The sequence below is a fragment of the Salirhabdus euzebyi genome, from assembly GCF_014207435.1.
Classification (GTDB): Bacteria; Bacillota; Bacilli; order Bacillales; family Alkalibacillaceae; genus Salirhabdus; species Salirhabdus euzebyi.
In genome coordinates this window covers 1-57,671 of the sequence record NZ_JACHGH010000012.1, presented here as the reverse complement: position 1 = coordinate 57,671, position 57,671 = coordinate 1, and the positions used below count along the sequence as shown (strand labels likewise).

The following is a 57,671-nucleotide window of genomic DNA, read 5'->3' as shown; positions in this document are numbered from 1 at the left end:
CTAAGAAAACAAAGTCAACATTCGCAGCCATTATTTGCTCTTCTTTTTTATCACCAGGAGCTTTTCTTGATAATAGACTACTTCTGTCCAAAACCTGATGAATCACAGCTTGGCTGTCTCCATCCATTTTTTGATATAAAACCCAGTCCCCAACACAAGGTAAATCTCTGGCACTTTCAGCTAAGAATCGTATCTTTCCTAAAATGGTTGCCTGGAATTCACCTTCTGGAGAAAGTATTTTATATCTTTCATTTGCTGATGTTGCCACACGTCCAATTTTTAAAGACTCTTGTTTATACTGTTCTTCTACAATAGTTTGTAAACCTAATTGCTTTAAAGAATAAGAATTCAATTTGTTTCCTCCTTAAAATGTAGGAGGACGATTATTGATTAAATTTGTCCCCCTTAATACCCTCAACACAAACTTGGCCTAGTAACAAATTCACAATACTCATATACATCACGCTCCTTCTTCTTAGTAAATTTATTATATCCAAATTTTCGGAAGTGTGAAATGTTTTCTTTCAAAAGTTTTTCCCCTGTCAAAACACTCTTATCCTTGTTATTACATTAGCTGTCTATTTCCATTGATCTTAATACATTAGAAAAACTTGGCTTGTCGCCAAGCCCTTATGGCGAAAGCCTAGTTTTTCTTATACTCTAATCCTTTTAACAAAGTTAAATTTTTTTAAAGTACAAAAAAACCAGGAATATCCTTCCTGGTTTACTTTTCAGCTGATATATAATAAATATCCCCACTTAAATGACCTAATTGAGCATGAAACCCTTCGTCTTGAATGTATTTCATCATCCTTTCCGAATGTATACGTTGATCCATTGGTGGACCATCATCTGATTCTGATTCTTCCCATTCTAGAATAAGTAATTGTCCTTCATTGGAAAGTACTCGTTTAATTTCTCTTAATGTACGTTCTATTCCATCTACTTCTGGTAGAACAAATGCTGCGACTGCTCGTTGAAATTGCCCATCAGGAAAAGTAAGTGACTCGACTCTACTTTTCATACGATCAATATTTTTTATGTTTTGTTCTTTGGCACGATCATCCAGCATACCTAACATTTCATCTTGGATATCTACAGCAACTACTCTTTCCATCGTTGATTCTGCTATTGGTAAAGTAAAAAAACCATTTCCCGCACCAAGATCAATGATTTTTTCATTTCCTGACAACGCCAATAATTCCACAACCATCTCAGGTTGCACTTTTTTCCTTCTAGCCGGATTTATTAGTTCTTCTGCAGCCTTTATATCGAAATGTTGATTTGACAAGTCTTCCACCTCCGTATAAATGAGGAAAATTCATAAAAGAGAGAACACACTTTAGTTTTTCCTAACCTATATATCTTTACTCATTGTCAATTAGTTGCTTAAGTTTTGTAAGGTTTTGTTTTTCTTTTTTTTCAAAGTAATCCCCTAATGGGTTTCCGTATAATTCTATTCTTTCCGGTACTGATTGAATGGTAAATTCCATAGGATTCAGGTTTTCTTTTACTTCTGACCAAAAAAGAGGAGTAGAAACCGACCCACTTTCTGTGGCACGAGGAGAAAATGGGGCTACAATTGTTTTTCCTTCGGCATGTTGAATATAGTCTACATATAATTTATTACCCCTATTTTTCTTTAAACGCTCAATTGTAAAAAGTGTTGGTTCATGATTCACTAAAAGGAAAGCAACTGCCTCTGTGAATTTTCTTGTTTCATCATAAGATAAACTATTTTCAGGTAAGGGTATATGAACTTGTAGCCCCTTATTTCCTGAAGTCTTAACGTAACTAGTTAATTCTAGGTGATCACAAATATTTTTTAACAACTTAGCCGCTTCAATAGCTAAAGGAAATTCCTGCCTAGACGGTGGGTCTAAATCAAAAACTATTTCGTCTGGATAAGTTTTATTTTCCCTTTGGAAAGGCATATGGTATTCAATAGCCGCTTGATTCCCTAGCCAAATAAGAGCTTCCATCGTATTACACAATATAAATTCTTCTCCATTTTCCACCGCTTTACCAACATAATCAGGTGCATAATCTGGTCGATGTTTTTGGTAAAAAGATTGATCTGTTACCCCATGCGGATAACGAATGAGCGTCAATCTTTTATCAAGTATATGGGGAAGCATATAAGGACTAACTTTACGCAAAAAAATTAGCAAATCTTGTTTAGAAAAATCTGGCTGTGGCCATAACGGTTTATCTGGATTGGTAATATCCACGCTTTGTGGTAGCATGGCAATGTCCTTTATTAATTTCTTATACGTTATTTCTTCAGGTGGTAAGTCAAATCGAAAGCAATCAAACATCGGTTCTCTAAGTTGTCCGTCTTCAGCTTGTAGACAGTTTATTTGAACACTAATTTGTGGCGAGACAATGTATTTCCCATCTTTCGTTTTTTCCCCTTTTTCATAGATTAAGCTTCTTAACGTTTCAAATTCACTCTCTTCAAATCCGTGCTTAAATAGACCTATGTTCACTAACTGATCCCTATCATAGACAGCCGCTTCAAAATAAGCATTATTCGGATCGAATCCAGTAATTAACCCGTTCACTTTACGCCAATTTTTTAATTTCAGCCAATAATCCACTCGTTTTCCTTGTTCATATAATGTTTTTTTTCTTTTTGCAATTAACCCTTCCCCGTATTCCAACTGAAGCTGATCCCATACAGGGGCAAATTTGTCATAATATTTTATTCCCCCTATCCTACTTGAAAGGGAGACATCAACTGGCCAACCAAGCTTGGAAAATAATTGAGCTAAATCATCTTTCCTCTTTTCATAGGGTTGGTTTTCTAACCCATTGTTTTTCCATCTTATAAGGTCAAATGCTAAAAAAGTAGCAGGCCTTTTACTCGCATGTTCTTTAATCTTTGTTAAATTTTTTAAACGCCCTCTTTGTTGAAGGAGAGAAAAATTTGCCTGCAAAGGGGAATTTAATATAACTAACTCTCCGTCTAGATGAATAGGTAATTCAGGCCTTAACAAATTTCTATATTCCTCACAAAACCCAATAATTTCAGGGAAATTTTCGCTTAAGTCTTTCCCGTTTCTCGAAATTAGTTGAACTTTACTTTCCGTTATAGATAAAAGACTTCTAAAACCATCATATTTCACTTCAAACACCCATGAATTTTGTTCAGGTATTTTCTCAGATAACATTGGTAACATAGGTTTCCACATCCATCTTCCTCCTCCCCTTTTTATTAAAACCGCATTAAGATTACCTTTATTGTTTGAAAAAAGACGTAGAACTATGAATGATTCATAATTCTTTTAGCTACGGCAAAAACTAAAATAAAAGGAGTGAAATCAATATGCACACAATGTGGAAAGGTACAATTAGCTTCGGGCTTGTAAATATTCCTGTGAAATTGCATACGGCAACTGAAAATAAAGACATTAAACTACGTCAACTGCACAAAGAATGTCAATCACCCATTCAGTATGAAAAGACTTGTCCTGTTTGTGAAAAAGAAGTAAAAAATGAAGATATAGTGAAAGCATACGAGTATGCAAAAAATAAATTTGTCGTGCTAGATGAAGAAGAATTAGAAAAACTACAAAAAGAACAGGCGGATAAATCTGTTGAAATTGTTGATTTTGTTAAGCTAGAGGAAATCGATCCTATCTATTTTGAGAAAAGTTATTACTTATCACCGAATGAAGGTGGAGGAAAAGCCTACGCTTTATTAAGAAGAGCCTTACAGGATACTGGAAAGATTGGTATTGCCAAAATGATGATCCGTTCTAAGGAACAATTAGCCATTGTTCGCGTTTATGAGAACACATTAATCATGGAAACTATTCATTTCCCTGATGAGGTAAGAAGTGTACAAAATGTTCCTAACGTTCCGGCTGAAGATAACATTGTCGAGAAAGAGTTAGATACTGCAAAAATGTTAATTGAACAACTAACAACTGAATTTGATCCTGAAAAATATACCGATGAATATCGTACTGCACTACTTGATTTAATAGAAGAGAAGAAACAAAACGATCAAGTTACAACGGCGACGGAAAAACCAAAACCGGATAACGTTACGGATTTGATGGAGGCACTCCAAGCCTCACTAGATCGATCCAAAAAAGTTACAAAGCCAAAAAAAGCACCTATCAAGAAAACACGTACAAAAACAAAAAAAGCTGCTTCACAATAAGGGTTAAAACACACAGTTCCTTTCTAATTTCTTTTAGAATTGCAACTGTGTTTTCTTTTTTAAAAAAATCAGTCTCCAGACGGAGGGGAAGTTAGACTATTGCAGATAGACATCAAGGGATCCCTGGATTATAGTTAGAAAGAATGTAATAAAATGATGAAAATGAGGAGTGCTTTACGATGCTTAAAATAACTAAAAATGAAATTCAACTAAAATCAAATAACAAATTACAATATGGACTTACCTTGTCACGTTAACGTAAATGGGGACTGTCCCCACTCGCGGTGATGGGGTAAAACGCCATCATGGGGAGAAATATATTTGAAGAAGAATACATTAGCAGCACATAATATTCGTTTATTATTTTGGGCCAATTTATTTGGAAATGTAAAATTTCTACAGCCAGTTCTTGCACTATTTTATTTTGCTCGTGGACTGGATGAATCACTAATATTACTGGTAATGTTAGTTTGGAGTACTGGTGTATTAATAGGGGAAGTACCTACAGGAATGTTTGCTGACCGATATGGTGCAAAACGGTCATTTTTGATTGGGTCTTTTTTAAGTTTTGGTAGTCACTTTATCCTTCTTTGGGCATTTGAGCCTTGGGTATTTTTCATCAGCAGTTTTTTAAGTGGTTTTGCTGCCACCTTTTTTAGTGGCGCTGATGAAGCATTAATTTATGAGTCCCTTAAAGAATCAAAAGAAGAAAGTAAAATGGATCAAGCAATGGGGATTATTCAATCTGCAGGCTTCATTGTAATGATATTTGTAGTTATTTTAGGGGCTATCCTAGCAAAAGATTTGACCAATACGCAATTTACTTTATTAATCATGCTCGGATCTGGATTTCAAGCTGTTCAAATGATTCTCGTATCCTTTATACGAAATCCAGCCTCACATGGAAACTACCGTGAAAATCCATTTAAGCAAATTGGAGAAGGCTTACTCGCAATTAAAAAAGCACCACAAGTACTATGGATGTTTTTAAATATCTCATTGGTTTTTATTCCAGCTGTAGCCGTTTTTGAACAGTTTGATCAAAAACTACTCGTTGATGCAAGTCTACCGGTTTATTTGATCGGAGTAGTATATGCAGTGGGAGCTTCTATTAGCTATTTTGCATCACGAAATATTGTTTTTTTAACATCAAAGCTTTCTCGTAAAAAGCTTTTAGTCCTATCTGGCTTTATATCTGCAGCATGCCTGTTTGTTGCTGGACTATTTGGAAGTAGCTTAATTATTGTTCTGTTTGTATTATTCGTATTACGATTCGTTAACGCTATTCGTTATCCTATATATTCGCAGCTTTCGAATGAATATATCCCGTCGAATGTAAGAGCTACAACGATATCCTTATTATCAATTGTGGATTCTGTTTGCGACATACTGATCTTTTCTACATTATCTGGAATTGCAGTATTAGGATTAACACCAATGTTTATGTTATGTGGTCTCATTGCTCTATTTGGCACGTTATTACCTGTCAGACCTGCTCCTAAATTATCAAACGAACAATTAAAAATCTCTTGATGAAAAACGCACCTACTTTCTGATATGCTCCCCTTTAGGTAGACAGATTAAAAAATAAAAATCTGGCTGTTTATGGGGGAGCATTTGTTATGTCCAAAAGATCTTACTCTGTAGAAGAGAAATACGAGATATTAAAGGCATTAGATGAGCATTATTCATCATATGAACTTGAATCAAAATATAACGTGAACCATTCTACGATTTTAGCCTGGAAACACAAGTACGATAAGTATGGTTTGGAAGGTCTAAAAGAGTCTTCAACTTGGAAAAAGTATTCTAAGGAATTGAAGCTAGCTGCTATTAGGGACTGTCTGTCTGGGAATTATTCTATACGTGAGGTTGCTAGATTGTATGAAATATCGGATGCTTCTGTCCTCAGAGGTTGGATAAAGAAGTATAATAGTCATAGAGATTTAAAGGATACGTCAAAAGAAAGGACGAGCTCTATGACTAAAGGAAGAAAAACGACTTGGGAAGAACGAATACAAATTGTACTTGATTGCTTGGGGAACGGAAAAGATTATCAAGAAGCAGCTAATACTTATCATGTTTCTTACCAACAAGTCTATCAATGGGTTAAGAAGTATGAAGTTGGCGGAAATGAATCGCTGAAAGATAAACGTGGTCATAAGAAAGAAGAAGCTAAACTAACGCCAGAAGAGAAAATCAATCTTCAAATGAAAAGGTTAGAAAGAGAAAATGAACGGTTACGTGCGGAGAATTTATTCTTAAAAAAGTTAGAGGAGATCGAAAGGAGGCGAAAATAAGCCAAATCCGATTTGAAGATAAGTATATCGCTATTCAGGAGCTTCATGAAAAAGAGAATTTAAGCATTAGTTTACTTTGTGAAATTGCCGGTATTGCACGATCTGCATATTATAAGTGGATAAATCGTACTCCTACATCCAGGGAAATACTGAATAAAGAAATCATCAACGAGATGAAAACTCTCTATGAAAAAGTTGATGGCATTTTTGGTTATCGTCAAATGACCCTTCACATGAATAGAAAGTTCGAGGAGAAGCTTAATCATAAAAGAATTTATCGTTTGATGAAAGTGGCAGGATTACGCTCTGTCATTCGTGTCAAGAAGAAACAATATAAACACTCTACACCTCAACATGTGGCAGACAATATATTAAATCGTGAATTTACAGCCGAAAAACCAAATAAAAAATGGGTAACGGACGTTACAGAATTTAAGTATGGCCAATCAAAAAAGGCCTATTTAAGTGCGATTCGTGATCTTTATGACGGATCCATTATAAGTTATGTTCTAGGACACTCTAATAATAATCAACTAGTATTCAAGACAATTGATCAAGCTACTGTACTATTGAATGGAGACCACCCTCTTATCCATAGTGACCGTGGATTCCAATACACCTCTAAAGGGTTCAAATGCAGGATAGATGCGGCAGAGATGACACAAAGCATGTCACGAGTTGGTCGGTGTATTGATAATGGACCAATGGAGTCTTTTTTTGGGACATTGAAATGTGAGAAGTATTATTTACATAAATATAAGACATTTGAGGAACTTACTACTGCGATAGATGAGTACATCCATTTTTATAATCATGAAAGATACCAAAAACGATTAAACGGCCTTAGCCCTATGGAATATAGAGCTAAAGCCGCTTAAATCATTTTTATTATTTCCACTGTCTACTTGACAGGGGGCAGTTCATTCAGTAGGTGCGTTAATTTATTTTGGTTTCCCCTTCTATTTCTTTAGTCCTTTTCTGTTGTTTTCTTATAAGAGGATCATGAAACACAACAAAGTAAACAAGCGTTGGAATAACAAACATAGCAACAACAATGTCCGTTATTACATGATACATATGCAAGATGACCATTAATACTAATAAGCAAAGTAACGACAGGTCTATAAAAAACAGCTTCCTCATTACATCACCCCTAATCTGGTGCTAATAATTTATGCATGTAGAGCTAGGCAGGTGATATAATAATTACGCTTAGGTTTAAGAATAATCTAATGAAGGGAATTAATTAACAAGCAAATTCAGGTGTTGTACAATAGGATGGATACTACATGAACCCATTAAAGGAGACTGGACTATGAAAAAGTGGATAATCGCTAGCTCTTTGTTATTATTGATAGGTTGTTCGGAGGAAAAAACCCAAGAGGTTGCGAGTATTCCTGTCGTCGAAGATAAACCCCACCAAGAAGAAATTGTCCTTCCTGAAACGATAAATTTACCTGTAGGTGATGCAGAAACAGTATCATTTCATTTAGATAACATTCCGATGCTTGCCTATTATTTAGCTAATACTAAAAATGTAGAAGAGAAAATAAAAGAATTTCAAGGAATAAAGCTTACAGATTCAGAAGAAACTGATCATTATTTAATGGAATATGCGTGTCAATCTACAAAAAAGAATTGCTCTTATTTATTCATACAAAAATCTAAAAATGAAGAACAAGTTATTCCTATCGTTGATTTTGCTAACTACGAGGATTTTCAATTAGCTCCTGATCAAAAGCATGCTTTAATTAAGTTCAATCGCTACAAAAATACGGAAGCAGACGGAATAACGAATCATATCTTAGCGATAGATCTAGAAAAAATGGTGGTTGTTCCTTTAAAAAATGACGAGTTAACTTATGATGTGCTCCGTTTCAACTATCCAATTTATAGTATGACATGGCTTGAAAATGACAAAATGACTATTGAAGTGCCAAGTGAAGATATGATTACAAATGAAAACGTAGACCCTATTGAATCAGCACCTGTTCAGGAGAGAATAACTATTGAATTTGAATTATAACAGCTGCCTATAAACTCAACTGAAAGGGAGAATCAGCAATGAACAATCAAACTATTGAAACGATACTTAATCATAAATCTATACGTAAATATACAAACGAGCCGATTACGAAAGAACAAATTCATACAATCGTTCAGGCTGCTCAACAAGCATCCACTTCTAGCTACTACCAAGCTTATAACATAATCGGAATTACGGACCCTACTATCAAAAAGGAGTTATCTCTTATATCTGGTCAGTCATACGTTGAAAACAATGGACATTTATTCATTTTCTGTGCCAATTTAAACCGTTTTTTACTGAAAACCGATGAGTCATTTAAGGAAAAAATCACAGAAAACTTAATGAATACAGAGCATTTTCTTGTGGCAACAATTGATGCCTCTCTAGCTGCTCAAAATGCTGCTATTGCAGCAGAATCTATGGGACTTGGTATTTGTTATATTGGAAGTCTGAGGAACAATATTGCAAAAGTGGATCAATTGTTAAATCTTCCCCCTTTTGTCATTCCCCTTTTTGGTATGACTATTGGCTATCCGGATCAAGAACCGGAAAGAAAGCCACGGTTACCGATAGAAGCTGTGTACTCGGAAAATAGTTATCCTCAAAATAACGAGGAAACAGAAAAATATATTGATGAATTTAATGAAATATTAGGAGCTTACTATGAAAATCGCACGGAAAATAACCGTTCAGATACATGGACTGATCAACTACACCGAAAACTGTCTAAACCTGTACGGGAAGACGTAACTACTTACGTTAAAAGTAAAGGATTTAATAAAAAGTGAGGATAAACAATGTACGCAGCTATTACTAATCAAATAAGAAAAGCAACGAACATAGTAGTTCTTACTGGGGCTGGAGTAAGTACAGATAGTGGTATACCAGATTTTCGTTCCACTAATGGTATTTGGGAAGAAGACCGCTCTAGAGAATATTTTATGTCCAACGAATATTTCCAGAAAAATCCCCGTGATTTTTGGACAAAATACAAATCCATCTTTCATTTAAAATTGGCTGGAAACTTTCGACCTAATCTAACACATCATTTTATAAAACAATTAGAAGAAATAGGTAAAGAAGTAACTGTCATAACACAAAATGTTGATGGTCTACATAAAAAGGCAGGAAACCAAAAGGTCATTGAGTACCATGGCACACTTACAACAGCAAGCTGTCCAACCTGCTATAAATCATATCCCTTATCGTATATTCTTGAACATGCTATTCCTTATTGTACGGACTGTTCCATTTCTATTAAACCGGATATTGTTCTTTTTGGAGATATGATTACGGAACATGAAAAAGCTGAGGCTGCGATTGAAAAGGCAGATTTTCTTCTCGTGTTAGGGACGTCCCTGTTTGTAACTCCTTTTAATTCGTTACCTATATATGCAACAAAATATTGTAACGTCCCATCTGCAATTATTAATCGAGAACCGACAATCATGGATGACACGTTTTCTTACGTGATTCATCAAGAACTAAAAAAAGGTATTACAGAAATTTGCAACCTATACCCTTTGAATATGAAAGCACAAGGTTAATCGGTGTGGTAATGCTTTTGTACCTTTTTCATTTCGAAGCGGTGCTTTTGTTTATAGGAATCGATTATGGCCTCTATAGTTTCTTCTAGGTGTTCAAAGTCTTGCCTATCATTTGTTTGCTCCTGAAAAATATCTTGATGTAATTTCTGAATTAACATTTGCTGTCTTAATCGATTTCCTTGATAATTACGGTAGAAGAATTCTTCTATTGTAAGGTTTTTTTCTGCCAGGAACGCTTCAAAACCTGGCCCCAACATTTCTGGTCCAAATTGTTTGACCGTTTCTATCATCTGTTCGGCATAGTCTTGTAGCTCTTGATCAGATACTTCAAATCCCCGCTTGGCCGCCTCTTCCGATAATGCTTTACTTTGAAAGTAAAAATCGATTGCTTCCCTAATCACTTCTTCTCGAGAGAGTTCTGACTGGGATCCAATTTCATCAATTAGTAAATCAAGCTCTTCATAATTAACAGTATCCGAGCTTAAAAGGTAACCTTTGGTATCTAAATTAACAATAAAAAAAAAAATGAGGACGATAGCTAAAATAATGATAAGCTTTGTTTTTTGCATAATAGCAAACTCCTTGCAGTCAAATATGGCATCTATAATCATTCTACCTAAAAACTCTTTTCCCAGGAAATAAAAACCTCCCCAACAAAATGGTTAGGGAGGTATAATTTATTTATTTAACAAGTCATAAGGCAAACCTTCAACTACCCTACCTTTTCTACCTGTAGTTGTCTCTGCCATTGTTAACGAATTTAAAATAGCCTCTTCTGTAGCTTCTGCTACTCCTTGAAACAACTCTCTCATGATCTTAGAGTCATCTCTAATTAGTTTCTTCTGTTCTATAAAATCACTTTCTGCAAAGTGAGGAATCGTATAGCCATTTGAAAAAGCAATGACAATATCTCCACTTCCATGATGCACGTTACTACCAGTACGTGCTAATCCAATCGGAGCCCTTTTAGATAACCTTTTTAATTGTCTATCAGATAGTGGTGCATCCGTACCAACTATCATCATAATTGATCCATCAGGAATGTCCTTATCGTTCATTAATGGATCTTTATAACGGGCTAGCTCAAATTCTTTTCTTTGACCAAAGTTGCTCACTACTAAAACGCCTACTGTGTATTGATCGTTAATAATACGCGAGGAAGTACCTACTCCACCTTTATATTGATAACATAGCATACCTGTCCCAGCACCGACTGCCCCTTCCTCTACTTCAGTTGAAGCACTATCGATAGCCTGTCTTGCATGTTCTGGTAGTATAGGTAATAATCTAGCACTATTTAAATACATATCATTACATTCACCAACAACTACATTTAAAGAACCTGTCGTATCACCTATTTCAGGATTTTGTTCCAGCATATGTTCTAATGTACCTTTCATAACAGTCCCAACATTAAATGTATTCGTTAACATAATAGGTGTTTCCATTTCCCCTAGTTCTTCTACCTGCACTAGTCCGGAAGTTTTTCCAAATCCATTTAATACAAAACTAGCAGCTGGCACCTTATGACGAAAAAGGTTACCATCATGAGGTAAAATAGCTGTCACACCAGTCCGAATACATTCTTCGTTTTCCAAATCTTCATTTAGTGTAACGTGCCCTACCTTTACCCCTGGGACATCCGTAATCGCATTTCTTTTGCCCGGTTGCATGGTGCCTATCCTAATATTTAAATCCCTAATTCTTTTTCTCATTCTTGTCCTCCACCAATACTTTTTTCTTATTGTATCATTACTTCGGTTCTTTATATTGGGAGAACCAGTTGTTCACTTCTTCTAAATATTGTTCTGTTTGGTCCGTTAAAGTGTGATATCGACTATCAAAAAGGAGCATTTTCACATTTTTATGGGCTAGTTTTAATTTTTCAGCGAGTTTTTTCGTCTGATCCACGGGGATTACTGGATCTTGTTTGGCATGTATTAGTAAGAGAGGAACATCAATTTTTTCCGCCCAGTATACCGCTGAACGTTCCTTATAAGAACTTAAGTTGGCATCTAGAAATCCCAATGTCTCATATAAAAAATATTTTAACGAGGACGGGGCTTGCTTATAACCTGAGACGAGATCAGATATACCTGCAACTGAAGCCGCAGCCTTGACATCGGCTCCTTCCTTAACAGCTTGGTAAGTAACCATGCCCCCCCTTGAAACACCATACATGAATACATTCTCATCATCAGCATGTTCAATTTCATCTACCGCTTTTAATAAGTTCAACACATCCTCAACATCACCATCACCAAAAGCATATTCCCCTTCACTCTCTCCCACCCCTCGATACTGGGATGCTAAAACGATGTAACCATTATGAGTCCAATAAGCTAGATCCTCTAACATTTTCTTACTTATCGCTCCTGAATCTAAAACCCCACCATGATTAAACATAATAACAGGAGCTTCCTCTTTTAAATCACTTGGCATTAACAAATAACCAGATATATTTAAACCGTCACTGTCGTATGTAATTTCGTAAGCAGTAGTATCATCGGCAAACTTTCCATGAAGTTGAATAGGCTCTTTTCCTGTTATTATAGGTTCTTTCACTTCTTCCTCACAAGCAGTTATGAACAAAAGAAACAACATGAATAGGAATGTTGTTTTTTTCATACTTCTTTTTCCTCCTTAAAAATAAATTCTTATGTACATGCTATTCTTTTAAAATCATTACTATTAACTTTTTGTTTCCTATTTTCACATAAAAAAGACGAAATGTATCATTTCGTCCTACTCTTCATGTACTAGATTATACATATCTTTTAATATTTTTTTTGTATTTAATGGTTTTTGATTTGTTGCCATTTCGTATATTCCTCGGATTTCGTTATGCTGATTAAGTAAATAAACAGTTGTACTATGGGCTACAAATCCCTCTTTTATTTTTTTATAAACCATTTCAAATTGTTCGGCTATTTCCTTCGTATTTTCTTCAGTATCTACTAAACACTTCCAACTTGAAAATTTTCAGTATAGTCATAAACTTTTTCTCATGTATCTACACTGGGGTCAAGTGAAATAGATAGAAATATAATTTCCTCACCAAGTAAACCCTTCTTCTCCAAGATGTTTTGCATTCTTCTGACATAATGCATTGTTAAAGGACAATTATTTGGACAATTCGTGTAAAAGAAAGTAACCAGCTTTACATTATCACTATCTAATGTATAGTCATCACCTTGAATTGATTACATTGAAAAATTACTTATTTTCCCTAGAGTAGGTATTCTCCAGCTCTGAAAAAATGAACGCCCAGGTGATGGGCGTTTATTAAAATGAACGGTTGATAGAAAGGGGAAGAAAACATAAAGGATCTAAGGTAAAAGATCCAATACCATCCATACAACAATCTATACAAATAGACGAAAAAGGTACATGATACTACCCCATTTTTTGCTTAAATATCCAAAAGGTGTTTTAGCCTATTTTTTATCTTTTTGATTAAATGATGATACATAACCATACAAAAAGTTACTAAGGACATATGTTAGTACTGTAAAAGCTAATAAATAAAAAAAGGAGTGTTCTAATCCATGGGTTGTGGAAAAAAATTCAATGATAACGTTGCTGGTGAAACAATTTTCGGCGATGACAACTGCGTATGTGATGTAGTTCGTGCTATTGCAGATGCACAAGAGGATGTAGTAGATGTAGCATGTGATGTTAGTTGTTCAAGATCAATTGATAATCTTTTAGCTCCTGTATCTAGAAACAACTTAGATACAGTTCCATTTATTCTATATGGTAAGGACTTAAAACCATTTAAAGCATTTGGTGCTGATATTGAATTTTCTGGCGGACGTCAACGTCTTGACTGCACAGAAAGCTTTATCTTCCGTGTAAAAGAAGTTAGTGACGACTGCTGTGCAGTAATAGAACTTCTTACTTTTGATGACGAAGAACCAGATGCTCCTGGTAACCAACAAGGTGCACGTTGTGACAAAGATCCTTGTGAACAAATTGATGGAGAAGAAGTACGTGATTTAAACCGCACTGGTATCTGTATCACTGTAGATCTTAAGTGCTTCTGTGCAATTACTTGCCTACCTGCAGTATCTGTCCTTTAATCAGAATAAACAAATGAACGGGGCTTTTTGGCCCCGTTTTTTATTACATAAATCCACTTATTATATTCATACTTCTAGACAATGGATCCATTCACAAGATTATTTCTCTCCTATTTAGCTTTTAAAAATAGGCATGTTATTTTCCATTTTCATGTATAGGGTCCATTCATATAAAAAATTTAATCATAAATTAGTAAAGAAAATATTTATTAAACCTTTATGGCTACTTGTATGAATGGCTGGTAAAAGGAGGAAAAAGACATGTCTGACACATTTTGTTCCAAATGCGGGATGCTTTTAAGAAAACACAACCATGCTGGTAATTATCATAATGACTTTGATTACGATGATCATTACGATAAAACATATGGTCACCGTTATGAAACATGTTTATGTGATCGTCATTTATGTGATGATCATTTTAAAGTGCGTTTAGGTGGTCTGACAAATGGGATTAATTATCGATTAAGGCAGTTAACTGGCTGTAAAGTAAAACTGAGTGTGGATGCAGGAAGTGAGACGGAAAAAATTCTAGCTGAAATTTGTCACGTCGGCAGTAATTATGTAGAAGTAAAAGTTTTAAAGAAATTATCCGATTCCTCTTTTGTCACAGATGAAGAGGAAGATTTACTAGAAGAGCTAGAAGCAGAATTAGCTAATTTAAGAGAAGAAGTAGATGCCTTAGAAGAGGAAATTGAAGAAATGGAAGACTTACAAGATGAAGAAGAAGAATGGGAAGAAGATAAGGAAGATTTAGATGAGGATGACTTTGATGAAAAAATTCCTCACTCTAGAAAAAAAAGGTATATAAGAAGGAAACCAAAAAGAAATAAATTTGCCATATATCCTTTACATTCCGTTAAATGGTTCGAATTTCAAGAAAATTATTAGTTTTAACAAAATGCTCTTATAAAAAATGTGTTAATTGCTAGACCAATTAACACATTTTTCAATTCTACATTTCCATGAAAAGAAGATTGCTTATTGGACCTTTACTATAATCCTCTTTTCCTCTATTCCATAAAGTGTACCTTGCATATTTTCTCTATCTGATACAACTCGAAATGTTGATCTATTGCTTGTAACAAATAAATTTTTAGTGTTAAGCAAATAACCACTGAATAAGCTCTAGTGACTGAGGTACCGTCTCCCCAATTCTACTAACCACATTTCAGCTAATTTATGTATTTGGAAGATAGTTGGTTTAGTAAAAACAAACTGATAAAATTACCTATTAACCTTTAGGCAAGAGCCTTTTACAAGATGAAAAGGGAGATGGCCTAATCAACCATTTTTAGTACACATATGATATTAGAGAATCAATTTGTGTTGACGGAGGGAAAACGTATGGAATTAGGAAAGGCAACTTTTTCTTCTATCTTTGAAAAAGTAGAGGATTACCAAAAATTTATGGAAAGTATGCACCAACCAGTTCCAAACCTGATCCCTAAAATGGAAAAGACATATTTGTTTATACTTTATAATACCGATGGAAACAGGATCGAGACGTCCTTTTGTAATACCATTTTTTATCGGCTACTTTATTTTAATAAGGAGAAAAAATCAGCAAAATTTGAACCTTACTTTATCAATGAAATTAGAAGGGAGAATAAGCATTCACTAACTATCCCACTCAAAAGAATTGGTATGCTACAAACCTTTTGTTTGGAAGAGACGATAGAAAAAAGCATGAATAAAAAGCCTAAAACAGAAGAGGTACCTGCAGATAAACCATCTAATAGCCTACAAGCTTATATCAAAAAAGGGGTTATCAAGACTTATGACCAGGAGCCTGTTCGAGAAGAAAGACCACAGTCCCCGGAAACATCAGTAGTTCACAACCCTCCGAAAGATGATTATAACCATGCAAGTCTAGATGTCACCGACAAATCCTCATCTTATGAACAAGTACTAGAAAAGGATAACGCCAATGTTTCTCAACACCCTTTCGAAAACAAACCCTCCAATTTAGAAGAACTTAATGAAACAAAAAATGCTACTTCAACGGAGAAGATTTCTGACAATAGTGATGATACGAAAGACATTTCAAACAGTGAGGACAAAGAGCCATTTGTTGAGAAAGATGACCTTGTTTCTTCCAAGCCACCAATCAATAAAAACAAAATAGAAAAAAAAGATCGCGTTAGAGTGACAAAAAGAATTATTCCGATTGAAAATATTAAATCTATTGAATTTTATAGTGAGTAAAGGGATGTCTCAATGATTTTTGGATATTTTAAGATGTAACTATGATTCTAGTCGGCTGTATAAAAAAGAAAGCACGGAATGAATATTTCTCTTACAGTGGGCGGTTTTAGTACTATTACTATAGGTGTGTTTTTATTTATCAATACCTTCTTCATTTTGTTACTGTCACTATCATTTCAACCTTTATTGGAATGATAATAGGAGCACTATTTGGGGCCTTATTTGATTATCATACCGTTTTGTCAGGTTATGTGAATGGACTCATGTTAGGCATTCTGTCACCCATGGTAGGTGCTGCCACAAAAAATAGTTATCTTTTTTTAGGATTTATCGAATGTTTTTTTCTATTTGGTACTTTTCTCGTCGTTATTGTGACATCTTTACTCATTATTACTCAATGAGAGTATAAAAGGCAGTCTTCCTTATCATTAAAGGAGAGCTGCCTTTTGAAGTTTTACCAAATAAATAAAGCTAACGTTGTCGATGCAATTAAACCGAGCATTACTGGCACAAAGTTTTTCCGGACAAGTTCCATAACCGATATACCACAAAAACCTGCAATAGCAATCAGCGATGACCAGGCGATAATAGTACCTCCACCAGTCCAGATCGACCCCATTTGCCCGATTGCAGCTAATGTAGATGGATCCATTCCAGCGGATGATAAAGCACCTGATAGTGATCCAGTTAAAGGTAAGCCTGAGAAACCAGAACCATCTAATCCAGTAATTATTCCGATGATAAGAATACTAAATGCTGCTAATACTGTACTTTGAGGTAACACATCCTGAGAAGCCTGCACAATATCAAATAAAAATGCTGGTGGTTCTTGATCCCCAAGTGATAAAATACTACCTGCAAAATCAGAGCTTCCTAAAAAGAAGAATCCTGCAATTGGAATAACTGGTCCCATCGCTCGGAACGCAAATACGAAGCCATCTGTTAAGTGTTCACTTATTGTATCCAGTGATTTATGCTTACCAAAAGCGACCGATGCTAAAAGAAGTAAAATAACAGCTACTCCTCCAATAAATGCAGCACCATCTCCGCCTTCAAATCCTCCCATTCTTCCTGCAGAAAGCTTGGAGGAAATCATATAACACATAACAGCTACCATGGACAACGGAACGAGAACAGCAAACACTTTACTCCATGTGGAAAGATTTTTTGATTCTGTATTTCGTTTACTTTCATCAAGCCCTTGCATTGCTATTATTTCTTTTTCTATTGCTGGATCATTCTTTCTTCTAAAATGCTTCTTATTCAAGAAATAAGCTAAAAAAATAGCCACTCCACCTGTAATTAACGATAGTACTAGTGCCTTATCCACGAGTGCGCTAGTTTCAATACCTGCAGCTTTCGCGGACAGCTCTGGTGCAACCTGAATGATATAGTCAGATGAAAGAGCCATACCTTGCCCTGCTAACGCTACTGCAACGGCAGCAACCATAACTGGTAGACCAGCTCGTATAGCCGCAGGCACTAGTAATGCACAAATTAACGGTACTGCAGGGGTAGGCCAGAAAAATAATGATATAACATACGTTACTATAACAAGTACAAAATAGGCAATATGTGCATTGGTCATTACTTTTTGTATAGGTTGAATCATTTTCCGATCTGCACCTAGATCCTTTAATGCGTGTAGTAAAGCTACCATGAATGTAATAATTAGAAAGATATTAAACAATTCTTTTGCAGCAACTAAATTGGCGTTAAAAATGGCAGTAAAGCCACCAACAACACTTCCTTTATACACCCATGCAATAAGGAATGTTCCTAATAAGGTTGGTAGTACGACTCCTTTACGAAAAATCATTGTTACGATAATGATCAAGGTGAACAAACCATACAGCAAATGGCTAAATCCTAATTCCACTTTTATCACCATCCTTGTATTGGTCCACCACTTTTCAGTGATGCTATACGTTATGCACAGGTGCCTAAATTGGTGATTGATGACATTCGTAGCTTTATAAGGGGATAATAACTACATACAATTGCATTTATTACGCTAAAGTTTCAATTCTTACAGTGAACCAATCAATAAATTAAGTCCTATCTTCATTTAGCTCCTCAAATCGTTAATTCATTCGACTCAACCTTCATTTAGCTTCTTGAACCGATAATTCTATAGATTCAACCTTCAATTATTTCTGGGAAACGTCTACTGCCCTTATATGTATAATCAGTTGAAGAATCAGTTTACATTTTGAATTTTCCCGAAACATTAGAAAAACTTGGCTTGTAGCCAAGTCCTAATGACGAAAGCCTTCGTTTTTCTTATACTTTAATCCTTTAACAAAGTTACATTTTCTTAAAGTATAAAAAAAGCTAGAAGATAAACTTCTAGCTTTTAACTCTTAAAAATATGAACTTGGGTTCTGTAGAGCTCCATTTTTATATAGTTCGAAGTGTAAGTGAACACCCGTTGAATTTCCTGTTGATCCCATTATACCAATTGTTTGGCCTCTTTGAACCGTTTGGCCCGGACTAACGTGTATGGAAGATAAGTGACTATAGCTTGTACGGAAACCATTTTGGTGGTCTATAACAACTTGGTATCCATATCCACCATTCCATCCAGCTGATTTAACAATTCCATTATCAGCAGCATAAATGGATCGATTACTTACACCCGCTATATCAATCCCTTTATGGTAACTTCCCCATCTATATCCTAAACCACTCGTAATGAATCCACCAGCAGTAGGCCATCGGAAACTTCCTGTTCCACGAGATGGAATAACTTTTGTACCTTGAATAATCACCTTATTCACAGGTTCTTTCACTACTTCACTATTAATTACTTCACGGTTAACTACATTGCCGTTCTCCTTCGTAATACGATAATGAACGTGTTTTTTACCTTCTTGGCCCTCTTGTTTCACTTTCGATTGACCCTTAAATAATTCATCAGAAGATTCATATTTAACTTGATAGTCAATACTTTCTTCCACCATTTTATCTTCTGTTACAATAACATCAATAAAAGGTTTGTATCCTGTTACATTTACTTCTTGTCCAATGCTTAACACAGAATTTTCATTCATGTTAGGATTTAATGATATTAGTTCTGTAACAGATAAGTTGTATTTCTCAGCAATAGATCCTAAAACCTCACCTGATTGAATCTTGTGAATTTGATCAGCGATAGTTCCTCTTTCTAAAAGCTTCATTGCCTGTTCTTCTGTTAGAAGCTCAGAAGGATTAATTTTTTCTTCCTCAATTGAAACTTTTTTCGAGAAGTCAACGTCTAATATAGTAGATTGACCAGCAGACAAAACCGGAGTCGTTTCTGTTTCTTCTACTTCAGAAGAAGATAAAGTAGCAACTTCTTCAGTAGACTCAGTGTCACCTTCCGTAGTTTGCTCTATAGCTTTCATACTATATTGAGATGCGATTTCTTCTGGTACATATTTTGCAATAAATTTATTTAAAACTTGTTGCGCTGTTTCTTTATCATTAAAATAACCGACTAACTCACCATCAACTACTAATTTAACAGCTTGTACACTATATGTTATCTTATCTTCTAAATTTTCGATAACACGTTCGTTGTTAAAAACAGGTTGAAATGCGACTTCCGGTATGTACGTAATTTCTTCGCTAACCGCAAGATGTAAATCTTCAAATTTCTTCTCTTCAGAAGAAACCTTTTCTTCAATGAAAGACTCGATTACATCCTTACTACCGACTGTACCTAAATGTTCCCCATTTACATATACATGGTAAACTTTTGGTAGATTATTTTGAAAAGAGTCAGCATAGACGGAACCAATCGTAATTCCTAGTCCCAATACAGTAGTCATCACTACTTTAGGCAATAACGCCTTGTGGCCTTTCTGTTTAGGCAAGTCTATTTTTTTGTATTCCCGCATTTCTCTTTCCTCCTGCGACCATAGGTTAAAAAATCCCTAACCCTTTTTCTTTACTTTATTAATCTACCATAACTGTACTAGGTAAATAAATAGAATTAGGTATAATGTAACAAACTTGTATAATAAGTGTCATATTTTAACAATTAAATGTAATATATGTATAAAAAAGTGTAAAAAGTAACGTTTTTAGACTTTGTACTTAAAAATATATTTTAACATGACAATCTTTTTATAAAAACATTATTTTAAAAATAAAAGTTTACATATAGTATTTACATTAAAAATCCTGGTATTTTATAACTACCAGGATTTTCTCTTTCCTTTTTAGTTTTCTAAATGCTCTTTGACAAAATACCCCCACTTATTAAATTCTACTAAAAAACCATCATGGCCAAATTTAGTCGGTATTCGATAGTAATGACTTTTGCTTACTTTGCTGACAAAAGTACTCATTAGCTCTGGGGTATAGATTAAATCATTTTCATAGCTAAAGGCTATGATTTCCGCTTCATACAAATTAGATGCACTTTCCCACCCGTTACGATTTCTTCCAATATCGTGACCATTCATTGTATAAAGCAATGTTAAGTAACTGTTCGCATCAAATCTGGACGTCAATTTCTCACCTTGATGTCTCAAGTAGGATTCAACTTCATATAAAGGATTTTTCCCGTTTTGGTGACATTTTGTCCTTGCAAACCGTTCTGTAAATAAACTAGGACTTCTGTAAGTGATCATACCAATCATTCTAGCGATTTCAAATCCTTTAATATCTTGGGCGCTACTATATTCTCCTTGCTTCCAGTTTGGATCGTTTTCTATCGCCTCAATTCCAATTCGATTAAATGCAATACCATAGTCGGTTAGAAAAGGAGTTGCAGCGAAAACAAATAGTTTCTTCATATCCTTCGGGTACATAATGCCCCATTCTAATACTTGCATTCCGCCAAGCGATCCTCCCATTACAGCATAAAGATGATCGATACCTAACTGATTTAAAGCCTTTCGCTGAGCATTTACCATATCCCTAACAGTTACATGAGGAAAGGTACTACGGTAAGGTTTTGATGTATTCTTATTTACCGCCAAAGGACCAGTAGACCCGTTACAACCACCTAATATATTGAATGTAATAACTTGAAATTGTTCTGTATCAACAGCTTGATTTGCTCCAATTAATCCTCTCCACCACCCTGGTTTTTCTTCCGTACCAACAGCGAATTGATCACCAGTTAAGGCGTGACAGACTAAAACGACAGGAGCATTCAGTGGTCCTACCCGCTCAAACGCTAACACAGCGTTTTCAATAATTTCACCTGATTCTAAGCACAAAGAGCCAATCGAAACCGTTCCACTTATATGTTTTTCTTGCACTATATTTTTTTCTAATATACGCAAAACGATTCAGCTCCCTTAAAATTACTTTACTACCTCTTTTTGAACAGCCTTTTTAATCGCTTGATCTAAGTCAGCAATTAAATCTTTAGGCGATTCTAGACCTACAGATAATCGAACTAATTCCTCTGTCACTCCAGTTAATTTTAACTCCTCTGCACTTAATTGCTGATGGGTCGTAGATGCTGGATGAATAATTAAGGATTTAGCATCCCCTACATTCGCCACATGGGACCAAAGCGAGATATTGTCAACCACTCTTCTGCCGTCCTCGCGATCCCCTTTAATCCCAAAGACAACAATCGAACCAGTTCCATTAGTTAAATATTTTTTTGCTAAGTTATAGGAAGGATGAGAAGAAAGTCCTGGATAGGATACCCAATCTACTGCATCATTTTCTTGTAAGTATTTTGCAATTTCAAGTGCGTTTTCATTATGTTTTGGTACACGTAAATGCAATGTTTCCAATCCCTGTATGAACAAAAATGCGTTTTCTGGACTTAAGCAAGCACCAAAATCACGTAGTAATTGGACCCTTAGTTTCGTTCCAAAGGCTGCACCTTCCACATCAATACCATAACGTATGTTATGATAGCTGCGATCTGGTTCAACAAAGTCAGGAAATTTATCGTTATTCCAATTAAATTTCCCACTATCTATAACAACTCCACCAATTGTTGTACCGTGCCCACCTATCCATTTTGTAGCCGAATGGACCACAATATCTGCTCCCCATTCAATAGGACGGCAGGAATAAGGTGTTGCAAATGTATTATCAATTATTAATGGGATATCATATTCATGAGCAACATTCGCTACGGCTTCAATGTCAAGTACATGCAAACTAGGATTACCAATCGTTTCGGCAAATATAGCTTTTGTTTTTGGCGTAATAGCCTTTCTGAAATTATCTGGATTTTCTGGATCTACAAATGTCACCTTAATTCCATATTTCGGTAAGGTCGTTGAAAATAAGTTAAACGTTCCTCCATATAAATTTGTCGCTGCAACTATTTCGTCTCCAGCTCTTGCCAAATTTAAAATGGAAAAGGATATAGCTGCCATTCCTGATGAAAGTGCTACGGCATTACTTCCACCTTCTAATAATGCAAGCCTTTTTTCAAATACATCTACTGTTGGATTCATGATCCTTGTGTAAATGTTTCCCGCTTCTTTTAATGCAAATAAGTTTTGTGCATGCTCCGTATCACGAAACACATAGGATGTCGTTTGGTAAATAGGGACTGCTCTCGCTCCTGTTGTAGGGTCCGGTTCTTGCCCCCCATGTAAAAGCAAAGTTTCAGGCTCAAAGTTTTCTTTAAAATTAGTCAATCCAACCACTCCTTAAATAATTTTGTTAGAAAACCTTGTTACACAGAAGCGTCTTAAGTTCGAACGGAAGATATAATCAGAGGAGTTAAAAAACGAAAACCCTCTTCTTATTATAAGAAGAGGGTGTAAAAACAATCCTCCTCTTATCTCTCAGATCGAAATTGATCTGTAGGACTTGGCACCTTTTCAAGTCGAATACTTGAAGGTTGCCGGGCTTCACAGGGCCTATCCCTCCGCCACTCTTGATAAGAGTTCACTTTATTAAATTAATGTAACTAAGGTTAATACGTAGTATAAAATTGTTTTTATTTTCTGTCAATTGTTTTTCCGTATTTATTCAAAAAAGTTCTTTATTTAGTATATGTTACTTTTTCCTGCATATGATTAGTAATTTTAACTACTTATTTTCCCACCACTATTTTCCTCATTTGCGTTCTATTTGCATTAATGTTTTTGCGTTTTTCGACAAACAATAATCATATACGAATGTATAGGAAGGAGATTATTATGCTTACAGCAAAACAGTTGCAAACCTTCCGTTCCCAGTTGCAGAAGGAAAAAGAAGATATTGAACAACGACTAGAAGCAAACAATCATTTTGATTTAAAAATGGGACATTATCATGAATCCATGAGTGAATTATCTAGTTACGATAATCATCCAGCTGATGAGGGAACTGCTCTTTTCGAAAGAGAAAAAGACATTGCCTTAAATGAACACGTTGAAGATGAATTAAAGGATATAAAGAAAGCGATTCAAGCTATAGATAAAGGAACCTATGGAAAATGTGAAGTATGTGGAAAGGATATTCCTGTGGAACGCCTAGAAGCACTCCCTACTACTTCTTATTGTATTGACCATACACCTGAAGATTATATCTCACAGGAACGTCCGGCAGAAGAAGACGTTTTAGAACCTCCATTTGGACAATTTGAATTCGATGATAAAGACGGTGAAGTATTTGATGCAGAAGACTCTTGGCAAGAAGTAGCTAAATGGGGTACTTCAAACACCCCTTCCGATTTCGTCGTAGCCCCAGACCACTATAATGAAACGTATATTGAATCCGATGATCGTGTAGGGTATGTAGAAGATTACGAAAATTTTGTTGGTAATGATATTGATGGCAAAAATATAATGGTTTATCCAACCCCACGACATAAAGAATATGAAGAAGATCTAGACGCAGAAGATGTTATGACCATATTTGGTGATTTAAAACCTTATGAAATTGACCCGTATACCGAAGAAGCATTAGAAGAAAGAAAACAGAACGGAAAAAATAATCATGAAAAATAACCTCTTTTTAGGGGTTATTTTTCTTTTATAATTACTTTAAAATTGTATGTAAAAATAGACGAGGTGGTAATTTATGATAAGGATTGGATTACTTAGTCTTTTCCTATGGATAGCTATATGCTTGTATCTATATTTAACAGCAGAGGAAATGGAAATATTATTAGCACTTAACACCTTTGTTTATGGCGGTTTTCTATTCATCATATATTTTGCTATTATTGGATTTTTAATCTTAAAGAGAAGGGGTAAAAAAAATGACTGATCCTGTAGTTAATGGGATAAATATGGATCCTCAAACAAGATGTAAACATTACCATTCCAACCAAGATATAATCGCAATTCGACTGGGTTGCTGTAATGTATATTATAGTTGTTATGAGTGTCATGAGGAGTTGGCTGACCATCCTGCAAGCCCTGTTCCAAAAGAGCATTTTCACCAACAACATATTTTTTGTGGCCTTTGCCATTCCATTTTAACCGTCCATGAATATCTTAATAGCAATAACAACTGCCCAAATTGCAATGCACTATTTAATCCAAATTGTAAGTTACACTATCATTTATATTTTGAATGATAAGTTTTTTGCGATAAAAAGGGAAATAAGAAATTTTTTAAAAAAATTTTTCCTTTTTGTGTAACTTTCCTTTTGGTAAAACGTCTAATAAATGGAAAACAAAAATTAACGGAGAGAATTCATATGAAAAAAGTTGCTGCATTTGTCTTTATAATGGTTATTTTTTCATTAATTATCATTACAACATATCATTCCGATTTATCATTTAAAGAATTAATAAAAGAACAACCAGTGAAAATTGCTGCTCAATCAGCTGATCATCAAGATATACTGTATACAACGAGTAACCCGAATATTATTAATCGTTTTACAATTGTGACAGAATCACTGGAACTGGAAAGAACGAAAACTACGTCGGATACTATCCACAAGGAAATCCAGCTTTTCAACGAACATGGAAAGTTAATTGCTGATATCCGTTTTGTTGGTAATGAAGCAATTGAAATTGATGGCAACACATATGAATTAAAAAATAAAGATGTTAACAATCATTTTTCTCAATTTTGGGAAGAATTATATAATGAAGCTTTATATTATTTCTAAGTGGTTTAAAGATGGCTTACATAATAGGTGGCAACTTGGTTTTTAGCTATTTTATTAAAATTTCGTTTTATGAACCTGTTATTCCTCATACCAAATGGAATAAATCATTTGAAGGTGCTTTTAGCACCTTCCTTTTTTTTGCATTCATCTTTTCTTAGATGTATTTCTCGATATCTTTTTTGATTTTTTCCGGTTTTGTGTTAGGGGCATATCGCTTTACTACATTCCCCTCTCTATCGATTAAAAATTTCGTGAAATTCCACTTAATTTCCCCACCAAAGATTCCTTTTTTTTCATTCGTTAAAAATTGAAATAAAGGATGAGCATCTCTACCTTTTACATCAACCTTTTCAAACATAGGAAAGTCAACACCATAGTTTACTTGGCAAAATTGTACAATGTCTTTTTCATCCTCAAATTCTTGATTCATAAATTGTCCACAAGGAAATCCTAAAACGACCAATCCGTCATCCTTATACTCCTTATATAATTCTTGAAGTCCTTCAAATTGAGGAGTGAAACCACATTTACTAGCGGTGTTTACGATAAGTATTACTTTTTCATGATAAGTATTTAGCGGTTCGACTACTCCATTTGCTAAAGTAGGTTCAAAATCATAAATGGATACCATACTTTTTCTTCATCCTCTCTTGCTTCAATATCATTTCATTCACTAGTTAACAGGATTGGCAAAAATAATATAACGCTCTGGTGCATCACCAACGAATCCAAATGGATAACATGTAGACAACGTTAATACTTCATTAGGATATGTTGATGCAATAACAGTTGTATCATCTGCATCCACTATTTTTGTTTCATATATTTCATAAGTGAATGTACCGTATGGAAGTTCAACAATTAATTGATCACCAGTTTGTAAATCGCCTAGTTTTCTAAAAACCGTATCCCGATGACCAGACAATAATATTTGGTCTTTTTCCCCAGGAAATACCGTATCACTATAATGTCCTACGCCTCTTTCTAGTTCATCTTCACTCGTTCCTTCAATAATAGGCAACTCGCTATCGATAGCTGGTAAATAAAGAACCCCAATAACATCCCCTTTTTTCGGATGAAAATCGTCAAAGGATATAGTACTTTTCGTTTTTCCATCCTTATGTTCGGAATTACTCTGTTGTGCTCCCACCAACTCCTTAGCTTCTGCTAAAGATTTTTGTTCATTTTGTTTCATTCCCCAAATATTCCAAGCAGAATATAAGAGAAGTGTGAACCCTGCTATCATAAATAAAAGGGATAATTTTTTCACTTCTTCTACCTCCTTCCGTTTATCATGAATACCGTTATCTTCTATTTATATTTTACCCATGAGAAACGAGCTACCGCAACAAATAATATATTACAAACGAAAAAATAATTCGCCTATATATCCATAACCCCTCTAATATTTTCCATTTTTTGTCGAAATTTTTATTCATTTAACGTAAGATTAAGAAAAACAAACGTAAAGCAAGTTTTTTATCAAATGTATGAAATCTTTTTAGGGTTCAAACGTCTAATTAAAGAACCCAAAATTCTGGGGGAAATAGGATGAGTGGGGAAAAAGTAATTACGGAATGGTATCACCAATATAAACACGATATATATCAATACTTAATTTACTTTACAGGTACTTCCGATGTGGAAGATATTATTCAAGAAGCGTTCATTCGTGCACTAAAAAATATTGATAATTTCCATGGCACATCAAGTCCAAAGACATGGCTTATTAGCATTGCTAGAAATGCCGCGATTGATGAAATGAGAAAGAGAAAACGTTCCAAAATTGTACAGAAGCAATCATATGATGATAAATTGGAACCTGTTTCTACAGAAACACCGGAAGATTTTGTTCAGTTTACTGAAATGAAGAAAGAACTTTATCATGCCATTCAAAATCTTAGAAAAAATTATCGCGATGTTGTTATTTTACGAGGCATTAAAGAAATGTCCATTGCAGAAACCGCATCTATCCTTAATTGGAATGAAAATAAGGTTAGAATTACATACCATCGCGCTTTAAAATCTTTGAGTCAACAAGGAGGGGTTTTTGATGAGTAAATTTGATGAATTCAAACATATAGAAGAACAACTACATCAGTTACCAAAACCTCACCTTGACAAAGAGGCAGATGATCGAATTTTATCTGCTATATTAGCATCCACTAAAAAGTTAGAAAAACATAAAAAGCAACAATTTCGCATAAAAAAGATAGCTGGTGGATTCGCTACCTTGGCTTTTGTGTTCCTATTTTCCTTTATCCTTTACTCCACGATGCATAAGGGAAGCTTTGAATCAGGTATGGACCAAGCAAGCGAGGAGTCTGCAGATTCAGATTTCAATAGACAGGAATATCCTGCCACATTAGATAAAGTAAGTGATCAAAAAGAATCTGCATTTATGTCGGTATTTAATGGAGAAGTAAATAGTAGTCAGGAATATATCGTGTTCACTGAAGAACACTTTCAGGCTGAAAAAGAAAGTTTCTTAGAGAAAAACCCAGATATTCAAGAGAAACTTAGCGCCATTCAATTTACTGATTTTACAGTGAAAGAGAGCTGGCAAGGTTCTATAACTGGGGATAGCTTCCATCTAAATCTATACACAAACGAACAGGACGTAATAATGATTGTTTCCATGCTGGGGAATGAAATGACAACTAATTTTATTTCAGACGCAAATTATCGTTCTTATCTTTTTTATGGTGAGCATGTTTTTCTATACGATGATCAGACAGGGAACGGGGAGTCATGGAATATTCCTCTCGGTCAAAGAAATGGACTTCAAGCAAATGATATAGCGGAATTTATCACGAAATGGGAAAATACGGATAAACCCCCTTACGGTAGTACTATTCGTATAATGAATTATAAAGCCATTTATAAGGAACCTGACGTGCTCGTCATAAATGGCATCTTCCATGATAGTGTAGAACAAGAAGAGGCCATCTGGTTAGATTTGAATCAAACACGAAAGCTAAAAATGGTTAATGAAAATAATGGATACAGAATCGATGATGGAATTATTTATCATACTTCTAACGGAGGAGATTCATGGATTCCGTCTATAGACTATAGTTCAAAGCAATTGTCTGATTTCCACACATTTGAAGCAAGTGCCTGGGCAGCGATTACATCTAATAGGGATCAGCTTGACATATTTTCAACAGATGACTTTGGATACACATGGGAAAACAGCCTTTCTTTATCAGGGCATTCTGCTACTTTTTCGTTCGTAAGTGAACAATTAGGGTGGCTTCTAGTGAGAGAAAACACTAGATCAGGTAACCAAATTGCAACAATATATGAAACAACCAACGGTGGAAAAAGTTGGTCGTCCAAGCGCTTACCCATTAAAGACGGTCAAGAACTATACACACTCGAATCGAACGATACAGAGGAAAACGTATTTATTTTTAATGGTTCTACTGGATGGATTGCTGGTTTAAATAAACAAAATCATGTTTCCTTATTTCTTACCGAAGATCGAGGAGAAACATGGAATTTCCAAACAATTGCGCTCCCACCTGAGTATCAATCAGAAGAATTATCCTTACAAGGACTTAAGTTCTTCTCACATTCCAGTGGAGTTTTACACGTTTCCGTCTTATCTAGAAATCAAAAATATGATTTACTCTTTGAAACAAGTGATGGTGGTAATAGCTGGAGCCTAACAGAACAGTTTGCCGAAAATAATAGTCTTACATTTCAGTTTCTAAATAAAAACACTTGGTTTTCAAGTGACGGGAAACAGCTTTCCGTAAAAAAATCAGATGCAGAATGGAATCGTATAGAAGTGGAATACGACATGGAAAGAATCTTGCATTTTCAATTTATCACGGAAAACAGAGGTTATTTACTAATGGAAGATGCTAATAACAGGAAAACTATATTAAAGACTAATGATGGCGGGGCTTCTTGGTCGTTATAAAATAGAATCAAATAAGACCTGTAGATTAATATCTACAGGTCTTATTTTTATGAAAATTGTTTAATTGTTTGTTTTAAATGGTTGGCAATTGGTTTACTGCCAGCTGCTAACTCTTCATTAGAAAATGAAACGCGAACAAAACTTTCATCCATATCTAGTGCCTCTGCAAATAGTCCCCCCAACCCTTTTGCTCGTCTATCTACTTGCAAGACTAGTTCCAAACCATTTGGTTTAACGAAGAACATCGCTTCTAACTCATCTAAGTCTCTACGGAACTCTGTCGACGGTAAAAACTCAAATTCCTGGACATATCTATAACGCTTCGAATACTCCATTTCCACTTTTCTTAGTTGAAAGCCTAAGTGATTAGTTAGAGCTTCCAATACTACTTGAACAGAAGAATGTGGATCAACTTTAACATAATCTCTATCATTCGGGTCAATAGCATTCGGAACATCCAAGCCTGTTTGAATCCATACTTTTGTCCTACCAAGTGTTGGCGGCGTATGAATAGGGAGCTGGAAATTGAAGTTTAATGACTTTTCTTCTCCTCCTCCAATTACAAACGAATCACCAATCGTAAAGGAGTCAATCACAACTTTTTCATACACTTTTCTATCATCTTTTTCTCGAACTGCTTCTGTCATAACAAAAAGCTGAATGCGATCTACTTGTTGTTCTGTACTACCACCTTTTACGAAAACTTTTCCTTTTACTTCACCACCTGGTAGTAAATGATCATTTTCTAACTGAGTATCTACTTTTGCATTTCCAATTCCAACACTAGCTAACCATTTTTTCAACATTCTCGTTTCCTCCCCAGAATCAAACTTTTTTCTTTTCCATTTACATTATTTATTGATGAGAAAATCTAGTACTTCTTTATCGATTTTTCCTTTTTCTAATTCTCGCTCCTCAAAATTCTCAATATGAATAAAGGATGTTAAGGCTTTATGCAACTGCTCATTATCCACACTGGAATTTTCTAAAAAACCTAACCGATGTAAATGTTTTTCAATATTATGTCTTACTTCTCCATCAATGGTTAAAATGTTTTCTTCTTTTGTTGTACCAAAATAAAGTTGATGTAGATTATAAATGCGTATAAGCTCCTTAATTGGATCTGGGTGATCATCTACACGCAAATCAATAAAACGATCATTAGCTTCTGCATAACCTCCTTTTTCTTTAACGATATATATAGCAGCAGATTGCATACCTCTCTTGTCCCCTCCTGCAGCTTGTCCTGCATCTAATGCTTGTAGAAGTCGTTCTGCTAAAGAGCCATTGGATTTTTCAAACGTTTCAGCCATAGCTTCAACTGTTTGTTCGTTTACTAAAATATTACCTTGTGCTGCATAATGTTTTCCTGCTCTTCCCCCTGCCCAATATAAACAATCTTCTCCTGTATATGTGGCAGCATTTCCATTTGCATCAACCATTCCAACTTGCCTTTCTGATCTTCCTTCATCCTTACTAATTAAAATATCAATTGCTTCTTGAGCGGTTTTGCCTTCTTCCATTAGCTCCAAACCATCTGGACCATATGCTGGGTTAGCTAAAGCCTGAGTGGCAACAGCACCTACACCTGCTTTAGCCCATGGGACAACAGAGCCAACTCCTATAAATTTTGATTGGACGGCAATTCCTAGTTCTCCCGTTTTAGGATCAAAACCTACTATTGAAAATGTCATGATAATCTTCTCCTTTTTACGATAATGTGCATTATATTAAACTAAATTTAATTCTCGTTTTGTTCCACACAGTCAAAACAATAAAGGTGTCCATCCTCCGTAGCCCCGTCAAAAAAACCATTGCGACAATAAATGGCTTTACCACAAACGGAGCAATTTCCTAAAAACTCCTCCATTTACCTACCCTCCATATGACTATTAAAAGACCATAGTCTATTTATAAAAAATATGTTCTGCACGAATGTCATCCTCAATATGAAGAATTCCAAAAGAGTAATAAGGCATTTTCCGTTTATCTTTAGCAGACCCCGGATTAAATAACAACGTTTTGTTGTTAAATTTTAATAATGGCATATGAGAATGGCCAAATAGAATACAGTCAACCTCTTCCCCCTCAAATGCTTCTAATACTCTTTTTTCCGTTGTCTTTTTATCCCCATGCCCGTGGACAATTCCTATCTTAATTTCGTTTATTTTTAGTATTTTTTTAGCTGGAAACAATTGTTTTATTTCCTCTGTGTCAACGTTGCCGTGTACACCTTCTATTCTTCCAAATTGCTTCAATTTTTCGTAAACATCAATTGATAACCAATCACCTAAATGAATTATTAGATCGGCATCAGAAAGAGCCTTCAGAAGAGTTTGAGGGAACCTCATCCCTCTTTTTGGCATGTGTGTATCGGAAATGACCACGACCTTCACCCAAACACATCCTTTTATTATGACTTTGAATAAGTGCACATTTTAACTCTTGAATCATTTATTAAGTTTAATTCTACTATTGCTTCAAATTACCTTCTTATTTTTATCAAGTACATGCATGAGCTTATATAGTTCAACACAAACTAACCATAACTTTTTGGAAAAGGACGGGAGATAAATAATGAGAAGAATACAAATATCAGCATTTATATCATTTTTATTGTTATGTATACCAATCGAAGGCAACATTTCAGCGGATAATATACCACATAATTATGGAGCAAAAGGTGCACTACAGGATAAAAATATTACGTTAGAAGAAGCATTGCATTACGCAATTCAAGATGAATATTTAGCTCAGACCCGTTACGATGTAGTTTTAGAACAATTTGGCAGAGGAATACGACCTTTTTCTCAATTGGAATATGCAAACAAAAGAAATATTCAAGAACTGTACTCCATGTTCAGAAAGCACAATATCCCTATCCCAAGAAATAACAATGATGTTGTTACATTTTTAACAGTACCTGAAACAATAGATGAAGCGTTTAGAGCAGAAATGAGGTATGAGATAAATAATATTTCTATGTACGGAAAATTTGTAAATCGAGTCGATTTGCCACAGGATGTTAAACGTTTAATGAGTGAATTAAGAGATGCATCTAGAACTCATTTAACACAAATCAAAACGGAATTTAATAAGTATTAAAAAACAACTCCGTCCTCTACTATAGAGTTACGGAGTTGTTTTTTCCTTTTATTAAGCTCTCGGTTTACTATCAAAGCCGATTTGTTTATGAGTTCCATCACAAAATGGCTTTTTAGATGAATGACCACATCGACATAAAGAAAAGCTTTTTTTCGTTTCAAACACGTTTCCCTCACTGTCAATCATCTCAACATCCCCAGTAACCCGAATCGAACCATTGTCATTTACTTTAATTTGAACCTTTTCACTCATTAGACCCCTCCTCCATTTATATATATTGCTCTTTATCTAGGATAAAACAAAAAAAGGAAAATTGAAAAACCTATGCTTACTTTATAAAAGGCCCTTGTTGTCCAGATAGCAAATCGTCAAATTCCATTATTTGATCTTTCCATATGTCTGGCAATTGATTTAATGGAAAAAATTGAAGGTCTAATGATTCATCGTTATCTTTATGTAAAGTCCCTACAAATTCACGGCACGTAAAAATTACCTTCACGTGTGCAATTTGATCCCCATTTTGAAGCACTCTTTCCTGAAGGGGGCCTGTGTATATACCAAACAATTCTAACTTTCCAAGTTTTAAGCCCGTTTCTTCAAATGTTTCTCTCCTGGCTGTTTCTTCAATTGTTTCTCCTATCTCCATATAACCACCAGGATGGCCCCACACATGATAGTCAGAACGCAATTGAAGAAGAAGCCTTTCCCCCTCGTCAAAAACAAACACTCCAGCTGCAACCATAATTACTTTATTATTTCCGACCATGTTACGTAAATAGCCTATATAATCCTTCATGACTTCACTCCCAAAACAAAGTTGTTTATATAGTAGCATAAGTTTTCAATCATCGATAAGAACGATTAGAACACTTGTGAAACAAAATCTATTCATGAACAAAAAATACAGGATAACAAAGGATATAGCATCTAATTACAGGAACAAACGCTTTCATTGTACTTTTTCACACTATGAAAATGTGTCAATTATGTGTATAATTCTCTCTTGTGTGCAACGGTCTGATTTTCGTGAGAGTCGAAAATCAAAAAAATATAACATCAAAGAGGTGGGAACAGTTGTCGAGTACTTGGTTTGGAAATATTAGAGGAGACGTTTTAGCGGGGATAACAGTTGCTTTTGCTTTAATACCAGAAGCAATTGCCTTTTCCATTATTGCTGGCGTAAATCCTATGGTAGGTTTATATGCATCATTTTGTATTGCGGTTATAATAGCTTTTGTCGGTGGACGACCCGGTATGATTTCTGCTGCAACAGGAGCAATGGCTTTATTAATGGTCACATTAGTAGCAGACTACGGCGTAGAATATTTGTTTGCGGCAACCATTTTAACTGGTGTTATTCAATTTTTACTAGGTGTATTAAAATTTGGGCGTTTTATCACATTCATTCCACATTCCGTTATGATTGGGTTCGTTAATGCATTGGCTATTTTAATATTTGTCGCACAGCTAGAGCACTTCATAGGGGCTACATGGGTTATGTATGCTTTTGTCGGTGCTACATTAGCAATCATTTATTTATTACCTCGTTTGACCAAAGCTGTACCTTCTGCCTTAGTAGCAATCATTGTTATGACTGCAGTAGCGGTTTTTGGAGGTTTTAACAGTCTATCAACTGTGGGGGATATGGGAACTATCACGAGTACATTTCCACTCTTCTCCGTTCCAGATATTTTGTTTACTTTTGAAACATTTATGATTATCCTACCTTATGCTGTTACATTATCAATCGTTGGGTTGCTTGAATCCCTTCTTACAGCAACAATTGTTGATGAAATGACAGAAACAAAGAGTGATAAGAACAAAGAAGTAAGAGGACAAGGAATTGCGAACGTCATAACTGGATTTTTTGGCGGAATGGCTGGTTGTGCAATGATTGGCCAATCTGTTATAAACGTGAAATCTGGTGGGACAGGCCGACTGTCTTCTCTAACAGCAGGAGCGTTTTTACTATTTTTAATCATTGTTATGGGGGATATCGTAGCAATGATTCCAATGGCTGCATTAGTTGGGGTTATGATTATGGTTGCAATTGGTACTTTTGATTGGCAATCTATTGGAGAGTTAACGAAAATCCCTAGAAGTGATGCGTTTGTCATGTTAACAACAGTGGGTATCGTAGTCTATACACATGACTTAGCAAAGGGAGTAATTGCAGGGGTTGTAATTAGTGCTCTTGTTTTTGGTTGGAAAATGGCTCGTATTAAAATTTCTTCATCGATTAAAGAGAATGGAACAAAAGTATATACTGTTTCCGGACAATTATTCTTTGCCTCCACTACACATTTTATCGATAGTTTTGATTATGTTAATGACCCAGAACAAATTGTTTTTGATTTCAAACACGCACACGTTTGGGATCAATCTGCCGTAACGGCAATAGCTAAAGTAAAAGAAAAATATAATAAGCTAAACAAAACGGTTTCAATTGTCGGATTGAACGAAGAGAGTAATCAACTTGTAGAAAAAGTAGGATTAACTGCTCCATCCGGTCACTAAAACAGGAAAGCCATTTTATTATCCCTTTGGATAGTAAAATGGCTTTTTTATTTAGGAAGATTCATGGGTAAACCATGCAATAACAGTGGTGATTATGTACATAAATGGGTCCTTTGTTTTTCCCTTTTCCATTGTAGCTTTTTCACAAAGTTTATTTTTTAATGCAGGTTTTTCTTGCTGTAAACGATTCATAGCCTGTCTTCTGTAAGTAGATTCAAACATCATGTTGATCTCTCCAATCAGCTCAGATAGAATATAAACGCTTACTATATAAGTCTGATTATATCATAATTTAAAAATATGAAAATATCTGACAATTAAAAATTTATGACTTTTTTGAAACACTTTAGGCATGATATTCTGCTAACCAATTTGCTACAGACAATAAATCTGGAAAATACATATCGGCCTCTACTTCATCTTTTTCTCTTTCCCCAATCAATATCGTCCTTGTACCTGCTTCCCTTCCCGCAATAATATCTGGTTCCCTATCCCCTACCATGTAACTTTGTGCTAAATCTATATCGTATTTGGCAGCTAGATCGAAAAGCATTTTTGGCTTCGGTTTACGACAAGCGCAATTGGCATGAGGCTTGTGGGGGCAATAAACAACTTCATCAACATACGCTCCAATTTTTGCAAGGTCTTCTTCCATTTTTTTGTGTACATCTTGTAAGGCTGATTCTTTCATGTAGCCTAAGCCAATTCCACCTTGGTTTGTAACAATAAAAACTTTAAAACCTTCTTCATTAAACAACTTTATCGCTTCAGCTACTCCGTCCAATAAATAAAAATCTGTTGGTTTATTAACGAATTTTACTCGTTCACTTAAAACTTCATTCACAACCCCATCACGATCTAAAAACATAGCTATGTTCATTTAATCAGCTCCCTTTTAGGTAAAAGTATAACTGCCAATAAAGACAGTTACACTTATCAAACTACTTTTTTTGTTGCACGTCCTTTCTCCTCGGTAAATCATATCTAGGCTCTTTCTTTAGAGCCTTATATAAAGAGACACACATAATTAACATAATAATAGTAAACGGTAGAGCGGATATGAGTGAGGCTGTTTGTAAACCTTGCAGACCACTGCTAATAATTAATACAGCTGCAATTGCTGCTTGTAAAACTCCCCAAATAATTTTGACCAACATCGGCGGGTGCAAGCTTCCATTTGTCGTCAACATCCCTAAGACAAACGTGGCTGAATCTGCTGATGTAATTAAGAAGGTAAAGATTAATAATATCGCCAAAATCGAGAGTAATTGCGTAAATGGAAAATGTTCAAAGGTGGCAAACAGAGCACTTGTTACGTCCACATCTACAGCTTGTGCAATCATTGTTCCCTGAAACAAATCGAGATTTAAAGCAGCTCCACCAAATACAGCCATCCAAATCATTGCAATAACAGGTGGCACAATTAAAACACCTACTACAAATTCCCGTATAGTCCTTCCTCGTGAAACCCTTGCTATAAAGGACCCTACAAAAGGAGACCAAGCAATCACCCATGCCCAATAAAATATAGTCCAATCCTGCACCCATGTTCCACCTCTATATGGTGACAATCGGAGACTCATTCCTACAAATTGCTGCAAATAGTCGCCAATACCCAACGTTAAGGAATTTAAAATAAATACAGTAGGACCTAGTATAAGGAAAAAAAGCATTAATCCTAATGCTAACGTTAAATTGACATTACTTAAAATTTTAATTCCTCTATCCAACCCTGTTGTAGAAGATATTAAGTATAAAACCAACAGAATGCCTGTAATGGTAAGTTGTGTTGCAATATTATTAGGGAAAGCGAACACATGCTTTAAACCCCCATTAATTTGTAAAATTCCCATTCCCAATGAAGTTGCAACTCCCATAACAGTTGCAATTACTGCTAATATGTCAATCGGTATTCGCAACAAACGTTTATTGCCTTCCCCAATTAATGGATTAAAAGTTGAGCTAATTAAACCATTATAATTTTTTCTATATTGAAAATAAGCAACAGCTAGTCCAACAATAGTAAACACGGACCACTGATGAACGCCCCAGTGAAAAAATGCATAACGCATAGAGTCCCTAGCAGCCCCAGCCGTTAATGGTTCTGCATCAGTTGGAGGATATAAGAAATGTTGCATCGGTTCAGCAACCCCCCAGAATACAAGGCCCACCCCAAATCCAGCACTAAATAGCATTCCTATCCATGTAAAAAAAGAGTATGCCGGCTTGTCATCGTCCTTTCCAAGTCTTATTTTCCCAAAACGACTCAGAGCAAGGAAAACACAAAATATAACAATTAAAAAGACAGCTATTAAGTAAAACCAACCAAATGCATTAGTTGTAAAACTATAAATTGCTGTAGCAATTGATTCAAAGGTTCCAGGAGAAAGGGCACCCCATAAAACTAAAATCCCAATAAAGATAGCTGAAACCCAAAAAACAATATTTAATTTAGAGTTATCTATCACTTTTATGTCCTCCTCGTAGCAATTAAGGCTATTTCTTATCTTTCGAATATCAATTAATTTTATTCACAAGTGATAGTTACGAATTAATTTTAACTGTACACTGTCTTCCTTTCCCGCATATGTATAGATAAGGACATTTGACTAAAGGAAGTGAGGAACATGAATTATCACTATCCACCGTTAAACTATGGCACCCGACAACAAGCACAAATGAACAATATAATGAAAGTAATTGGAGAAGGGGTACTTCCTGTTACACCCGATCAACTAGAAATAATACTAGGTGTGACAACAGAAGGAGAAAACCTTCAGAAAACGCAACAATTAAATGCTGAAAAAGCATCAAGAGTACGAAAAGCTTTATTGCAAAAAGGAATTAAGGAAGAAGATATCCAAACACAGGATTATAGAATAAACCTTAACTATGATTACAAAGATGGAGAAGAAATTTTTAGAGGTTATAGGGTTGTCAACATGTTGGAGTTAACGGTAAAAGAAGTAGAGCAGGCTGGTGTTATAATTGACGCAGCAGTTAAGGCTGGTGTTAATACAGTCACGAATATTAACTTTACTGTTGCCAATAAACAACTCTACTATCAGCAAGCATTAACGAAAGCTATTCAAAATGCACAAAAGAAAGCTACTGCAATTGCAAAAACGATTGGTGTCCCATTTAATCAAATCCCAGAACGTGTAGAAGAACTTTCTATTAATGACGAACGACAACCACGAGAAGTAGTTTTAGGAATATCAACAGAGGATAGCATACCTACCCCAATTGAACCTGGCCTTCTTTCCGTAAAAGCTATAGTAGAAGCAGAGTTTAACTATTAACTCCGTTGACAATTCATCACTTGATGAATTGTCTTTTTTTGTTATTTACAAAAGATAATAGTCCGTTATATTTAAATAAAAAAACTTTTTTCCCAAAAAATGAACGAGATTTTATAATTGTTGCGTCTTACTTATGAAACTCAAGATTGAGGAGGGAAATGAAAGTGGGGCATTTGCAAGTGGTTCAATCACCCTATCAAGAACAGGATTTGAAAATTTTACAATTAAATCCTAACCAAGCTATTGAAGTAATTATGGACACCTATGGAGATGAAATAAAACGATTAATTTTTACGTATGTAAAAAACACCTCAGATACAGATGACGTCACTCAGGAAGTATTTGTAACCATATATCGAAAACTCGGAACGTTTCAAGGTAGGTCATCATTAAAAAGCTGGCTGTATTCTATCGCTATTAATAAAAGTAAGGACTATTTAAGAAGTTGGCAGAATCGAAACAGTAGGTTAAAAGAAAAACTATCGCTATTCTCTAAGACAGTCAACACCGACAGTGATACCCCTGAAGACGTTGCCGTCAAACAAAATGAATCTAACCAACTATTAAAGCAAGTATTATCTTTACCAATTAAATACCGAGAAGTATTAGTCTTACACTACTTCAAGGAACTTTCCACAAAAGAAGTTGGGGATGCTTTACATATAAAGGAAGCTACAGTCCGAACTAGACTAACCCGAGGTAGAGAATTGCTAAAGACGATTTTAGAAGAAAGAGGTGTCAATAATGGATAAAAAATTAAAAAATCTTAAAACACAATTTGAACATGATATTCCAACTTCCTTTACGAATAAGGACCGTCAACTCGTATTAAAGAAAATATCCAAGGAAAGCAATCGAAAACAGAGAGCTACTCCATTTTTACCAAAACCTATTACCGCAGTGTTAGGTGCAGCTGTCCTATTTTTCGGATTGATGGTTGCTAATCAACAATGGAATATAGTGAATTTATCAGGAACTAATGCCAATAACGGATCAGTAATTGACGAATCAGTTCATTCGTTAAGCTTTGACCCAGAAACAATTAAAGTAGGAGAACAGTTTGGGGCTTTCACCGTTAGTAAAATTGAGCTAAAAAAAGACCATACCATTATTTCTTTTGAAGGAACGGACTTTATTACAGCAGATGTGGCAAACGATGCGAAATTGCTCTTTACACCAAAGGACTATTCTCTGGATTTACTACCAATATCAAATCAGGACTCTTTATCAAATATTTCCTTTGCCATAAGTGAAAATGAAAAAACAAGATCAATGTTTAGTTTTTCTAATCAGGATGGGGCAATTGCTGAAGATCAACTAATGGAAGTAAATCAAATCCAATATCATATAAATGATACCGAAAGTTTTGTTACGGTTGAGATAAGCGGAGTAAGTGGAACTAATTTAGGAGAAAGTATTACGTATAGCTATGATGAAGTGTCGGTAGAAGTAACTGGTGAGTTACTTTCCATTTATAAGGAATATGCTAGTGATAAAAATGACATGGTTTTAAGAGGCTTAAAGCCTTTTGATATCTTCAAGTTATACTATCATGCTAGAAGTATAGAAGATTTTGAAACTGTCCACTCCCTTTATATTAAAGGAGATAAATACGGAACCCCTTCATTGGAAGAGTTTCTCGGGGATCCAAAATTTTGGGGTGCAACATACGCCGAAAATGATCAAGCATTTTATGAAGAGCTAAAACAAGTGAGAGCATTTAACGAAGTTTATGTATCTGAAACAGAGTCTGCTGTAAACTTTACATTACCTTCACATGAATATGGAAGACATTTTTCCTTAACCAAAGATACGAATACAAATGTTTGGAAAGTTAATTGGATTCCGATGCAATGATTAAAAGCGCCTATTGGCGCTTTTTTCATTATTATAGGGTTGTCAACATGAGAGAACTAATGAGACCTATTGCTGCCAACAAACCTACAACCGGTCCTCCATCCTCATAAGCTTCTGGCATCATGGTAGAACTGACCATAGCAACAACCCCGCCTGCAGCAAATGCATTAATCCCTGCAACAAATTGATCAGACGCATGATCTAGTAAAGTATATCCTCCAAGGGAACCTAATGAAGTTAACGTAAATACTACTGCCCAAAGAATCAGAATTCTTTTTCTCGGATAATTATCCTTTTTCAGTCCAATAGTACTTGATAAGCCTTCAGGAAAATTACTAATGAAAATCGCAATCACCAATACCATACTTACGTTTGCATCAATTAGACTTATTCCAATAACTACTGCTTCTGGAATAGAATCTATTATCGTACCAATAAAAATTGCCAGCCCTGAATGACCTTGTGGGTTTTGGTTTGAACGTTTTCGTTGATGTGCTCCTTTTTTTGCTAAAAACAAATCAAAAGCTGTATACGTTAATGCACCTATTAGAAAACCAATCAAGGTAGCTAAAAAACCACCTTTTTCTACGGATTCAGGAAGTATTTCGAATGTTGCTGCACCGAATAAGACACCCGTTCCAAACGCCATTATAAATGCTAATACTTTTTTCTTGATCTTAAAGTATAGTCCGATGAGAGCTCCTATTAATAAAGCAGAACCTGCTACCCCACCCCACATAAGTGCTTCAAGCATGGTGATTTCCCCTTTATCTATATAGTTACTAATAGGTTTTCCATTCCGTATCGTAATAAAACCTGTCAACAAACAATTCTGTTGTAGTGGTAGTGTTCTAGTGTTATAATTTCTTCACTTTAGTAATGAAATAAAGGAAGTGTTCAAGCATGAGTAAACAATTAGAAAAAGCAACTTTTGGTGGTGGTTGTTTTTGGTGCATGGTTAAACCATTCGATCAATGGGATGGTATTCATGAAGTTATTTCTGGATATTCAGGTGGTCATGTAGAAAACCCAACCTATGAAGATGTAAAAACAGGTAAGTCTGGACACTATGAAGTTGTGCAAATAACGTTTGACCCAGAAGTTTTCCCTTACGAAAATATTTTACCCATTTTTTGGCAACAAATAGATCCTACTGACGCAGGTGGACAATTCCAAGATAGAGGCGATCAATACCGCACAGCTATTTTTTATCACTCGGAGGAACAAAAGCAACTTGCAGAAAAATCGAAACAAGAACTAGCTAATAGCGGTAAATTTTCGAAACCAATCGTAACAGAAATCTTACCCGCTGCTCCATTTTATCCGGCAGAAGATTATCACCAAGATTTTTATAAAAAAGAACCAGAAGCATATAAAGAAGACCGAAAGAAATCTGGACGCGATGAATTTATTAGTGAAAACTGGAAATAACCTGGTGGAAGAATCGAATCATGGCAATTGTTAAGTTAGAGGTTCACATGAACTAATGGAAGGTTCAACTGAACTTATTGAAGGTTCGGCCTCATGATTGCAGGTTCAACTGAACTAATTACAAAGTTTCGCATTTTGCTATTTAAAAAGCCAATGGATCAAGATCCATTGGCTTTCCTATTGAATATTGTTTTCCATCAGTGTTACTTCTTTAATAAAATTCTCCAGTAGACCAACGTATTTATAGACTCCATCCACGTAGTAAAACGTGCATGATCGTTCATAGTCATAAATATCGTGATCTGGTGAATATAAATAAATCCTTTTATTTAAGCCAAGAGCGATACCAAGCTCCACATGAGTTCCAGCCCCACCTGGCATAAGCATTACTAGAAAATCCGCATTTTTCACTGCTTCCCTTTCTTTTTTTCCAATTCGTTTTAGTTCATCAAGTGTGCTTGCTCTTTCGTTTTTTGTCCAATCATATGTATGTAGGAAACCGGCAAACTTTAATTCCTCGACTACTTGTTGGACCATTTCTTTATTATGAAAGCTGGATGCTACATAAAAGTTCATGTTTACCATTCCCCCTTACTTCAGTTTCACTATTTTCTCTCTTAATGGTGGCGTTTTTAATTCCTCGTGGGTGATGGAAATTTCAAACGTTCCTTCTTGAAAGAAATAAGGTAATCTTCGCCTAAACCATGACTGCATCGGGACGTCTTCTAGCTTGTCCATCGATACCCATTTCAGTTCTCCCTCTGGTGGCTGAGCCAGTAATTCTCCACTATAAACAGTAGCTAAATAGTTAAAGACAATGTAACGGTAGTTGTCATTTAATAACGTAAACTCATCTACCCCTTTATAAATTAAATCCTCTGGTCGAACAGATAGCCCCGTCTCCTCTTTAATTTCCCTGGAAGCACCTTCTGAAAAACTCTCTGTTAATTCAATCTTTCCACCAGCGCCAATGTAGCCGGGAAAACCCAATTTTTCTGGCCTGTTTATGAGTAAAACTTCATTTTTTTGCACATTATGTATGATGGTCATCGTCAATAAAGTCGTTGTTATTTTTTTCATCATGTTCCCCCACTATTTCTATATTCAATTATTTTACCATTAAACAGAAAAACCTAATAGGCTTATACCTATTAGGTTCTATATTTTAGTGAGGTCCACCGTCATTCATTTGATTTTGTTGTTCATATTCTGCAGCCTTAGTACCAGGAGGTAATTGACCCGGTATTGGAGTTCCATGGACATAATTAGGGGATGGATTTAAAATTGGAATTTGCCCCATTGGTTTTGGACTTTCATCAAATTCAAATTCAGCTTGACCATCCATAGACATGCCACTAGCCCATCTACCTTTTGCACTCTCTTTCCCTTCTGAAAAATTCATGAAGGAATATGCAACTTCTTGTTTTTCTAAGTTTTTCGGGAATGTACTCGGAACTACTTCCCCCTGTTGTTGCTCTAATTCTTCAATCGCAGCCATCCATTGATTTTGATGCATTTTGTCGCGTGCAATTAAGAAAGACAGCATATCCCTAACACCAGGATCATTCGTTTGTTCATACAGACGAACTACCTGTAAACGTCCTTGGGATTCCGCATTTAAATTGGCGCGAAAATCAGCAAGAAGGTTTCCACTTGCAATCGTATACCTAGAGTTCCAAGGATATCCGACGCTGTCTGTTGGTGTAGCACCTAGACCAGAAACAATCATGTGCTGTGGGTTCATACCGCCCAATACAGCTTCAACTGCTGGATCTTTTGCTGCTTCCTCTTGCTCTTTAGCTGGTGCCCCATCTAGCAACTGGGCGATCATCGTCGCTATCATCTCAACGTGGGCAATTTCTTCCGTTCCAATATCCAGAATCATATCACGGTATTTCTGCTCCGCACGGCAGTTAAAGCCTTGAAATAAATATTGCATCATTACGGTCATTTCACCATACTGACCACCCAGAATTTCTTGAAGTTTTTTCGCATAAACTGGATCTGGACGTTCAGGTTTTGCATTATATTGAAGCTCTTTTACATGATAAAACAAAACATTTCCCTCCTCAAAAAATTAATTCCACCTTATGTTTACCTAAGGGAATGAAAAAAATTCTCAGTGGTTACTTTACGAAGAGGGGTAATCATCCAAATCAGCTCTTTTTCAACCAAATACTCAATTTATCAGCCAAGATTATAATATATCAACCAAAATGATGATAATTTCAACCAAAAATATAATACAGCAAAAAAAGGCCACCGAATTCGGTGACCTTTAAACTTAAATTATTTTACTTCTGCAGGTACAGAAAGTCCTAAACCTTCTGCAATACGAGTACCGTACTCAGGATCTGCTTTATAGAAGTGTTCAATTTGACGTAATTTGATTTCTTCTTTTTCAACAGGTTCCATCGCACCTACAATATTTGAGATAACGCGAGAACGCTCCTCTTCACTCATTAAGCGGAATAAGTCTCCAGCTTGGGAGTAGTAATCTTCATCATCATAAGGAACTGCATCTGCAAAACCATGTACTGCTAATGGTGCTTGTGCATTTTCTGGTGTTTGTTTTGGACCACCGTAGCTATTTGGCTCATAGTTGACAGATCCACCACCATTGCTATCAAATCTCATTTGTCCATCGCGTTGGTAGTTGTTCGCTTCATTTTTAGAGCGGTTAATTGGTAGTGCATTATGGTTTGCTCCGACACGGTAACGGTGAGCGTCTGCATAAGCAAATAGACGACCTTGAAGCATCTTATCTGGTGAGAATCCGATACCAGGTACTACGTTACCAGGAGAGAAAGTTGCTTGCTCTACCTCTGCAAAGTAGTTTTGCGGATTGCGATTTAGTACCATACGTCCAACTTCGATTAGTGGATAATCTTTATGTGGCCATACTTTTGTAACATCAAATGGATTGATGTTGTATGTCTTCGCATCCTCTTCTGGCATGATTTGAACATGTAGCGTCCAAGAAGGGAATTCCCCTTTATCAATTGCATTAAATAGATCTTCTGTATGGTAATCTGGATTTTCTCCAGCAAGCTTATTCCCAACCTCTTGAGCAAGGTTTTTAACACCTTGATCCGTTTTGAAGTGATATTTAACCCATACAGATTCACCTTCTGCATTTGTCCAACGGAATGTATGGCTTCCATAACCGTTCATGTGACGGTATGTAGCTGGAAGTCCACGATCACCCATTAAATAGGTTACTTGGTGTAAAGATTCTGGTGATAACGACCAGAAATCCCATACTGCATTAGGATCCTTCAAGTGAGTTTGTGGGTTACGCTTTTGTGTATGAATAAAGTCAGGGAATTTAATTGCATCACGAATAAAGAAAATAGGTGTGTTATTCCCAACGATATCGTAGTTTCCTTCTTCTGTGTAAAATTTAACGGCAAAACCACGCGGATCACGAACTGTATCAGCTGAACCTAGTTCACCTGCAACAGTTGAGAAACGAATAAACATGTCCGTTTTTTTCCCAACCTCAGATAAGAAGTCTGCTTTTGTATATTTTGTTAAATCGTTTGTAACTTCAAAATAACCATGTGCACCTGCACCCTTTGCATGAACGACACGCTCTGGAACACGTTCACGGTTAAAATGAGCCAATTTTTCTAATAGATGTACATCTTGTATTAGGGTTGGACCTTGTGTTCCAGCAGTTACTGAGTTTTGGTTGTTTGCTACTGGAGCCCCAGTACTTGTTGTTAAGTATTTTTTATCAGCCATAAGATACCACCTCTTTGTAAATTTATACCCCTTAATTATAATATATACAATCTAATAGTCAATACTTAATTATAATAATTATAATTAATAGATAACAAAACACTTATGTATTAAGGCTTTCACCATGATAATTAATATTAAAATCTATCAATATGAAAAAATAATAGTTTTTTCATTTTCAATTGAGGTATGTAAATAAAAATATAGTACAGGTGCTAGTATACTATACCTAGGACAATTTTTTTAGTAATATGCTTGCTTTCAAAAAAATAACAAGGCCAAAACAAATTTATGTTTTCAGCCTTGTTAATTTTTCTTTAATTTCTTTCATCTGACCCTTTGTATATTGATAGCCTTTATTAATACATTCTTCAATCCTTTTGAATTCAAATAAGCCAATGTCGCCGACTTCAGGGTAAATATTCAAGTCAGCTTTTTCATGATCCTGCTTCATCTGTGTTTCAAGCATTAACATCATTGAGCAGTTTAATAATGGAGAGATGGTATCAAAGTGCTCATCCTTCTTAAAGGTTGAAATAGGATCTATACTAATAACTGTTTCAGCTCCTAATTCTCTGACCACCTCAACTGGGCAGTTTTGTACTAATCCACCATCAACTAAAATATACTCTTCCCAACGAACGGGTTGATACATAATAGGAATCGAACAGCTAGCTCTAACTGCTTTATTTATCGTTATATTCGATTCAGTATGGTAACTTGGCAATTTTTCCTGTGTGAAGATTATAGGTTTCTTGCTTTTCAAATCCGTTGCAACAATTGCACAAGGGAGTTTGAACGAGGAAAACGTATCATTTCCGGTAATGGTAAAAATAATGTCTTCAAGCTTTTGTCCCTTTACAAAGCCATCAAAATATTTCGTTCTTCTAAAAAATTTTCGGAGTATATTTCTCCAATTGAAATCTATATGCGACTTATTTATCGACATCAAATCCATCTTAATATCCTTCAATGGATAACCATAAGCATATAATGCTGCTACAATGGATCCAGCACTAGTTCCTGCTATGTGGCTAATTTTGATATTTTCTTCTTCCAAAGCTTGTAGAACACCGATTGACGCAAACTTAGGAACCGCTCCTCCAGCTAAAGCAATCCCAACCTCCATATTATCACCTCTATTTTTAAGGATTAACATTATAAAGTGGCATATTCCACTTCGATTAAAAGAACAAACATCAAACAGAAAATAAATGCATATAGACTTTATAGAAAGAAGGGCAATGAAAATTACTTGAAAGGTTTGTCCATCGTTGCTATATTTAATAAGACTTTTAACATAGAAAAGAGGAGAGACACAAATGAAAAAACATACTTTATTATCCTTGTCTATTATCGTATTAATAATTATATTATCTGCTTGTGGTACAAGTGATGATTCTAATAATGCGTCGGAACAAACGCTATGGGATAAGGTAAGTGAAAAAGGAGAAATAGTAGTCGGAACTTCTGGAACATTATATCCTGCTTCTTTTTATCCGGAAAACTCAGATGAATTGACTGGGTATGATGTTGAAGTAATGCGCGAAATTGGAGATCGTCTAGGGATCGACATCAAATTTGAGCAAATTGGAATTGATGGTTTATTTGCTGCAATTGGAACACGGATAGATATTGCAATAAATGACGTTGAAATTACGAAAGACCGACAAGAAACATTCAATTTTTCTGATCCCTACAAGTACTCCTACACGACGATGATTGTCCGTAAAGATGATTTATCTGGTATCCACACACTAGAAGACCTAGAAGGGAAAAAAGCTGGTGGCGGTGCAACAACTGTCTTTAGTGACATTGCGAGACATTATGGAGCAGAAGTTGTTACATACGGTAACGCAACGAATGATGTCTATTTACGAGATGTGGAAAATGGACGTACTGATACTGTTATTAACGATTACTATTTACAAACTTTGGCACTTCAAGCTTTTCCTGACTTAGAAATAGTGATTCATCCAGATCTGAAATTCCACCAATCAGAACAAGCAATCGTCATACCAAAAGGTGAAGATGAGCTTACTGAGAAAATAAACAGTGCTTTAGAAGAACTAAGAGAAGATGGAACATTAACAGAAATCTCAAAACAGTTCTTTGACGGAAAAGATGCTTCTGTACCACCAGAAGATGAAGTACTCGAAATTGAAGGACTAGATTTTTAAGGTGGACTATAGTGGATTTTTTTACTGATATAAAATGGGAAAAATTATTTAATACGGAACGAGCTATTGAAAGCATTCCGTTTATTTTAGAGGGGTTACCAATGACCATCGCCGTTTCTTTTGCAGGAATGGCGATGGGGTTAATGATTGGATTTTTTCTTGCCCTAGCAAGAAGATCCGACAAGATCATATTTAGATGGCCTGCTCGCCTTTATATATCTTTTATGCGGGGTACCCCAATTCTTGTCTTTCTTTTTATTTTGTATTATGGACTTCCCATAGTTGGATGGAACTTGGATGCATATACAGCAGCAGTATTTGGATTCGGATTAAATAGTGCAGCCTATATAGCGGAAATTAACCGTTCAGCTTTAAACAGTGTTTCGAGAGGGCAATGGGAATCTGCTCATGCTTTAGGATTCACTTATTGGAAAACACTAAGATTAATTATAGTTCCTCAAGCAGCACGTATTGCCTTACCCCCATTAACAAATGTGTTTTTGGATATTGTTAAAGCAACGTCATTGGCTGCTGTTATAACAGTTCCTGAAATGTTCCAGAAAGCACAAATAGTTGCCGGACGGACAATGGATTCCATGACCGTTTATATTTTAGTAGCTCTTATTTATTGGCCACTCTGTATTGTTATCGCAACATTCCAAGAATGGTTAGAGCGCAAATATGATTATTACGCAAAGAAATAACCTGCCAGGGTCAGCCCTTGCAGGTTTTTTCATTTTAAGATAAAAAAATAAATATTTGGTTAACCTAAATAAAACAATTATTTAAGGAGGAAACGATGAATACATTTGTAGAGACATTGCTAAACTGGACAAAAAACAAAGCGAATAAGTGGACAGATAATATCAAAGAAAGAATAGATAAAATTGCTCACTCAACAAATGTTACGGTTAATGATGTAGCTACTTTAATTCTTCTTCATCCTGACACAAACAAAAAAGAAAATAAGTACTTAGGATTAGTTTTCCATGACTGTTATTTACAAATTGACAATACCCGCTTCTATTTAGAAACAAAAGGCAAGATCCATCCATATGTTCTAACGTGTAAAATTTGGAAAAATGGTGAATTATATTCGTCGTATCATTCTTATAAAGACAAAGGTGGAAAGATAAATATTCCAGATTCTTTAAAGGAGAATATGAGTAAAGAAGTATAAAAAAGCAGGGGTAATCCCCCTGCTTCTTTATGATAGACCATTGGATAGTATATCATCTATTAAGCCTAACTTTTTCGCTTCTTCTGGATCAAAGAAGCGGTCACGATCCGTAATATTGTCTACTTCTTCAATTGTCATTTTTGATCTTTCTGAAATGATTCGATTAATTTTCTTTCTTGTTTCAATAATATGTCTTGCATGTATATCGATATCTGTAGCTTGGCCTCGTGCCCCACCTAGCGGCTGATGAAGCATTACTTCACTATTCGGTAAGGCATACCTTTTGCCTTTTGTTCCGCCTATTAAAAGAAAAGCGCCCATTGATGCAGCCATTCCTATACACATCGTACTTACAGCTGGTTTAATCTGCTGCATCGTATCATAGATAGCAAAACCAGAAGTAATCGCTCCACCGGGAGAGTTTATGTACATGTTTATATCTTTTTCCGGATTATCAGCTGCTAAAAATAACAATTGAGACACAACAGAATTAGCAACTTGATCATTTATTTCTCCTCCAATAAAAATAATCCTGTCTTTTAGTAAACGAGAGTAGATATCATATGATCTTTCTCCATTTTGCGTTTTTTCAATCACATAAGGTATTGTGTTCATTTATAAAGCCTCCCTTTAAGCACACATTTTTAAATTCGTTTTTATTCCTTCACCAAACCCTGAAGAAACTTGTCTAATAGCGATAGTATTTTGCCCATTCCCTACTTTCCACACCTGGGTGTCTGGAGAAGAACTTTTGTTAGTAGAAAATGGAATCACATTACTTTGCTTTTCTTCATTTGTACCTTTTCTATTGTTCAATTTTATTCACCCTCCTTCTTAACCTGTGGATATAAAGCAATCAAAACTTGAAAGAGATCATCGTTTTGCTCTTCTTTTCCGTGCCCTTCATACTGTTTTACTAAATCGGAAACTAATTGCACATAATCCTCTACAAAACTCTTTCTCATCTGTTCATTTTCAAAACGGATTGCAAAATCTAACATGGCAGACGGGATATGTTGTGCATCCTCCACATGTCCCATTAGTGTGACCGTGTCTTCTTTCATTTTTTCAGACATTTGAAAAAGATGATTTAAAGACCCTTGATCTTTCATTCGTTGAACAAATTCATTTTGTACGCGTACATCATCAGGTACAACAAATTCTTCTGCAACAGCTTGGTACATCACTTCTACTAAATTTCTTATTTTTCGATGTCCTACCATTTCAATTAGGTTTACACTCTCCAATTTTTTCATATGGTAATTGATCTTTTGTGGCGTTTCATCCATATCCTTTGCAACTTCACTAGATGATTTAGCGTCCTTCAACATACTTAATATGCTAACTTTAAAGGAATTGTTCAACATTAAGATTTGTTCCGCATCTGTCACTAACATTTTTCTTAATTTAGGCTGCTCATTCATTATTATGACCCTTTCGTAAAAAAAATATTTTTACGTTAAAATTATATTATTACGTTAAATAAAAAATGTCAACTTTAACACTATTTCATTTCAAGTTTTAGATAAAATAAAAACGCCCCATATTGGGCGTTTTCCTTTTAAGCCATATTTGCCGCTTGATTTAAATCCTCCGAAGATAGCATAACCCCTTTTGTTGCATCTCCAATTTCTTCAATTACCTCAACTAAGTCACTAATTTGCTTTTCTACTTCTTGTATAGAAATAGCATTTTGAGTCATTCCATCAACGATTGTTTGGAAAGTGTCTTCTGCGTCCTTCGAAGTAGATCTTCCCTTATTAACAGCAGCTTTAACGCTATCTATAGATTCAATCACATTTCCTGTGTACTCATTTGACGTATTAATTATGATTTGAATACTAGCAATAGATTCTTTTGTTTGTTCAGCTAGTTTCTTCACTTCATTTGCTACTACTGCAAAACCTCGGCCATGCTCCCCTGCTCTTGCCGCTTCTATTGCAGAATTTAAAGCAAGCAAATTCGTCTTCTCCGCAATATCTTGTACGATTAATATAACATCTTTTATTTGCTTGGATGAATCCCATAATAGATTAACCATTTTGTTCATTTGTTCCGTATCCTTAGAAATCAAATCGATATTATTTGCTAATTCCTCCATACTAACTAATCCCTTTTGAACATAACTAATATTTTTCTTCGATTGTTGATTACTCTCCACAATTTTTTCTTTGACATATTGACTATTACTTAAGAGATTTTCAACAGAAGTGTTTGTTTCAATCGCATGGCCAACTAAATCAGAACTAACATCTAATATCTTTCCCTTTAATTCTTCCTTTACTTGTTCATACTGCATTTCCATCCGTCTCATATTTTCCCGCTCATATGCTTCTAGTACGATTTGTTGCTCTAGACTTAATATTTTGGTAACAACCAATACAATTTGGCGAAATTCTTCTTGATTATGAACTTGGTCAGAAATAATGTTTATTAAGGAGTTTTGTAAATTTTGAAAAGCCCCCATATACCATGCTGGTTCTAGTCCAATATGATAATGTACTTTTGCTACTTTATATCTTTTATCCACAAAAGATTGATCCATGACCCCACCAAACATTTCAACCATATGGGTGCGTAACGTTTTCCTTAAACGTTCAACGGAGCTATGCTGTTCTATTATTTCTCGTAATCCACTAACTACTAAAATAGTTCCATAAAACTCCTCTACAAGTAAATCAATGTTTTCCTGTACGATAGGTTGAATACTTTTGATGAGGCGTAGGTCCTCTTTCGTAAAACGAATCATGTTAAGCTTTTCTTCGATTCCAGCATCATTAACTATATCCATTACAATATTTAACTGTTTGGATTCTTCAACCCATGACTTTTCTTTTTTCCCTTTTCCCCATAGCACCTTCATTGCTTCACTCTCCAAATAAGTATATATTATACAAATACTATACTGAACTTATACAAATATTACCGATAAACTATACATAAAGCAACAATTTAGCCTGAAAAAGGAAAAAAAGCTACAACTTTTGCAAGTTGTAGCTTTTCCATTTAATTAAATATCTGCTTGTATTTTACCAAATCTTCTAACTAACACTAAAAAAATGATTTCCATAACGAAATAAGTTAACAGAGGAATAATGATAAATACACCTAACCACTCTTTACTTATATGTAGAGCAAATGGACTTATAATCATCGTTATTAACGTTATGATTATATATAGCTTAAAAATGGTTAATGTTCGCGAGTAGAGTTCCTTTTCTCCTTGTTCCTTAGCAATAGACAACATTAATTGAAACAAATAAAAGACTATCACAATATGAAGAATATCGACTAAAAAGGTGTAAAGCGTTTCGGTTGAAAATATGGTTAGATGATTATACTCTGCATTTTGCCGAGGTATAAAAATAGTTGGGATTGAGATAAAAATAAGGGCGAATGCCAGATAAGATGCTTTTTTCCCAATTGGATATTTCTCCAAAACTAATTGAATTCCTGAAAAAATTAGATAGTAACCTAAAGGATCTGGAAGGATATCAATTACTTCAATATTTATTTCTACTAATACGATAATCAATCCCCAAAAAATTTTGTGAAATGCTGCTCTCATAAAGACCCCCCTTGCCTTTGTTTTATAAAGTCCTTCACTTGCTGTTCTGTTAAATCAGGAGAATCAATAATCGGAACAGGAAATGAAAATGATTCTCCATTTTCTGTTCGTCCATTCAAATTAATATCAAACTGAAAATAGGTATCACGAGTAGGATTGAATTGAATGTTTAGCTTCGTCCACTCACCTTGATCAAGGGAAATAGGGAAGATCCGCTCTTCTACTAGCACACCTGGTAATGCATCAAACTCTTTATCCATATCTTCCTTAAACCAATCCGGTAAAGAACCATCTTGCTGTAATTTCTCTAATTCTTTTAATTTTTCTTGATCCAAGTCCATTTTCATTGCAATATCTTCACCAATAGCGTCTGAAAACGGCACAGTAATGGATTCAATTGTAACCGGTTCGGTCATTACAGCCGTATTGTAAGCCCTATGTTGGCTACTACTCCCTCCTGCTCTATTTTCCATCACCCGAACATCATTAGGAAAAGAAGAGTGAACAACAACTTCCCCAATAGGGGCATTTATTTGTTCACCATTTGAAAAATAAACCCCCATGTTTTGAAAGGACCATGATTGGTTTGATTCTTTATCAATTGGCAGTAAGTCATCCGGTAAATCAATTAATACAGACTTTAAATAGTAATACCGAAATTCCTGTTTAAAAGTTACTTCTTGATCATTCCACGTGGTGAAGCGTTGGTCTGGATATACGTAGGCATCTATCCCATCAATCTGGACATGACTTACCTCTAACGGTTCGGATTTATTCGTAAGGTAAAAAAACTCCAAATAATGATTATCTTGTTGCATATATGTTTCATAATAGTGATTCATAAAAATGGGTTCATCTATCTCCTTTGTTTCTAAATATAGGACATTTCCTATCCAACTCATTATGGCAAGTATGATTCCAAACCAGAAAACCCTTTCTTTCATCTTCATTCCTCCTGTTCCAGTGTATGTAAAAAAGCTTCAAACAAAACGCTTGAAGCTTAGCTTTTGGATGGGCGAAACCCAGCTTCCTGTGCTGCCTTCTCTGAAGTAAAACACATTTCTGCCTTTGTCACATTATAATAATTTCCTTCTGGTATATGATAAATTTTATCCCCACTGGAAGAATCATTTCCCTTTATGTGACCACTACATTGCCCGTTTTGATCAGGCTCAAAGGAACTATTTTCTTCCCCATTTTTTGGCTTATCCTCCTCAAACACCTCTGTATGGTAGCCATGATCATGCCCAATATGCGCATAGCCATCTACTGACCAAATACCAACACCACGATTTTTTGCTTCTAATTCAATTTCTCTATATTTATCTACATACTTGGTATTAGGAGCATAGACATAAGCTACGCGTGCTAGGCCTTCTTCTAGTAAAGACTCCTGAATCGATTTTCCTTCTGTTGTATACACATACATTAAAAGACGCCCATACTTATCCCGTTCACTGACATCCTTTTCGATGAGAATCGTTTTACTACCTGCTAACAACTCCTCTACATAGGCCTTCGCTTCCTCCCCAAAGGGTTGTTTACCAAGCTGGGGATGGGATGTTTCCGGAGTATCAACTAACAAAAATCGAACAGATTCTTCCTGCCCATTCCATTTTATTTTGACCGTATCTCCGTCGATAACATAAAGAATAGGAACCTCAATCTTATGTTCAACCTGTTCGTCTATAGGAGATTCAATACTAGAATCTACTGTGCCCTGATTATTTTGTGCCCCTTGGGTATCCTGTTGTTCTTGTCTTTGCTCATCTCCAGTTTCGGTCTGGTCTAAATCAACAACACCGCATCCAGAAATGAGAAAAACAATGATGATACATATAGAATAAAGTATTTTTCTCAATACAAAACCCCCGTTTTAAAACCCTTTCCATCATTATAATGCAAAATCACCTTATATTAGGGACTTTTAAAGAAAACCCTTTCGATTAGGACCCTTAAAAAAAGGGGCTGTACCAAAAAGTTAGTTTCTACACTTTTGGGTACAGCCCCTGTTTACAAGGAATACTATTTTATGTATGCTATTGCATCAATTTCAACGAGAACATCTTTTGGTAATCGACTTACCTCTACTGTTGCTCTAGCTGGATAAGGTTCTTCTAAAAATTCAGCGTACGTTTCGTTAATAGTTGGGAAGTCTTCAAGTGATGTTGTATAGATGGTAAACTTAACTACATCAGAAAAAGTTAAATTGGCTTCCTTCAGAATAGCTTGTAAATTTTCCATCACCTGTTTTGTTTGTTCTACTATTCCATTTGCAATCTCACCAGACACTGGATTGATCGCAATTTGGCCAGAAACATATAAAAAGTCTCCAGCTTGTACAGCTTGTGAATATGGACCTATTGCTTGTGGTGCTTGATCGGTATGGATGACACGTTTCATGAATATCAACCTCTCTTTTTTCTAGTTGATAACATACTACCATATTTCCGTTTAAATAGTGTGGGATATCCAAACAAAATGCATCCCCAATACACCGACATAAATCAAGATAGTTGATTGAAGAAGTATGCGCCATTTTTTATACCGCTCTTTAGGAAAATGTATGGCTATTATAATTAACAATATGGATAAAGCTAATTTCACAAAAATAAAATAAACAGGATGCGCTTCCCATAAAAAACGCATGATTGGATTTTGTTCTGTTGTTATATGAAAACTTAATGCAATTGCTGTTAACCCCATATCCACAACATTTAATAGGGCAATAATATAAAAATAAAACACCGAATCACCTCATCAACCTTATTCGTTTTAGTCTCGGCGAAGATGAACATCTGTAAACCTATTTATAGATTATATGTATGATTCGGTCACTGTTTCCGAAATATCACAATGACTTTTGTGACTTCACAAAAAAACCAGAGCATATTTTTCCGCTCTGGTTTTTCTATTAATGCTCCTTTTTATTTATATACTTTCCGTAATCAGGGATTGCAATTTCATCAAAATTATTCACTAATTTCTCTAAGCTAGTTGCCAGTGTTTCCCCAGTCATTGGCAAGCCATGACCTGTAACTGCTATTGTAGGGTTTAACTTCTGAAGCTTTCTGACAGAATCCCAGGCGGTATCCCAATCGGGGGTTAAATATCTAGGTGGTCCACTTATTTCTTGCTCTTGAACAAGCACTTTGAAAAGAGAATCTTGCTTTACGGTGATAAACGCATCTCCTACTATTAATGCTCCGTCTTGCTCACGATAAAAGGAAACATGTCCAGGTGTATGACCAGGTGTATGTATCCATTTCCACTCCGGCATTTCCGGAACTGTCCCATCTGTTGGTAGCTTCTCCACGTGATTCCCTAGATTTATTGGCTCATTAGGAAAGTAAGGTGACATTTTTGCAACTAAACCACCTTCTACTGTTGGATCTGGCTCAGGATAGCTTTTTTGTCCTGTTAAATAAGGGATTTCTAGTTCATGTGCATAAACAGGTACATTCCAGTACTCCACTAACTCGACAACAGCTCCAATATGATCAAAATGGCCATGTGTTAGCACAATTGCTTTAGGAGGCACATCTCCAAAACGTTCCTTTGCAGCTGTTAAAATATCATCAGCAGATCTCGGCATTCCCGCATCAACAAGGGTCCAACCGTGTTCCTTATCCCCAACAAAACAAAGATTTACAACTTGAATAGGTAGACAATAAATATCTCGTGCTACTTCTTGTCCAATTTTACTCGTTAAGGAAGTGACTGGAATAAACCGATTGTCATCGCTATACTTCATTTCATCCTTCACGCAATATACCCTCCTTTTTTCGTTCTGTTGTTTATTTTTCCAATACGCCAAGAAAGTATGTGGATGACCTAGGCCACTAGAACATTTTCGTCCAAGTAATTGGGCCAACAATTCCATCTACTTCAATACCTTGTCTTTCTTGAAATAATTTCACGGCATTTTCTGTAATTGGGCCAAAGATACCATCTGCATCTACATTAACGGCACGTTGAATTCGCTGTACATTAATTCCTTTACTACCTTTTAGAAGAAGCTTACCTGGATAAGGAAAAAGTAGTTTTTTCTTATCCAACGAGCTAGTTTTGATTAAGTATTTTAAGGGGTCTACTGCATTTGACTTTCTAATATTCCAATTTCCAACATGTAACTCAAAATGCAAGTGCTGCCCGTAAGAATACCCTGTATTCCCCATATAGCCAATGATTTGACCTTGTTCTACTACTGAATCTTCCATCACCTCCCTTTTCTTTAAGTGAGCATAAACGGATTCGTATAATTGTCCATTTACATTATGTCTAATAAAAACAACATTTCCATAGCTAATGGAATAATAAGACCTTGTAATAAATCCATCGGCAATCGATAAAATTGGTACGTTACCACTTTTCGCAATATCAACTCCATGGTGAGATGGTCTGTTACCTTCTCTAAACCTACTCGTTATTCTTCCTTCACACGGCATTATAAAATGTTTCATTTTTTCCCTCCTATTACATATATAATCGTTCATTAGTTATGATGAGGTGTTGGAAAAAATTTCTTGACAGTATCCCAACAAAACTGCTATTATTTCCTCAAACAAGTTAACGCCGTTAACATTCGATTGTTTTGATAGGAGTTGAAGTTAAAATGAAAGGGTCTAACACAAAGGATCAGATAATTGCAGAAGCCTCCAAGCTTTTTCTAGATGAAGGATATGAAATGATATCGATGAGAAAAATTGCGACTAAAGTTGGCTGTTCCCCAACTAATCTTTACAGGCACTTTCAAAACAAAGAAGATATACTCCTTGTTCTATTAGAAAGAGGATATTCAGTTTTCCTCTCTTACATCCAACAAGCAATAGACCAAAACAAGGAACTAGAATTTCGCATTAAATTAAAACAAGCATTGAAGTCATATGTGAATTTCGGGTTAGAAAATAAAGAGTATTACCAGTTAATGTTTATCCGTAATTTTGAACATTTTGATAGAGTAGTTATTGGGGAAAGTGACAGAATGAAAGGATTCAACCTATTGGCAAATCTAATACAGGAAGGAATGGAGAAAGGTCTAGTCAAAGGGGATATAGAGGTAATTAGTCAATCATTATGGGGATTGATACATGGTATAACTTCCCTTCTAATTACATTTAAAAACTCATTTCATTGGACCAATGAACAAAGCTTAATTGATTTTCATGTAGATACCTATTTAAAAGGATTATTAAAATAGAATTAATGTGATGAATATAGTTGAAACACACTCCCTTTCATAAATTAATTTAGTTACATTTCCATTGAAACTACGTGCAACTGATTACTGCTTTATTAAGGATCTTTTGTAACTGTTGCGCGTTTGCTAAACAGTTGATGGAAAATGCGACGTAACTTGATGTGTGCGAATCCAACCGCTACGGAAATACACTACACTTTCCACGGGCTCGCGCTGAGCCTCCTCACTCGCAAAGATCGCTCGCTGTGGGGTCTCAACGTCTTCGCTGTCCCGTAGGAGTCTACGTGTATT

65 protein-coding genes, 1 pseudogene and 1 riboswitch (1 of these 67 running past the window's edge) are annotated in these 57,671 nt (G+C 35.4%); of the genes and pseudogenes, 25 read left to right on the top strand and 41 right to left on the bottom strand.

All coding sequences use genetic code 11. The annotated features are described in order from the left end of the window. From rsgA to HNQ94_RS16165, 3 genes are all read right to left on the bottom strand, one after another. On the bottom strand, positions 1-352 hold the start of the coding sequence (gene rsgA / locus HNQ94_RS16175; protein ID WP_174497366.1) for a ribosome small subunit-dependent GTPase A. The gene continues 692 nt to the left of window position 1, outside the view; the window shows 352 of its 1,044 coding nt (coding positions 1-352); it begins with the start codon at positions 350-352; its stop codon lies beyond the left edge, outside the window. A gap of 372 nt (positions 353-724) precedes the next feature. Then, on the bottom strand, positions 725-1,291 hold the full coding sequence (locus HNQ94_RS16170; protein ID WP_174497367.1) for a class I SAM-dependent methyltransferase: 567 nt from the start codon (positions 1,289-1,291) through the stop codon (positions 725-727). 76 nt (positions 1,292-1,367) lie between these two features. Further along, on the bottom strand, positions 1,368-3,194 hold the full coding sequence (locus HNQ94_RS16165; protein ID WP_174497368.1) for a DNA ligase D: 1,827 nt from the start codon (positions 3,192-3,194) through the stop codon (positions 1,368-1,370). A gap of 134 nt (positions 3,195-3,328) precedes the next feature. Between HNQ94_RS16165 and ku the strand changes: the two genes are divergently transcribed. The 3 genes from ku to HNQ94_RS16150 all read left to right on the top strand — a co-directional run bounded on the left by ku (position 3,329) and on the right by HNQ94_RS16150 (position 7,349). After that, entirely contained in the window at positions 3,329-4,171 is an 843-nt protein-coding gene (gene ku / locus HNQ94_RS16160) for a non-homologous end joining protein Ku (RefSeq protein WP_174497369.1), read from the top strand. 321 nt (positions 4,172-4,492) lie between these two features. Beyond that, positions 4,493-5,704: an MFS transporter gene (locus tag HNQ94_RS16155; RefSeq protein WP_174497370.1), complete on the top strand. Its 1,212-nt coding sequence runs from the start codon at positions 4,493-4,495 to the stop codon at positions 5,702-5,704. Between the two features lie 89 nt (positions 5,705-5,793). Beyond that, positions 5,794-7,349 (top strand): IS3 family transposase gene (locus HNQ94_RS16150; RefSeq protein ID WP_174497371.1). Its coding sequence is split into 2 segments (ribosomal slippage): positions 5,794-6,433 and positions 6,433-7,349, totalling 1,557 coding nucleotides; the frame shifts between segments, so codons are not numbered across the junction. 58 nt (positions 7,350-7,407) lie between these two features. Here HNQ94_RS16150 and HNQ94_RS16145 read toward each other — a convergent pair. Beyond that, positions 7,408-7,614, bottom strand: coding sequence for a hypothetical protein (locus tag HNQ94_RS16145; RefSeq protein WP_174497372.1), 207 nt, complete (start codon positions 7,612-7,614; stop codon positions 7,408-7,410). Between the two features lie 172 nt (positions 7,615-7,786). On the opposite strand from HNQ94_RS16145, the gene HNQ94_RS16140 reads away from it, so the two are divergent. Genes HNQ94_RS16140 through HNQ94_RS16130 form a run of 3 tightly spaced genes read left to right on the top strand, consistent with a single transcriptional unit; the run spans position 7,787 to position 10,047 of the window. Next, the gene (locus HNQ94_RS16140; RefSeq protein WP_174497373.1) at positions 7,787-8,497 is read left to right on the top strand and encodes a hypothetical protein; all 711 of its coding nucleotides are present in this window, start codon (positions 7,787-7,789) and stop codon (positions 8,495-8,497) included. Between the two features lie 38 nt (positions 8,498-8,535). Next, on the top strand, positions 8,536-9,288 hold the full coding sequence (gene nfsA / locus HNQ94_RS16135) for an oxygen-insensitive NADPH nitroreductase (protein WP_174497374.1): 753 nt from the start codon (positions 8,536-8,538) through the stop codon (positions 9,286-9,288). A 9-nt stretch (positions 9,289-9,297) separates the two neighbouring features. After that, the gene (locus tag HNQ94_RS16130) at positions 9,298-10,047 is read left to right on the top strand and encodes an NAD-dependent protein deacylase (RefSeq protein ID WP_174497375.1); all 750 of its coding nucleotides are present in this window, start codon (positions 9,298-9,300) and stop codon (positions 10,045-10,047) included. Here HNQ94_RS16130 and HNQ94_RS16125 read toward each other — a convergent pair. The 5 genes and pseudogenes from HNQ94_RS16125 to HNQ94_RS19840 all read right to left on the bottom strand — a co-directional run bounded on the left by HNQ94_RS16125 (position 10,044) and on the right by HNQ94_RS19840 (position 13,205). Then, on the bottom strand, positions 10,044-10,616 hold the full coding sequence (locus tag HNQ94_RS16125) for a SurA N-terminal domain-containing protein (RefSeq protein WP_174497376.1): 573 nt from the start codon (positions 10,614-10,616) through the stop codon (positions 10,044-10,046). The genes HNQ94_RS16130 and HNQ94_RS16125 overlap by 4 nt on opposite strands. Positions 10,617-10,724: 108 nt before the next feature. Beyond that, the gene (locus HNQ94_RS16120) at positions 10,725-11,762 is read right to left on the bottom strand and encodes a DmpA family aminopeptidase (protein WP_174497377.1); all 1,038 of its coding nucleotides are present in this window, start codon (positions 11,760-11,762) and stop codon (positions 10,725-10,727) included. A 37-nt stretch (positions 11,763-11,799) separates the two neighbouring features. Continuing rightward, a complete protein-coding gene (locus HNQ94_RS16115) occupies positions 11,800-12,675 on the bottom strand; it encodes an alpha/beta hydrolase family protein (RefSeq protein ID WP_174497378.1) in 876 nt (291 codons plus the stop codon). Positions 12,676-12,792: 117 nt separating this feature from the next. Beyond that, positions 12,793-12,987 (bottom strand): annotated as a pseudogene (locus HNQ94_RS19895) (SCO family protein); the annotation flags it as partial. 65 nt (positions 12,988-13,052) lie between these two features. Continuing rightward, positions 13,053-13,205, bottom strand: coding sequence for an SCO family protein (locus HNQ94_RS19840; RefSeq protein ID WP_221452603.1), 153 nt, complete (start codon positions 13,203-13,205; stop codon positions 13,053-13,055). 390 nt (positions 13,206-13,595) lie between these two features. On the opposite strand from HNQ94_RS19840, the gene HNQ94_RS16105 reads away from it, so the two are divergent. The 3 genes from HNQ94_RS16105 (at position 13,596) to HNQ94_RS16095 (ending at position 16,337) form a co-directional block, all read left to right on the top strand. Then, positions 13,596-14,129: a CotY/CotZ family spore coat protein gene (locus tag HNQ94_RS16105; RefSeq protein ID WP_174497379.1), complete on the top strand. Its 534-nt coding sequence runs from the start codon at positions 13,596-13,598 to the stop codon at positions 14,127-14,129. Between the two features lie 261 nt (positions 14,130-14,390). Then, entirely contained in the window at positions 14,391-15,020 is a 630-nt protein-coding gene (locus tag HNQ94_RS16100) for a hypothetical protein (RefSeq protein ID WP_174497380.1), read from the top strand. Positions 15,021-15,476: 456 nt separating this feature from the next. After that, positions 15,477-16,337: a hypothetical protein gene (locus tag HNQ94_RS16095; RefSeq protein ID WP_174497381.1), complete on the top strand. Its 861-nt coding sequence runs from the start codon at positions 15,477-15,479 to the stop codon at positions 16,335-16,337. A gap of 454 nt (positions 16,338-16,791) precedes the next feature. Here the strand turns inward: HNQ94_RS16095 and HNQ94_RS16090 are convergent, their stop codons facing one another. The 4 genes from HNQ94_RS16090 to HNQ94_RS16075 all read right to left on the bottom strand — a co-directional run bounded on the left by HNQ94_RS16090 (position 16,792) and on the right by HNQ94_RS16075 (position 22,945). Beyond that, complete coding sequence (locus tag HNQ94_RS16090; protein WP_174497382.1) at positions 16,792-18,216, bottom strand: hypothetical protein; 1,425 nt, start codon at positions 18,214-18,216, stop codon at positions 16,792-16,794. Positions 18,217-18,700: 484 nt separating this feature from the next. Further along, a complete protein-coding gene (locus HNQ94_RS16085; protein ID WP_174497383.1) occupies positions 18,701-20,218 on the bottom strand; it encodes a M23 family metallopeptidase in 1,518 nt (505 codons plus the stop codon). A gap of 324 nt (positions 20,219-20,542) precedes the next feature. After that, entirely contained in the window at positions 20,543-21,616 is a 1,074-nt protein-coding gene (gene metX / locus HNQ94_RS16080) for a homoserine O-acetyltransferase MetX (RefSeq protein ID WP_221452593.1), read from the bottom strand. A 21-nt stretch (positions 21,617-21,637) separates the two neighbouring features. Beyond that, positions 21,638-22,945 (bottom strand): O-acetylhomoserine aminocarboxypropyltransferase/cysteine synthase family protein, encoded by a 1,308-nt coding sequence (locus HNQ94_RS16075; protein ID WP_174497384.1) that lies wholly within the window; start codon positions 22,943-22,945, stop codon positions 21,638-21,640. 140 nt (positions 22,946-23,085) lie between these two features. Continuing rightward, a riboswitch (SAM riboswitch) is annotated at positions 23,086-23,197 on the bottom strand. Positions 23,198-23,452: 255 nt separating this feature from the next. Between HNQ94_RS16075 and HNQ94_RS16070 the strand changes: the two genes are divergently transcribed. The 4 genes from HNQ94_RS16070 to HNQ94_RS16055 all read left to right on the top strand — a co-directional run bounded on the left by HNQ94_RS16070 (position 23,453) and on the right by HNQ94_RS16055 (position 25,362). Further along, positions 23,453-24,244 carry a TraR/DksA C4-type zinc finger protein gene (locus HNQ94_RS16070; protein ID WP_174497385.1) on the top strand — a complete coding sequence of 264 codons (792 nt, stop codon included), beginning with the start codon at positions 23,453-23,455 and terminating at the stop codon, positions 24,242-24,244. A 73-nt stretch (positions 24,245-24,317) separates the two neighbouring features. Continuing rightward, positions 24,318-24,506, top strand: coding sequence for a hypothetical protein (locus HNQ94_RS16065; RefSeq protein WP_174497386.1), 189 nt, complete (start codon positions 24,318-24,320; stop codon positions 24,504-24,506). After that, complete coding sequence (locus HNQ94_RS16060) at positions 24,499-24,819, top strand: CHY zinc finger protein (protein WP_174497387.1); 321 nt, start codon at positions 24,499-24,501, stop codon at positions 24,817-24,819. Before HNQ94_RS16065 ends, HNQ94_RS16060 begins: the two co-directional genes overlap by 8 nt. 123 nt (positions 24,820-24,942) lie before the next feature. Then, positions 24,943-25,362 (top strand): hypothetical protein, encoded by a 420-nt coding sequence (locus HNQ94_RS16055; protein WP_174497388.1) that lies wholly within the window; start codon positions 24,943-24,945, stop codon positions 25,360-25,362. Between the two features lie 154 nt (positions 25,363-25,516). Here the strand turns inward: HNQ94_RS16055 and HNQ94_RS16050 are convergent, their stop codons facing one another. Both HNQ94_RS16050 and srtD read right to left on the bottom strand, forming a co-directional pair. Beyond that, entirely contained in the window at positions 25,517-25,993 is a 477-nt protein-coding gene (locus HNQ94_RS16050; protein WP_174497389.1) for a glutathione peroxidase, read from the bottom strand. A gap of 42 nt (positions 25,994-26,035) precedes the next feature. Then, entirely contained in the window at positions 26,036-26,632 is a 597-nt protein-coding gene (gene srtD, locus HNQ94_RS16045) for a class D sortase, LPxTATN-specific (protein WP_246200052.1), read from the bottom strand. A 281-nt stretch (positions 26,633-26,913) separates the two neighbouring features. On the opposite strand from srtD, the gene HNQ94_RS16040 reads away from it, so the two are divergent. Continuing rightward, positions 26,914-27,423 (top strand): RNA polymerase sigma factor, encoded by a 510-nt coding sequence (locus HNQ94_RS16040; RefSeq protein ID WP_174497390.1) that lies wholly within the window; start codon positions 26,914-26,916, stop codon positions 27,421-27,423. Further along, entirely contained in the window at positions 27,416-29,293 is a 1,878-nt protein-coding gene (locus HNQ94_RS16035; protein WP_174497391.1) for a WD40/YVTN/BNR-like repeat-containing protein, read from the top strand. The genes HNQ94_RS16040 and HNQ94_RS16035 overlap by 8 nt, the downstream gene beginning before the upstream one ends. A 47-nt stretch (positions 29,294-29,340) precedes the next feature. Here the strand turns inward: HNQ94_RS16035 and HNQ94_RS16030 are convergent, their stop codons facing one another. The 4 genes from HNQ94_RS16030 to HNQ94_RS16020 are packed head-to-tail and all read right to left on the bottom strand — an operon-like array spanning position 29,341 to position 31,689. Further along, entirely contained in the window at positions 29,341-30,099 is a 759-nt protein-coding gene (locus HNQ94_RS16030; protein ID WP_174497392.1) for a sporulation protein, read from the bottom strand. Positions 30,100-30,144: 45 nt separating this feature from the next. Then, a complete protein-coding gene (locus HNQ94_RS16025) occupies positions 30,145-30,987 on the bottom strand; it encodes a DUF1028 domain-containing protein (RefSeq protein ID WP_174497393.1) in 843 nt (280 codons plus the stop codon). A gap of 47 nt (positions 30,988-31,034) precedes the next feature. Continuing rightward, the gene (locus tag HNQ94_RS19680) at positions 31,035-31,163 is read right to left on the bottom strand and encodes a hypothetical protein (RefSeq protein ID WP_260400960.1); all 129 of its coding nucleotides are present in this window, start codon (positions 31,161-31,163) and stop codon (positions 31,035-31,037) included. A 37-nt stretch (positions 31,164-31,200) separates the two neighbouring features. Beyond that, positions 31,201-31,689 carry a metallophosphoesterase family protein gene (locus HNQ94_RS16020; RefSeq protein WP_174497394.1) on the bottom strand — a complete coding sequence of 163 codons (489 nt, stop codon included), beginning with the start codon at positions 31,687-31,689 and terminating at the stop codon, positions 31,201-31,203. A 181-nt stretch (positions 31,690-31,870) separates the two neighbouring features. Between HNQ94_RS16020 and HNQ94_RS16015 the strand changes: the two genes are divergently transcribed. Continuing rightward, positions 31,871-32,398, top strand: a complete 528-nt coding sequence (locus HNQ94_RS16015) for a ferritin family protein (RefSeq protein ID WP_174497395.1) — start codon at positions 31,871-31,873, stop codon at positions 32,396-32,398. A gap of 51 nt (positions 32,399-32,449) precedes the next feature. On the opposite strand, the gene HNQ94_RS16010 is transcribed toward HNQ94_RS16015, so the two are convergent. Together HNQ94_RS16010 and HNQ94_RS16005 are read right to left on the bottom strand one after the other, a co-directional pair. Beyond that, the gene (locus HNQ94_RS16010; RefSeq protein WP_174497396.1) at positions 32,450-32,650 is read right to left on the bottom strand and encodes a CDGSH iron-sulfur domain-containing protein; all 201 of its coding nucleotides are present in this window, start codon (positions 32,648-32,650) and stop codon (positions 32,450-32,452) included. A 76-nt stretch (positions 32,651-32,726) separates the two neighbouring features. Next, entirely contained in the window at positions 32,727-33,194 is a 468-nt protein-coding gene (locus HNQ94_RS16005) for an NUDIX hydrolase (protein ID WP_246200053.1), read from the bottom strand. A 278-nt stretch (positions 33,195-33,472) separates the two neighbouring features. On the opposite strand from HNQ94_RS16005, the gene HNQ94_RS16000 reads away from it, so the two are divergent. Beyond that, the gene (locus tag HNQ94_RS16000; protein WP_221452592.1) at positions 33,473-34,915 is read left to right on the top strand and encodes a SulP family inorganic anion transporter; all 1,443 of its coding nucleotides are present in this window, start codon (positions 33,473-33,475) and stop codon (positions 34,913-34,915) included. A gap of 51 nt (positions 34,916-34,966) precedes the next feature. On the opposite strand, the gene HNQ94_RS15995 is transcribed toward HNQ94_RS16000, so the two are convergent. The 3 genes from HNQ94_RS15995 to HNQ94_RS15985 form a co-directional block, all read right to left on the bottom strand. Beyond that, positions 34,967-35,140, bottom strand: a complete 174-nt coding sequence (locus HNQ94_RS15995; protein WP_174497398.1) for a hypothetical protein — start codon at positions 35,138-35,140, stop codon at positions 34,967-34,969. Between the two features lie 121 nt (positions 35,141-35,261). Further along, positions 35,262-35,795 carry a D-glycero-alpha-D-manno-heptose-1,7-bisphosphate 7-phosphatase gene (locus HNQ94_RS15990; protein ID WP_174497399.1) on the bottom strand — a complete coding sequence of 178 codons (534 nt, stop codon included), beginning with the start codon at positions 35,793-35,795 and terminating at the stop codon, positions 35,262-35,264. A gap of 61 nt (positions 35,796-35,856) precedes the next feature. Continuing rightward, a complete protein-coding gene (locus tag HNQ94_RS15985; protein WP_174497400.1) occupies positions 35,857-37,383 on the bottom strand; it encodes a glycine betaine uptake BCCT transporter in 1,527 nt (508 codons plus the stop codon). A 159-nt stretch (positions 37,384-37,542) separates the two neighbouring features. On the opposite strand from HNQ94_RS15985, the gene HNQ94_RS15980 reads away from it, so the two are divergent. The 3 genes from HNQ94_RS15980 to HNQ94_RS15970 all read left to right on the top strand — a co-directional run bounded on the left by HNQ94_RS15980 (position 37,543) and on the right by HNQ94_RS15970 (position 40,074). After that, positions 37,543-38,217, top strand: a complete 675-nt coding sequence (locus HNQ94_RS15980) for an SIMPL domain-containing protein (RefSeq protein WP_246200054.1) — start codon at positions 37,543-37,545, stop codon at positions 38,215-38,217. 164 nt (positions 38,218-38,381) lie between these two features. Then, positions 38,382-38,969, top strand: coding sequence for a sigma-70 family RNA polymerase sigma factor (locus tag HNQ94_RS15975; RefSeq protein ID WP_246200055.1), 588 nt, complete (start codon positions 38,382-38,384; stop codon positions 38,967-38,969). Beyond that, positions 38,962-40,074 carry a hypothetical protein gene (locus HNQ94_RS15970; RefSeq protein WP_174497402.1) on the top strand — a complete coding sequence of 371 codons (1,113 nt, stop codon included), beginning with the start codon at positions 38,962-38,964 and terminating at the stop codon, positions 40,072-40,074. The genes HNQ94_RS15975 and HNQ94_RS15970 overlap by 8 nt, the downstream gene beginning before the upstream one ends. Positions 40,075-40,105: 31 nt before the next feature. Here HNQ94_RS15970 and HNQ94_RS15965 read toward each other — a convergent pair whose 3' ends face one another. Continuing rightward, a complete protein-coding gene (locus HNQ94_RS15965; RefSeq protein WP_174497403.1) occupies positions 40,106-40,828 on the bottom strand; it encodes a ZIP family metal transporter in 723 nt (240 codons plus the stop codon). A 149-nt stretch (positions 40,829-40,977) separates the two neighbouring features. On the opposite strand from HNQ94_RS15965, the gene msrA reads away from it, so the two are divergent. Further along, positions 40,978-41,505 carry a peptide-methionine (S)-S-oxide reductase MsrA gene (gene msrA, locus HNQ94_RS15960; protein WP_174497404.1) on the top strand — a complete coding sequence of 176 codons (528 nt, stop codon included), beginning with the start codon at positions 40,978-40,980 and terminating at the stop codon, positions 41,503-41,505. A 177-nt stretch (positions 41,506-41,682) separates the two neighbouring features. On the opposite strand, the gene HNQ94_RS15955 is transcribed toward msrA, so the two are convergent. From HNQ94_RS15955 to HNQ94_RS15935, 5 genes are all read right to left on the bottom strand, one after another. Next, positions 41,683-42,081 (bottom strand): nucleoside 2-deoxyribosyltransferase, encoded by a 399-nt coding sequence (locus tag HNQ94_RS15955; protein WP_174497405.1) that lies wholly within the window; start codon positions 42,079-42,081, stop codon positions 41,683-41,685. Positions 42,082-42,096: 15 nt separating this feature from the next. Continuing rightward, the gene (locus HNQ94_RS15950) at positions 42,097-42,585 is read right to left on the bottom strand and encodes an NUDIX domain-containing protein (RefSeq protein WP_311771634.1); all 489 of its coding nucleotides are present in this window, start codon (positions 42,583-42,585) and stop codon (positions 42,097-42,099) included. A gap of 85 nt (positions 42,586-42,670) precedes the next feature. Further along, on the bottom strand, positions 42,671-43,561 hold the full coding sequence (locus HNQ94_RS15945; RefSeq protein ID WP_174497407.1) for a manganese catalase: 891 nt from the start codon (positions 43,559-43,561) through the stop codon (positions 42,671-42,673). A 233-nt stretch (positions 43,562-43,794) separates the two neighbouring features. Continuing rightward, on the bottom strand, positions 43,795-45,252 hold the full coding sequence (katA, locus tag HNQ94_RS15940; RefSeq protein ID WP_174497408.1) for a catalase KatA: 1,458 nt from the start codon (positions 45,250-45,252) through the stop codon (positions 43,795-43,797). A gap of 289 nt (positions 45,253-45,541) precedes the next feature. Further along, a complete protein-coding gene (locus tag HNQ94_RS15935) occupies positions 45,542-46,381 on the bottom strand; it encodes a patatin-like phospholipase family protein (protein ID WP_174497409.1) in 840 nt (279 codons plus the stop codon). Between the two features lie 193 nt (positions 46,382-46,574). Here HNQ94_RS15935 and HNQ94_RS15930 point away from each other — a divergent pair, with 193 nt between their 5' ends. From HNQ94_RS15930 to HNQ94_RS15920, 3 genes are all read left to right on the top strand, one after another. Further along, positions 46,575-47,432 carry a transporter substrate-binding domain-containing protein gene (locus HNQ94_RS15930; protein WP_174497410.1) on the top strand — a complete coding sequence of 286 codons (858 nt, stop codon included), beginning with the start codon at positions 46,575-46,577 and terminating at the stop codon, positions 47,430-47,432. A gap of 11 nt (positions 47,433-47,443) precedes the next feature. Then, a complete protein-coding gene (locus tag HNQ94_RS15925) occupies positions 47,444-48,136 on the top strand; it encodes an amino acid ABC transporter permease (RefSeq protein WP_246200056.1) in 693 nt (230 codons plus the stop codon). Positions 48,137-48,231: 95 nt separating this feature from the next. After that, positions 48,232-48,612: a hypothetical protein gene (locus HNQ94_RS15920; protein ID WP_174497411.1), complete on the top strand. Its 381-nt coding sequence runs from the start codon at positions 48,232-48,234 to the stop codon at positions 48,610-48,612. A gap of 27 nt (positions 48,613-48,639) precedes the next feature. Here HNQ94_RS15920 and HNQ94_RS15915 read toward each other — a convergent pair whose 3' ends face one another. The 11 genes from HNQ94_RS15915 to HNQ94_RS15865 all read right to left on the bottom strand — a co-directional run bounded on the left by HNQ94_RS15915 (position 48,640) and on the right by HNQ94_RS15865 (position 56,643). Beyond that, positions 48,640-49,227 carry an ATP-dependent Clp protease proteolytic subunit gene (locus HNQ94_RS15915; RefSeq protein ID WP_174497412.1) on the bottom strand — a complete coding sequence of 196 codons (588 nt, stop codon included), beginning with the start codon at positions 49,225-49,227 and terminating at the stop codon, positions 48,640-48,642. Positions 49,228-49,242: 15 nt separating this feature from the next. Next, positions 49,243-49,428 carry a hypothetical protein gene (locus tag HNQ94_RS15910; protein WP_174497413.1) on the bottom strand — a complete coding sequence of 62 codons (186 nt, stop codon included), beginning with the start codon at positions 49,426-49,428 and terminating at the stop codon, positions 49,243-49,245. 2 nt (positions 49,429-49,430) lie between these two features. Further along, complete coding sequence (locus HNQ94_RS15905) at positions 49,431-50,036, bottom strand: winged helix-turn-helix domain-containing protein (protein WP_174497414.1); 606 nt, start codon at positions 50,034-50,036, stop codon at positions 49,431-49,433. Between the two features lie 137 nt (positions 50,037-50,173). Further along, entirely contained in the window at positions 50,174-51,475 is a 1,302-nt protein-coding gene (locus tag HNQ94_RS15900; RefSeq protein WP_174497415.1) for a globin-coupled sensor protein, read from the bottom strand. Positions 51,476-51,622: 147 nt separating this feature from the next. After that, on the bottom strand, positions 51,623-52,180 hold the full coding sequence (locus HNQ94_RS15895) for a hypothetical protein (RefSeq protein ID WP_174497416.1): 558 nt from the start codon (positions 52,178-52,180) through the stop codon (positions 51,623-51,625). After that, positions 52,177-53,124, bottom strand: a complete 948-nt coding sequence (locus tag HNQ94_RS15890; RefSeq protein ID WP_174497417.1) for a hypothetical protein — start codon at positions 53,122-53,124, stop codon at positions 52,177-52,179. Before HNQ94_RS15890 ends, HNQ94_RS15895 begins: the two co-directional genes overlap by 4 nt. Positions 53,125-53,180: 56 nt before the next feature. After that, positions 53,181-54,041 carry a thermonuclease family protein gene (locus tag HNQ94_RS15885; protein ID WP_174497418.1) on the bottom strand — a complete coding sequence of 287 codons (861 nt, stop codon included), beginning with the start codon at positions 54,039-54,041 and terminating at the stop codon, positions 53,181-53,183. Between the two features lie 164 nt (positions 54,042-54,205). After that, on the bottom strand, positions 54,206-54,583 hold the full coding sequence (locus HNQ94_RS15880; RefSeq protein ID WP_174497419.1) for a RidA family protein: 378 nt from the start codon (positions 54,581-54,583) through the stop codon (positions 54,206-54,208). A 51-nt stretch (positions 54,584-54,634) separates the two neighbouring features. Next, positions 54,635-54,928 carry a DUF5658 family protein gene (locus HNQ94_RS15875; RefSeq protein WP_174497420.1) on the bottom strand — a complete coding sequence of 98 codons (294 nt, stop codon included), beginning with the start codon at positions 54,926-54,928 and terminating at the stop codon, positions 54,635-54,637. A 166-nt stretch (positions 54,929-55,094) separates the two neighbouring features. Further along, positions 55,095-55,946 carry an MBL fold metallo-hydrolase gene (locus HNQ94_RS15870; RefSeq protein WP_174497421.1) on the bottom strand — a complete coding sequence of 284 codons (852 nt, stop codon included), beginning with the start codon at positions 55,944-55,946 and terminating at the stop codon, positions 55,095-55,097. 76 nt (positions 55,947-56,022) lie between these two features. Next, entirely contained in the window at positions 56,023-56,643 is a 621-nt protein-coding gene (locus tag HNQ94_RS15865) for a peptidoglycan DD-metalloendopeptidase family protein (RefSeq protein WP_246200057.1), read from the bottom strand. A gap of 152 nt (positions 56,644-56,795) precedes the next feature. On the opposite strand from HNQ94_RS15865, the gene HNQ94_RS15860 reads away from it, so the two are divergent. Then, complete coding sequence (locus HNQ94_RS15860; RefSeq protein WP_174497423.1) at positions 56,796-57,380, top strand: TetR/AcrR family transcriptional regulator; 585 nt, start codon at positions 56,796-56,798, stop codon at positions 57,378-57,380. Positions 57,381-57,671: the final 291 nt, after the last annotated feature.

Coding starts and splice junctions, on each gene's coding strand:
- HNQ94_RS16165 (WP_174497368.1), bottom strand. CDS start 3,194: ATGTGGAAACCTATGTTACCAATGTTATCTGAGAAAATACCTGAACAA.
- ku (WP_174497369.1), top strand. CDS start 3,329: ATGCACACAATGTGGAAAGGTACAATTAGCTTCGGGCTTGTAAATATT.
- HNQ94_RS16145 (WP_174497372.1), bottom strand. CDS start 7,614: ATGAGGAAGCTGTTTTTTATAGACCTGTCGTTACTTTGCTTATTAGTA.
- HNQ94_RS16140 (WP_174497373.1), top strand. CDS start 7,787: ATGAAAAAGTGGATAATCGCTAGCTCTTTGTTATTATTGATAGGTTGT.
- nfsA (WP_174497374.1), top strand. CDS start 8,536: ATGAACAATCAAACTATTGAAACGATACTTAATCATAAATCTATACGT.
- HNQ94_RS16130 (WP_174497375.1), top strand. CDS start 9,298: ATGTACGCAGCTATTACTAATCAAATAAGAAAAGCAACGAACATAGTA.
- HNQ94_RS16125 (WP_174497376.1), bottom strand. CDS start 10,616: ATGCAAAAAACAAAGCTTATCATTATTTTAGCTATCGTCCTCATTTTT.
- HNQ94_RS16120 (WP_174497377.1), bottom strand. CDS start 11,762: ATGAGAAAAAGAATTAGGGATTTAAATATTAGGATAGGCACCATGCAA.
- HNQ94_RS16115 (WP_174497378.1), bottom strand. CDS start 12,675: ATGAAAAAAACAACATTCCTATTCATGTTGTTTCTTTTGTTCATAACT.
- HNQ94_RS16105 (WP_174497379.1), top strand. CDS start 13,596: ATGGGTTGTGGAAAAAAATTCAATGATAACGTTGCTGGTGAAACAATT.
- HNQ94_RS16100 (WP_174497380.1), top strand. CDS start 14,391: ATGTCTGACACATTTTGTTCCAAATGCGGGATGCTTTTAAGAAAACAC.
- HNQ94_RS16095 (WP_174497381.1), top strand. CDS start 15,477: ATGGAATTAGGAAAGGCAACTTTTTCTTCTATCTTTGAAAAAGTAGAG.
- HNQ94_RS16085 (WP_174497383.1), bottom strand. CDS start 20,218: ATGCGGGAATACAAAAAAATAGACTTGCCTAAACAGAAAGGCCACAAG.
- HNQ94_RS16070 (WP_174497385.1), top strand. CDS start 23,453: ATGCTTACAGCAAAACAGTTGCAAACCTTCCGTTCCCAGTTGCAGAAG.
- HNQ94_RS16065 (WP_174497386.1), top strand. CDS start 24,318: ATGATAAGGATTGGATTACTTAGTCTTTTCCTATGGATAGCTATATGC.
- HNQ94_RS16060 (WP_174497387.1), top strand. CDS start 24,499: ATGACTGATCCTGTAGTTAATGGGATAAATATGGATCCTCAAACAAGA.
- HNQ94_RS16055 (WP_174497388.1), top strand. CDS start 24,943: ATGAAAAAAGTTGCTGCATTTGTCTTTATAATGGTTATTTTTTCATTA.
- HNQ94_RS16050 (WP_174497389.1), bottom strand. CDS start 25,993: ATGGTATCCATTTATGATTTTGAACCTACTTTAGCAAATGGAGTAGTC.
- HNQ94_RS16040 (WP_174497390.1), top strand. CDS start 26,914: ATGAGTGGGGAAAAAGTAATTACGGAATGGTATCACCAATATAAACAC.
- HNQ94_RS16035 (WP_174497391.1), top strand. CDS start 27,416: ATGAGTAAATTTGATGAATTCAAACATATAGAAGAACAACTACATCAG.
- HNQ94_RS16030 (WP_174497392.1), bottom strand. CDS start 30,099: ATGTTGAAAAAATGGTTAGCTAGTGTTGGAATTGGAAATGCAAAAGTA.
- HNQ94_RS16025 (WP_174497393.1), bottom strand. CDS start 30,987: ATGACATTTTCAATAGTAGGTTTTGATCCTAAAACGGGAGAACTAGGA.
- HNQ94_RS19680 (WP_260400960.1), bottom strand. CDS start 31,163: ATGGAGGAGTTTTTAGGAAATTGCTCCGTTTGTGGTAAAGCCATTTAT.
- HNQ94_RS16015 (WP_174497395.1), top strand. CDS start 31,871: ATGAGAAGAATACAAATATCAGCATTTATATCATTTTTATTGTTATGT.
- HNQ94_RS16010 (WP_174497396.1), bottom strand. CDS start 32,650: ATGAGTGAAAAGGTTCAAATTAAAGTAAATGACAATGGTTCGATTCGG.
- HNQ94_RS16005 (WP_246200053.1), bottom strand. CDS start 33,194: ATGAAGGATTATATAGGCTATTTACGTAACATGGTCGGAAATAATAAA.
- HNQ94_RS15995 (WP_174497398.1), bottom strand. CDS start 35,140: ATGATGTTTGAATCTACTTACAGAAGACAGGCTATGAATCGTTTACAG.
- HNQ94_RS15990 (WP_174497399.1), bottom strand. CDS start 35,795: ATGAACATAGCTATGTTTTTAGATCGTGATGGGGTTGTGAATGAAGTT.
- HNQ94_RS15980 (WP_246200054.1), top strand. CDS start 37,543: ATGAATTATCACTATCCACCGTTAAACTATGGCACCCGACAACAAGCA.
- HNQ94_RS15970 (WP_174497402.1), top strand. CDS start 38,962: ATGGATAAAAAATTAAAAAATCTTAAAACACAATTTGAACATGATATT.
- HNQ94_RS15965 (WP_174497403.1), bottom strand. CDS start 40,828: ATGCTTGAAGCACTTATGTGGGGTGGGGTAGCAGGTTCTGCTTTATTA.
- msrA (WP_174497404.1), top strand. CDS start 40,978: ATGAGTAAACAATTAGAAAAAGCAACTTTTGGTGGTGGTTGTTTTTGG.
- HNQ94_RS15955 (WP_174497405.1), bottom strand. CDS start 42,081: ATGAACTTTTATGTAGCATCCAGCTTTCATAATAAAGAAATGGTCCAA.
- HNQ94_RS15950 (WP_311771634.1), bottom strand. CDS start 42,585: ATGAAAAAAATAACAACGACTTTATTGACGATGACCATCATACATAAT.
- katA (WP_174497408.1), bottom strand. CDS start 45,252: ATGGCTGATAAAAAATACTTAACAACAAGTACTGGGGCTCCAGTAGCA.
- HNQ94_RS15935 (WP_174497409.1), bottom strand. CDS start 46,381: ATGGAGGTTGGGATTGCTTTAGCTGGAGGAGCGGTTCCTAAGTTTGCG.
- HNQ94_RS15930 (WP_174497410.1), top strand. CDS start 46,575: ATGAAAAAACATACTTTATTATCCTTGTCTATTATCGTATTAATAATT.
- HNQ94_RS15920 (WP_174497411.1), top strand. CDS start 48,232: ATGAATACATTTGTAGAGACATTGCTAAACTGGACAAAAAACAAAGCG.
- HNQ94_RS15915 (WP_174497412.1), bottom strand. CDS start 49,227: ATGAACACAATACCTTATGTGATTGAAAAAACGCAAAATGGAGAAAGA.
- HNQ94_RS15905 (WP_174497414.1), bottom strand. CDS start 50,036: ATGAATGAGCAGCCTAAATTAAGAAAAATGTTAGTGACAGATGCGGAA.
- HNQ94_RS15900 (WP_174497415.1), bottom strand. CDS start 51,475: ATGAAGGTGCTATGGGGAAAAGGGAAAAAAGAAAAGTCATGGGTTGAA.
- HNQ94_RS15895 (WP_174497416.1), bottom strand. CDS start 52,180: ATGAGAGCAGCATTTCACAAAATTTTTTGGGGATTGATTATCGTATTA.
- HNQ94_RS15890 (WP_174497417.1), bottom strand. CDS start 53,124: ATGAAAGAAAGGGTTTTCTGGTTTGGAATCATACTTGCCATAATGAGT.
- HNQ94_RS15880 (WP_174497419.1), bottom strand. CDS start 54,583: ATGAAACGTGTCATCCATACCGATCAAGCACCACAAGCAATAGGTCCA.
- HNQ94_RS15865 (WP_246200057.1), bottom strand. CDS start 56,643: ATGAAACATTTTATAATGCCGTGTGAAGGAAGAATAACGAGTAGGTTT.
- HNQ94_RS15860 (WP_174497423.1), top strand. CDS start 56,796: ATGAAAGGGTCTAACACAAAGGATCAGATAATTGCAGAAGCCTCCAAG.